The organism is Streptomyces sp. NPDC046716 (genome assembly GCF_040645755.1).
Lineage (GTDB): Bacteria > Actinomycetota > Actinomycetes > Streptomycetales > Streptomycetaceae > Streptomyces.
This window is the reverse complement of record NZ_JBEYYU010000057.1, coordinates 1-56,899: the sequence shown is the minus strand read 5'-3', so window position 1 is coordinate 56,899 and position 56,899 is coordinate 1. Positions and strand designations below refer to the sequence as shown.

The window sequence follows — 56,899 nt, the reverse complement described above, 5'->3', positions numbered from 1 at the left end:
TCGGCGGTCCAGCGGACCGTGGCGACCGTCGGAATGCCCAGGCGCTGGTAGACCTCGGCGCGGCGGGGGTCGTAGATCCGCGCCGCCACGTTCTCGATCCCGAACATCTCGCGGGCCACGCGGGCGGCGATGATGTTCGAGTTGTCACCGCTGGAGACGGCGGCGAAGGCGCCGGCCTCCTCGATGCCCGCCTCGCGCAGGGTGTCCTGGTCGAAACCGACGCCGGTGACGCGGCGGCCGCCGAACCCGGAGCCCAGGCGGCGGAAGGCCGTCGGGTCCTGGTCGACCACGGCGACCGTGTGGCCCTGCTGTTCCAGGGTCTGGGCAAGCTGGGACCCTACCCGGCCACAGCCCATGATCACGATATGCACGGCCCTACCCCGCACTCCTCATAGGCCTACTGACCTGCGTAAACGTCCTGCTCATGTCTCTCTCTCGCGGCTCGGTCCAGCCGGTGTGGCTCGATCTCGGGCACGGTGCGGGCTTGTGTTGCGGCTCGCGCTCGGGACCACCGTATCCGCAATGGGCGCGAACTCGACCTTCGCGTGGGGACACCAGATCTTGTGGGCCCCGGGGGAGGGCTGAGGACGAATGGGGGTGGCGGGTGGGCGGCCCCCCGTTCGAACGCTTACGATCCTCTGCGTGTCCAAACTGACCGACGTGCCCAAACGGATCTTGATCGGGCGCGCACTGCGCAGTGATCGGCTCGGAGAAACGCTCCTGCCGAAGCGCATCGCACTCCCCGTTTTCGCCTCCGACCCGCTCTCCTCCGTCGCGTACGCGCCCGGCGAGGTGCTGCTGGTCCTGTCCATCGCGGGCGTGTCGGCGTACCACTTCAGCCCCTGGATCGCGGTCGCGGTCGTCGTGCTGATGTTCACGGTCGTCGCCTCGTACCGGCAGAACGTGCACGCCTACCCGAGCGGCGGCGGCGACTACGAGGTGGCCAACACCAACCTCGGCCCGAAGGCCGGGCTCACCGTCGCCAGCGCCCTGCTCGTCGACTATGTCCTGACCGTCGCCGTCTCCATCGCCTCCGGCATCGAGAACCTCGGCTCGGCGGTCCCCTTCGTGGTCGAGCACAAGGTGCTCTGCGCCTGCGCCGTCATCGTCCTGCTGACGCTGATGAACCTGCGAGGGGTGAAGGAGTCCGGGAAGCTCTTCGCCATCCCGACGTACGTCTTCGTCGCCGGCGTCTTCATCATGATCGCCTGGGGCGCCTTCCGCGGGATCGTCCTCGGCGACACCATGCGGGCCCCCACCTCCGACTTCCACATCAAGGCGGAGCACCAGGGCCTCGCCGGATTCGCCCTGGTCTTCCTCCTCCTGCGCGCCTTCTCCTCCGGATGCGCGGCGCTCACGGGCGTCGAGGCGATCTCCAACGGCGTACCGGCGTTCCGCAAGCCGAAGTCGAAGAACGCGGCGTCCACGCTCGCACTCATGGGCGCGCTCGCCGTGACCATGTTCTGCGGCATCATCGCGCTCGCCATGACCACCAAGGTGCGGATGGCCGAGCACCCGGCGACCGACCTGATCCACAACGGTGTGGCCGTCGGCGGCGCCTACGTCCAGAACCCGGTGATCTCCCAGGTCGCCGAGGCCGTCTTCGGCAAGGGCAGCTTCCTCTTCGTCATCCTGGCGGCGGCGACGGCACTGGTCCTCTTCCTGGCCGCCAACACCGCGTACAACGGCTTCCCGCTGCTCGGCTCGATCCTCGCCCAGGACCGCTACCTGCCGCGCCAGCTGCACACCCGCGGCGACCGCCTCGCCTTCTCGAACGGCATCGTGCTGCTCGCGGGCGCGGCGATGCTCCTGGTCGTCATCTACGGCGCCGACTCCACCCGCCTGATCCAGCTGTACATCGTCGGCGTGTTCGTGTCCTTCACGCTCAGCCAGACGGGCATGGTCCGGCACTGGAACCGGCACCTGCGCACCGAGCGCGACGCCGACAAGCGGCGCCACATGATCCGCTCCCGCGCGATCAACGCCTTCGGCGCCTTCTTCACCGGCCTGGTCCTCGTGGTCGTCCTCGTCACGAAGTTCACCCACGGCGCCTGGGTCGCGCTGCTCGGCATGTGCATCTTCTACGCGACGATGACCGCGATCCGGAAGCACTACGACCGGGTCGCCGAGGAGATCGCCGCGCCGGAGACGCCGTCCGACGACAGCGTGCGTCCGTCCCGCGTCCACTCCATCGTCCTCGTCTCGAAGATCCACCGGCCGACGCTGCGGGCCCTGGCCTACGCCAGGCTGATGCGCACGGACACCCTCGAAGCGCTGAGCGTCAACGTCGACCCGGCCGAGACGAAGGCACTGCGCGAGGAGTGGGAGCGGCGCGGCATCGACGTCCCGCTGAAGGTCCTCGACTCGCCGTACCGCGAGATCACCCGGCCGATCATCGAGTACGTGAAGAGCCTGCGCCGTGAGTCGCCGCGCGACGCGGTCAGCGTGATCATCCCCGAGTACGTGGTCGGCCACTGGTACGAGCACCTGCTGCACAACCAGAGCGCGCTCAGGCTGAAGGGGCGGCTGCTGTTCACCCCGGGGATCATGGTGACGTCGGTCCCCTACCAGCTGGAGTCCTCCGAGGCCGCCAAGAAGCGGGCCCGCAGGCGCTCGGAGTGGAACGCGCCGGGTGCCGTCCGGCGTGGCCCGGTCGAGAAGCGTCCCAAGGAGCCGAGCAACAAGTAGGGCCTGCGGTATCGGCTCGTGGTGAGCGGCCGGGTGACAGCCACGTAGACTGGTGGGCTGTTGTCCGGCCGCTTTCACGTGGTCGTGTTCCCCCTTACGTACTGGAGCCCCCGCCATGCAGGCAGAACCGAAGAAGTCACTGGTGGGGGAGGAGTACGAGGTCGAGGTCGGCCCCGTCGCGCACGGCGGTCACTGCATCGCGCGCACGGCCGAGGGCCAGGTCCTGTTCGTCCGGCACACGCTGCCCGGCGAGCGGGTCGTGGCGCGGGTGACGGACGGCGAGGAGGGCGACCGCTTCCTGCGCGCGGACGCCGTACAGATCGTCGACGCCTCCAAGGACCGCGTCGAGGCGCCCTGCCCGTACGCCGGTCCCGGCTGCTGCGGCGGCTGCGACTGGCAGCACGCCAAGCCGGGCGCGCAGCGCCGTCTGAAGGGCGATGTCATCGCCGAGCAGTTGCAGCGGCTCGCGGGCCTCACGCCCGAGGAGGCCGGCTGGGACGGCACGGTCATGCCGGCCGAGGGCGACAAGCTCCCGGCGGGCCAGGTGCCGCAGTGGCGCACGCGCGTCCAGTACGCGATCGACGCGGACGGCAACGCGGGGCTGCGCCGCCACCGCTCCCACGAGGTCGAACCGGTCGAGCACTGCATGATCGCCGCCGAGGGCGTCTCCGAGCTGGGCATCGAGAAGCGGGACTGGGCCGGGATGGAGTCGGTCGAGGCGATCGCGGCCACCGGCTCGAACGACCGCCAGGTGATCCTCGCCCCCCGGCCCGGGGCCCGCCTTCCGCTGGTCGAGCTGGACAAGCCCGTCTCCGTGCTGCGGGTCGAGGAGCACGACGGCGGCATCCACCGGGTGCACGGCCGCGCCTTCGTGCGCGAGCGCGCCGACGACCGCACCTACCGGGTCGGCAACGGCGGCTTCTGGCAGGTCCACCCGCAGGCGGCCGACACGCTCATGCGCGCCGTCATGCAGGGCCTGCTGCCCCGCAAGGGCGACATGGCCCTCGACCTCTACTGCGGCGTCGGCCTCTTCGCGGGCGCCATCGCGGACCGCGTCGGCGACAAGGGCGCGGTGCTCGGCATCGAGTCCGGCAAGCGCGCGGTGGAGGACGCCCGGCACAACCTGGCCTCGTTCGACCGCGTCCGCATCGAGCAGGGCAAGGTCGAGGCGGTCCTGCCGCGCACCGGCATCACCGAGGTCGACCTCATCGTCCTGGACCCGCCGCGGGCCGGCGCCGGCAAGAAGACGGTCGCCCAGCTGACCGCCCTCGGCGCCCGACGTGTCGCCTACGTGGCCTGCGACCCGGCCGCGCTGGCCCGGGACCTGGGCTACTTCCGCGAGGGCGGGTACCGGGTGCGGACGCTCCGGGCGTTCGATCTGTTCCCGATGACACATCACGTGGAGTGCGTGGCGATTCTGGAGCCGGCCGCCAAGGCCTCCTGAGCCGCCGGGGGCCCCGCCGGCGGATCAGGCCGCTCGGCGCTCCGCCGCCGGGCTCATGGCGTAGTCGCGGACCTGGGTGCAGCTGCGGGTGATCAGGCGGGACACGTGCATCTGCGAGATGCCCAGCCGCTCCGCGATGTTCGCCTGGGTCATGTCCTCGAAGAAGCGCAGGTACAAGATGGTGCGTTCGCGTTCCGCGAGGCGGCCCAGGCCCTTCCTGGCCGCTTCGCGGTCGGTCACGAGGTCGTAGCCGGCCTCGTTCTCGCCGAGGGTGTCGGTGAGGCTGAACTCGTCGTCCGAGCCGCTGACTTCGGCGTCCAGGGACAGCGCGCTGTAGCTCTCCAGGGCCTCCAGTCCGGCACGGACCTCGTCGGGGGTCAGACCGGTCCCGGCGGCTATCTCCTCGACGCCGGGTTCGGTGGTCCGGCCGGGCCGGTCCAGCAGCTCGCGGCGGGCGGCGCGCACCTGGTTGCGCAACTCCTGCACGCGGCGGGGCACGCGGACGTCCCAGGTGTGGTCGCGGAAGTGGCGGCGCAGCTCGCCGGTGATGGTCGGCACTGCGTACGACTCGAAGGCGCCGCGCTCGGGGTCGTAGCGGTCGACCGCCTTGACCAGCCCGACCGCCGCGACCTGCCGGAGATCGTCCAGGTTCTCGCCCTTGTTGCGGAAGCGGCCGGCGATGCGGTGGGCCATGGGCAGCCACGCTTCGACCAGTTCCTCGTTCAGCAGGTCGTGCTCGGGTCCGGACTCCGTCCCGGCGAGGCGTTCGAAGGTCTGCCGGGTGTCAGGTGCGTCGTCGTGCGCGTGGCGAGTCGCCATCAGAGAGTGCTCCTCAAGACTTGCTGCCAACGAATCGGCCGTCGAGGAGCACGTGGACCGGCAACCGGGCGCACCGCTCCCGCGGCTGCGCCTGTGGTCCCAAGCACTCCGCTCCGCTTGCCCTGCGCTCCGGCGGGCAAACAGGACCGGTCCGGGGCCGCTCGACATGAGAGATCGCCCGTCTGGCCGCACCATGGGTTCAGAAAGGTGTCAAACCAGCCCAAAGAACCGCTGGGAGGCTGATGTGGTCATGGAGCGATCCGAGCAACGTGCTGTCGTCGCCGAGTTCCTCGGCACCCTTCTGCTGGTCTTCTTCGCCGTCGGCTCGGCCGTCATCGGCCTGAAGTTCATGGGCGCCCTGGGCGTCGCCCTCGCCTTCGGGTTCACCCTGCTCGCCCTCGCCTACGCCATCGGCCCGATCTCGGGCTGCCACGTCAATCCGGCGGTGACCCTCGCGATGCTCGCGGCGGGCCGGATCAACGTGCGGCGGGCGGTGCTGTACTGGGTCGCCCAGTTCGCGGGCGCGATCGCCGGGGCGGCGCTGCTGTACTGGCTGGTCCAGTCGATCCCGGGCCTGGAGACCAGCGGGGCCTTCGGCTCGAACGGCTACGGCAGCCGTTCCGACGTCGGCCTGAGCGGGGGCGGCGCGTTCCTCGCCGAGACCGTGCTCACCTTCCTCCTCGCCTACGTCGTCCTGGCCGTGACCAGCAGGGTCGCGGTGGTGGGCTTCGACGGGCTGCCGATCGGTCTCGCGCTCGGCGTCATCCACATCGTCGGCATCCCGCTGACCGGCACCTCGGTGAACCCGGCGCGTTCGCTCGGCCCGGCGATCTTCGCGGGCGGGCAGGCGCTGTCGCAGCTGTGGCTGTTCATCGTGGCGCCGCTGGTCGGCGGGCTGCTCGCGGCCCTGGTCATCCGCCTCACCCACCCGGCGAACGAGCCCCGCGTGACGGCGGACGTCGCCTGACCGGGCCCCGCCCTGGACTGCGGGCGGTCGGTCGGCGACCATGTCCCGCATGCCTGCCTGGACCATCGGCCCCGAGCCGGTCGCCACCGCCGCCGTCGACGACGTCATGCGGGAGTACTTCACCGAGATGGGACGGCGGGTGCTGGGCCGCTCCGGCACCGACGCCGAACTGCGGGCGGTGCTCGCCAGGGACCCGCATCGGGAACTCGGTCCGCCCGGCGGGGAGTTCCTCGTCGCGCGGGGTGTGGAAGCGGAGTTCCTGGGGTGCGCGGGGATCAGGCTGCTGGGCTCCGACCCGAGGACGGCCGAACTCAAGCGGATGTACGTGCGTCCCGCCGGGCGGGGCGCAGGGCTCGGCCGGGGACTGCTGCTCGCCGTGGAGGACGCGGCCCGGCGGCTCGGAGCCGTACGCGTCGTGTGCGAGACCAACAGCCAACTCACCGAGGCGCGGGCCCTGTACGCACGGTACGGGTATCAGGAGACCCCGCCGTACGAAGGCCACGGCAGGGCCGATCACTGGTTCGCCAAGACCCTCGGGTAGCCCCAGCCGTTCCGGACCGGCGCGCGGGCGTCAGTTGGCGTTGTGCGTGGGGTACAGCTGGACGTCGGTGTAGGCGCCCTTGATGCCGGGAGCACCCGCGGGCCAGTTCAGGGTCACGGAGTGGGTGTCGTTCGGGGGCGTCACGATGATGTTGGTCGGGTTCGAGAGGCTGTCGCCGCTGTTGTCGACCGTGTAGGCGAGGTCGAAGACGGCGGCGTCGCCGGGCTTCAGGGTGGTGACGCGGGGCTGGGCCGAGCCGCGCTCGATCGGGTTCGAGGTGTGGTCGGCGTCCTTGATGTCGACGCCCGCGAAGCCGGTGGCCGAGCAGGTGGTCGCGGCCCGGTTGACCATGGTGATGTTGATCCGGCCCTCGTTCGCGCCGGGCGAGGCGTCCGTGGCGTCGATGGCCAGGTCCTCCGCCTTGCAGAACGTGACCTTGCCGCCGGTCTGCGCCGAGTCGTTCGTGAGGGTTCCGGTGCCCTTCCCGGAGTCCGACTTCGTGCTGCTGCCCGCCTCCGAGCCCTTCGAGCCCGAGCCCTCCGACGCCTGCGACGAGGACGAACCGGTCGACTGCGAGGCGGCGGCGGAGTCCTTGGCCGACGCGCTGGTCCCCGAGTCGTCGCCGCCGCAGGCGGTGAGCGAGAAGGCGGCGGCGACGCTGACGGCGGCGATGGCGGTGATGCGGATGGACTTCACGATGTTCCCCCAGAGGAAAGTCTGTGCTGTGCCTGTGCTGCGCTGTCGGAAATATTTGTATCGCGCACCGAGTCACAGGCGGTCAGCTGCCAGGTCTTCGTTCTGTCACAGGGAACCGAGGCGATTGGTACAGAGAAAACGGCCTCATGGACTGAGCGGAAACTCCCTCAATTCCCTCCAGCCCGTGGCCGTCAGAGCGACCACGTGCAGCGCCGTCAGCTCCGCGACGATCGGCAGCAGGGCGCGGGCGCGGTCGGCGACGGACGCCGCCACGGACGCCTCGGCGCCCAGGGCCACCGTGAGGTGCACCGGCGGATTCGGTCCGAACCGGCCCCCGTAGGGGACCTGGTCCGCGAACGCCGACCGCACGGCCGTCGCCGCCGCCCCCAGCTCGGGCACCGCGACCGCCACGAACCCGGCACGCCGTTCCACCTCGGCCAGCCGGGCCGTGATCCGGCCGGCCGGCAACGCGGACCGCAACCGTTCCAGCGCCCGGTCGTCGACCTGGTCGGCGGGCAGCCACGGGTAGAGCAGCGCGGCGTGCGCGGGCACACCGGGCCGCACCACGCGGGGGTCCGCCGCGGCGGCCAGGTCCAGCAGTGGCTGTGCCTGTGGGACCAGCGCCAGCACGGCCGTCGTTCCCCACGGGGGCATCGTCGATCCCTTCGTACGTACGGGGTTCAGAGGCCCGGCACCGTCACCGGCAGCGCCAGGATCGTGGCCTCCCGGACGGGGCGCCGGGCCTCTTCGAAGAAGTCGGGTGCCGCGCAGGCGAACAAGGTCGTGCCCTGCGCGCCGCCGAGCGCGCACGCGTACACATTGGTGCCGGGCCTGATCTCGTCCGTGACCGTCCCGCCCTCCGTCACCCGCAGCAGCCGCGCCCCGGTGGCGTCCGCGATCCACAGGGCGCCCTCGGCGTCCAGGCAGGCCCCGTCGCCGCTGACGACGAGCTGCGGCACCACCCCGGCGAACTCGCGCTCGGTCGGCACCGCGCCGAACTCGGCCCAGACGCGCCGGTTCTCGAGCTGTCCGTCCGCGCCGATGTCGAAGGCGGTGACCCGGTTGCCGAACGTCTCGGTCACGAGCAGCACCCGCTCCGGGGTGATCGCCATGCCGTTGGGGAACCACAGGTCCGTCGCCGCCTCGGTGACACGGCCGTCCGGGTCCACGCGGTAGAGGGCGGCGGGGGCCAGCGGCGCGCCGCCCATCAGGTCGAACCCGAAACTGCCTATCCAGGCCCGGCCGTCGGCGTCGACCACCATGTCGTTGGCGTGACCGCTCATCCGGTCACCGAGGTCGGCGTGCACCGTGAGCTCGCCGTCCGGCTCGCGGCGCAGGATCCGCGCGTCGCGCATGGACACGATCAGCAACCGGCCGTCGGGCAACCAGCCGAGACCGGACGGCTGTCGGGGGACGGCCGCCTCCACGCGCAGGTCCGAGCCGTCCTCGGCGGCCGAGAACACCTGGTCCTGGTAGAAGTCCGAGAACCACAGCCGGCCGTCGCGCCAGCGCGGCGACTCGGTGAACGCGAATCCTGAGAGCACGGGCGTGGGCTGGGACATGCGGCTCCTTCTGGTCCGATGCGGCCGATGACACGGTGCGCACGGCGAACACGCCGGGCGCTGGGGGACATCCTGCCTCCGGACCGGCGCGGCCGACGGGCGGACTACGGAACGGGCCGCCGCTCGCCCGCGCTGACCAGGCCGGTCTCGTAGGCGGCGACGACGGCCTGGACGCGGTCGCGGAGCTGCAGCTTGGCGAGGACGCGGGTGACGTGGGTCTTGACGGTGGTCTCGGCGAGGTGGAGGCGGGCGGCGAGTTCGGCGTTGCTCAGGCCCTGCGCGAGCAGGCGCAGCACGTCGAGTTCGCGGGGGGTGAGGGTGGCCAGGTCGCGGTGGACGGTGGCGGTCTCGGCGTCGCGGCGCGCGTGGCGCTCGACCAGGCGCCGGGTGATGGCCGGGGCGAGGAGCGCGTCCCCGGTGCGGACCAGGCGGACGGCCGCGGTCAGGTGCTCGGGGGTGACGTCCTTGAGGAGGAAGCCGCTGGCTCCGGCGGACAGGGCCCCGTACACGAGGTGATCGAGGTCGAAGGTGGTCAGGATGATCACCCGGGGTTCGCCGGGGGCGCCGGTGAGGATGCGGCGGGTGGCCTCCAGGCCGTCGAGGTCCGGCATCCGGATGTCCATGAGGACGACGTCGGGGCGGGTGCGGCGGACGGCCTCCACGGCCTCGTGGCCGTCGGCGGCCTCGGCGACCACGTCGATGCCGTCGGCGGTGAGGATCATCCGGAAGCCGGTGCGGACCAGGGCCTGGTCGTCGGCGACGACGACGCGGAGCGGGGCGGTCATGAACTCTCCGTACGGGCCAGGGGGATGAGGGCTTCGACGCGATAGCCGCCGGCGGGGCGCGGGCCGGCGTTCAGGGTGCCACCGTAGACGGCGAGTCGTTCGCGCAGACCGATCAGCCCGTGGCCGTTGCCGGTCGCGGCGGAGGCGTCGGCGGCGCCGCCGGTGTCGGCGATCTCGATGCGCAGGGTGTCGGGGGTGTGGTCGACGCGCACGGTCGCGGTGGCGCCGCGGGCGTGCTTGACGGTGTTGGTCAGGGCCTCCTGCACGATCCGGTAGGCGGCGAGGCCCATCCCGGACGGGACGTGGGCGGCCTGCCCGGTGGAGGTGAGGGTGACGTCGAGACCCGTGTCCCGTACACCGGCGACCAGCTCGGGGATCCGCTCCAGGCCGGGCTGCGGCGCGAGGTCCGCGGTGCCGGCCGGGTCGGGCCCCTCGGCGTTCATGGTCAGCAGGCCCATGGTGTGCCGGAGTTCGGCCATCGCGGCCCGCCCGCCGGCCTCGACGGCGAGCAGTGCCTCGCGGGCGAGCTCGGGGGAGGTGTCCATGACCGTGCGGGCGGCGCCCGCCTGGATCGTCATCATGCTGACGTTGTGGGTGACCACGTCGTGCAACTCGGCCGCGATACGGGCGCGTTCGCGTTCGGCCGCGCGGCGCAGCTCCGCGGCCCGCTCGCGTTCGAGGGCGGCGAGCCGGTCGAGGCTGGTGTCGGCGCGCAGCCGCCAGGAGCGCAGCCCGTTGGCCGCGAAGACCAGCGGGACGAGCACCCACAGCGCCACGTACTTGTCCGGGATGATGGGGAGTTGGGTGTTCCCGGTGCTGCTGAACACCGTGATCGCCACCGGCAGACTGGCCAGCGTGGCGGTGCGGTACGGGCTGTACGCGGCGGCGCTGTAGGCGGCGATGACGCCCTGGTAGATGACCAGCCGGGACGGTGCCTCCTGCGCGAACAGCCCGGCCCCCGCGGTCACCGTCCACAGCACGGCCAGCGGGTAGCGGCGGCGCAGCACGAGCACGGCCGACGTGCAGAGGGCGACGGCCACCCACCCGATCCACCGGTTCGAGCCGATGGGGCTCACCAGCCGGCCCACCCCGTCCACGACCACGACGACCTCGGTGCCGCCGGGGGCGTTGGCCGCGTAGAAGGTCATGGTCACCGTGACGACGGCCGCGAGGACCGCGTCGAAGGCCAGGCTGAGCCGGCCGGGGCGCGGAAGCGGACCCGACGCCCGCCGGAGCACCCCGGCCACCTGCTCGGGCCGGATCGGCAGCAGGGCCCGTATCCGGGTGCGGTTCGACGGTGGTTCGTGCGTCACCGGCTCATTGTCACGGCCCGGACCGCTTCGGCACCTCCTCCTCACCGCCCCACCTCCCGAACCCCGTACACCTCACGACTACTTCTCACGGAGGACCCGGCGCGCGATGGTCCCGGAGCAGTACCGCAAGGGGGTCCGGCGGCCGAGGCGCCCGCCGTCGGACCCCGCCTAGCGTCGGCCGGGGCCGGACGCACCGGCCTCGGCCGACCCCCAGGGAGTACGTACATGACCACGCCGTTGATCGAAGTGCGCGGGGTGAGCCGCCGGTACGACGAGGGGCCGCCCGCCCTGCGCGACGCGTCGCTGACCGTCGCGGCGGGGGAGAGCGTCGCCCTCCTCGGACCGTCGGGCAGCGGCAAGTCCACGCTGCTCAACCTGCTCGCGGGCCTCGACCGGCCGGACGACGGCACGGTCACGGTCGACGGCACCCGGGTGGACCGGCTCGGCGAGGCGGCGGCCGCGCGTTACCGGCGCGCCAAGGTCGGCATGATCTTCCAGTTCTTCCACCTCCTCGACGATCTGACCGTCGTCGACAACGTGCTGCTCCCGGCCCAGCTGTCGGGAACCCTGCCGCGCGCCGAGGCCCGCCGGCGCGCCGCCGGACTGCTGGAGCGCCTCGGGATCGACCGGCACGCCCGCACGTACCCCGGCCGCCTCTCCGGCGGCGAACGGCAACGCGTCGCCGTGGCCCGCGCCCTGATGAACCGGCCGCCCCTGCTGCTCGCCGACGAACCCACGGGAGCGCTCGACAGCGCGTCCGGCGAGGACGTGGGCCGGCTGCTCACCGAACTCAACCGGGACGGCCAGACCGTGGTCCTGGTGACGCACGACCTGGCGCTCGCCCGGGCGTGCGCGACCCGGACCGTCCGCATCACGGACGGCACGACGACCGTGCCGAGCGAGCCGGAGCCGGTCCGATGACCGCTAGGGAACGACGCGCGGGCGGCGCGCTCGGCCGGGTGGTGCGCTCCGGGACGGGCCGCCGACGCGTACAGACGCTGGTGATCGTGCTGGCCACGATGGCGTCGGTGGCCTCCGCGATCCTCGGCGGCTCCCTCGTCGAGGCCTCGGGAGCCCCCTTCGACGACGCCTTCGCGCGGCAGCACGGCGCCCATCTGTCCGCACAGTTCGACGCGGACGCCGCCACGAAGGGGCAACTGGCCCGGACGGCGCGGGCCGACGGCGTCGAGACGGCCTCCGGACCGTTCCGTACGGTGACCGCGACCCCGACGACCGCGAAGGGCCAGGAGCTGTCAACGCTGTCGATCGTCGGCCGGGCCACTCCCCGCGGAGCGGTCGACGCACTCGCCCTGACCGCGGGGCGCTGGGCCGAGCGGCCCGGTGAGATCGTGCTCTCCGCGGACGGCGGACTCTTCCCGGACCTGGGCGGAAGGCTCACCTTCACGGCCCTGCCCGGCAGCCCGGCGCTCACGATCGTCGGCGTGGCCCGGTCGGCGACCCGGACCGCCGACGCCTGGGTGCTGCCCGCCGCCCTGACCGCGCCGACGGCCGGGGATCCGACGGCCGGCTACCAGATGCTGTACCGCCTCACCGCGGCGGACACCGCGGCGCGGCTGACCGCGGGCCGCGCCGCGATCGCCGCCGCCGTACCCCGCGGGGCACTGACCGGAGCGCGGTCCTGGCTGACCGTGCGCGCCGACGCCGAGCGGGACACCGCGCTGTTCGTGCCGTTCCTCGTCGCGTTCGGCGTGCTCGGCCTGGTGATGTCGGTGCTGATCGTCGGTCATGTGGTGACCGGAGCGGTCGGCGCGGGACGGCGGCGCGTCGGCATCCTCAAGGCGGTCGGATTCACCCCCGGCCAGGTCGTACGGGCCTACGTCGCCCAGGCGTCGGTCCCGGCGGCGATCGGCACGGCCCTGGGTGTCGTCGCCGGGCACCTGCTGGTGATCCCGGTCCTGTCGGAGGCCGCCGACGCGTACGGCACGACCCCGTCCGGCGTCGCGCCCGCGGTGGACGCCGCGGTGATCGCGGGGACCCTCGGCACGGTCGCCCTGACCGCGTGGGCGGGCGCCTGGCGGGCCGGACGGCTGCGCACCGTCGACGCCCTCGCCCTCGGCCGCGGACCCGGCTCGGCGCGCGGCCGGCGGGCCGCCCGCCTCGCCGCACGGCTCCCGCTGCCGAGGCCGGTCGGCCTGGGGCTCGCCCGGCCCTTCGCCCGGCCCGCCCGCGCCGCCGCGATGGCGGCGGCCGTGCTCTTCGGCACCGCCGCCGTGACCTTCGCGGTCGGCCTGGGCTCGTCGCTCGCCGAGGTGAGCGAGGCGCGTGCGCACGACGCCGCCGACGTGACCATCGACCCGCACGCCCCGCCCGCGGGCCTTCCCCCGGGCCCCGATCCCCGGCGGGAGGCGCGGGACCGGGCAGCGGCCGAAGCGCTCGCGAAGGCCGACCCCGCCGCCCTGCGCGCGGCGATCGCGCGACAGCCGGGCACCCGTGCCCAGTACGGGCAGGCGACCGGACAGGCGACCGTCGCCGGGATCAGCGGCGCCACCGATGTCATCGCCTTCGACGGCGACGCCTCCTGGGCCGGCTACGCACAGGTCACCGGCCGCTGGATCCGTGCGTCCGGCGAGGCGGTCGTCCCGACCGCGTTCCTGACCGCCACCGGCGCCGCCGTCGGGGACACGCTCACCCTCGACCACGGGGGGACACCGGTCCGCATCCGGATCGTCGGCACCATCCTGGAGACCCACAACGACGGCATGGAGGTCTTCACCGACCTCACCACGTTCACCACGGCCGGCGTCGACCTGACACCGACCAGCCACTTCGTCGCCCTGCGGCCCGGCACCGACCGCACCGCCTACCTCGACGCGCTCAACGCCGATCTCGCGCCGCTCCACCTCACCGCCGACGCACCTGCGCCGGCGAACGGCGGTGACCAGGCCGTCGCCCTCGGCTCCCTGACCGCCCTGCTCACCGCGCTCCTCGTCGCGGTCGCCGCCCTGGGCGTCCTGAACGGCGTCCTGCTCGACACCCGTGAGCGTGCCCGCGAGACCGGCATCCACAAGGCGCTCGGCATGACCCCGCGGCAGACCGTCGTCACGGTCGCCACCTCGGTCGTCGTCACCGGCCTGCTGGGCGGCGCCCTCGGCGTACCGCTCGGCGTCGCCCTGCACCACGTGATCGTCCCGGCCATGGGCGACAGCGCGGGCATCGGCCTGCCCGCCGCCGTCATGGACGTCTACGCTCCGGCCGGCCTCGCCCTGCTCGTCCTGGGCGGACTGCTCATCGCGGTCCTCGGCGCCCTCCTCCCGGGCGTCCGGACGGCCCGGGGGCGGACGGTGGTGGCCCTGCGCGCGGAGTAGCGGGGGTGCGGGCCGGTCAGGCGGTGGTGAGGGAGACCTCGGTGGCCTTGATCAGGGCGGTGACGGAGGAACCGACGGCCAGGCCGAGATCGGTGACGGCGTCCTTGGTGACGGCGGCCGTCAGCTCGCCGCCCTCGACGGCGACCTTGACGGTGGCCATCGCGGCTCCGGCGACGATGTCCCGGACCGTGCCGGGCAGCCGGTTGCGGATCGACAGGCCCTCCACCGCGCCCGTGGCGAGCGACACCTCCGTCGACTTGACCAGGGCGCTCACCGCGGAGCCCTCGGCGAGGCCGAGCTCCTTGACGGCGTCGACGGTGATGGCCGAGGTGAGCTGCTGACCGCCGTCGAGCCGGACCCTGACGGTGGCCATCGCCTCGCCGGCGGTGACCGCCGTGACGGTGCCGGGGATCTGGTTGCGGATGCTCAGGGACATGCGGAACGCCTCACAGGGATGTGCGGTGACGGGCCGGGGATCGGCCACGGTGAGGCCACCGTAACGAGCACGGAGAACGGCCGCGCCGGTCCCTTCGCAGGTGCCAGGGACGGGGCGCGCCCCGGGTCGCATCTCCGGCTCGGGGCGTCCCGCGGTTCACCCGTCAGGCGGGATAGGCGTGCGTCTGCGCCGCCTTCACCGTGGCCCAGACCTCCGCACCCGGGTGCAGCCCGAGTTCGGCGGCGGCCACCGTCGTCAGCCCGGCGGCGAGGGGGAGCTCGCCGGTGAGGTCGGCGCGGATCTGGTCGCCGTGGGTCTCCATGCCCGCGACCTCGCAGCGCCAGAGATTGCGCGCGCTGGTCCCTGCGGGGCGGTCGCGGTACAGGGTCACCGCCGTCGGCGGGAACGTGACGAAGACCGGCCCCGTCAGCTCCTCGGTCGTGGTGATCTCGGGCCCGGACGGCAGCCGCACGGTGTGTCCCTCGGCCTGCCCCTGGTACAGGTTCAGGCCGATGAGGTGGGCGATGTAGTCCGTCCGCGGATGACGGGCGATGTGCCCCGGAGTGCCCTCCTGCACCACCTGGCCGTCCTCGATGACGACCAGCCGGTCGGCGAGGACCATCGCGTCGAGCGGATCGTGCGTGACGAGGACCGCCACCGCCTCGAACTCGGCCAGATGGCGCCGGAGCTGGGCGCGGACCTCCAGCCGGGTACGGGCGTCGAGCGCGGCCAGCGGCTCGTCGAGCAGCAGCAGCCGGGGACGGGTGGCCAGGGCGCGGGCGAGGGCGACGCGCTGGGCCTGCCCGCCGGAGAGCCGGCGGGGCTTCGCGCCCGCGTGCCCGGCCAGGCCCATCCGGTCCAGCCAGCCCGCGGCCTGCTCCCGCGCCTTCGCCTTGGACACGCCGTGGCAGCGCGGCCCGAAGGCGACGTTGTCCAGCGCCGTGAGGTGCGGGAAGAGCAGGTAGTCCTGGAAGACGACGCCGACCGGGCGGCGCTCCGGCGGAGTGCGCTCCAGCTCCGCGCCGTCCAGCCGCAGGTGACCGTCGGTCAGCGGGACGAGACCGGCCAGCGCGCGCAGCGCCGTCGTCTTCCCGGCGCCGTTGGGACCGAGCAGCGCGACGACGTCGCCGGGAGCGGCCGCCAGGGTCACGTCGAGCCGGAACGGCGGCCGCTCGACGACCAGCCGGGCGTCGAGCCCGGCACCGGAGGGGCCCTGCTCCTCCCGCGCGGCCGGGTCCTGGACGGTCTTGTCGGTGTCGGTCATGAGGCGGTCATCCAACGGTCGCGCAGTCCCGCCAGTACGGCGATCGAGACGGCCAGCAGGACGAGGCTGAGGGCGATCGCCGCCTCCGGATCGCTCTGCAGGGCGAGGTAGACGGCGAGGGGCATGGTCTGGGTCCGGCCCGGGAAGTTGCCCGCGAAGGTGATCGTCGCGCCGAACTCGCCGAGCGCCCGCGCCCAGGCGAGCACCGCGCCCGCCGCGATGCCCGGCGCGATCAGCGGCAGGGTGACCCGGCGGAAGGCGGTGAACCGGGAGGCGCCCAGCGTGGTGGCCGCCTCCTCGAAGCGCGGGTCGGCCGCGCGCAGCGTGCCCTCGACACTGATCACCAGGAACGGCATGGCGACGAACGCCTCGGCGACCACGACTCCGGCGGTGGTGAAGGGCAGGGTGATCCCGAACCACGCGTCCAGCCACTGGCCCACCACGCCGTTGCGGCCCAGCGCGGAGAGCAGCGCAACACCGCCGACCACCGGGGGCAGCACCAACGGCAGGGTGACCAGGGCCCGGACGACACCGCGCCCGGGGAACTCGACGCGGGCCAGCAGCCAGGCCAGCGGCACGCCGATCACCAGGCTGACCACGGTCGCGGCGGTCGCGCACAGCAGCGACAGGCGCAGCGCCTGCCACACCGACGCGCTGGTCAGCTGGTCGGGCAGCTCGGACCACGGGGTCCGCACGAGCAGGGCGATCAGCGGCAGGACCAGGAACGCCAGGCCGATCAGCGCGGGCACGAGGAGCGGCAGCGGCGCGCCCCGGAAGTTCCGGCCCGCGCGCCGACGCCGCGGCCCACCCGTGCGGGGGCGGACCGCGGCGCCGGGGTCGTCCAGCGGGGTCACGGCTGGAGGAACCCGGCCGAGGTCAGCACCTTCTGGCCCTCCGCGGACTGGACCAGGGCGATGAACGCCTTGGCGGCCGCGGAGTTCTTCGACTCCTTGAGCTGCGCGATCGGGTAGTCGTTGATGGCGCCGGTCGACTCGGGGAACTCCACGCCCTCCACCTTGTCACCCGCGGCGTGCACGTCGGTCTTGTACACGACGGCCGCGTCGGCCTCCTTCAGCTCCACCTTCGTCAGCGCGGCCTTGACGTCCTGCTCGTAGGAGACCGGCGTGAGCTTGAGCTTGCTGCCTTCGAGGGCCTTCTCGGCGGCGGCGCCGCACGGCACCTCCTTCGCGCAGAGCACGACCTTCAGGTCCTTGTTCGTCAGGTCCTTCAGGGAGGAGACCTTGTCGGGGTTGCCCGGCAGGGTGGCGATCTCCAGCTGGTTGCGGACGAAGGTCGCCGGGGTGCCCGCGGCGTCGCCCTTGTCCGTCACGATCTTCATGGTCTTGGGGCTGGCGGCGGCGAACACGTCCGCCGGGGCGCCGCCCGTGATGCTCGCGGCCAGCGAGTCGCTGCCGCCGAAGCTGAAGGTCACCTTGGTGCCGGGGTGCTGCTTCTCGAACTGCTTGCCCAGCTTCGTGAAGCTCTCCTGGAGCGAGGCCGCGGCGAAGACGGTGACCGTGCCGGACAGCTTGTCCGAGGACGACGACGAGGAGGCCGAGTCGGAGGCGCCGGACGAGTCGTCGGACGAGGAGCACGCGCTCACCGCCAGCAGCGCGGCGGCGCTCGCCCCGGTCACCTGCAGTATCCGGGTGGTGCGGCGGTTCCGGCGCACGGAGGGGGTCGTCACGTTTCTACTCCTGTTCGTTCTGCTTCGTTCTGCGCATGCGCTGAGCATACTGCCGCAAATACGAGGTGTAAGTGCATAGTTGAATCGCATGAGCCAGACTGGATGATCCGACAGATGGTATATGCGTTTGTCCAGGTGGCCCGGCCGGGTACCGTCCCCCGGGAGGTGGTAGCCCGTGAGCCGAATCCGCGCAGCTGCCCGTACGACCGCCGCCCCGATGGCGGAAGTGGTTCTCGCCGGCGATCTCGCCCGGCCGTCCCGGCTGACCGTCGCCGATCTGCTGGACTGGCCCCAGCACGGGGCGACGGTCGCCTTCGAGTGCGCCACCAGCGGCACTCAGCGCCACCGCTTCACCGGTCCGCTCCTGCACGACGTGCTCAGCGCCGCCGGGCCCGGCTTCGACCCCGCCCGGCGCAAGGACCGGCTGCGCTTCCTCATCGCCGTGACCGGCACGGACGGCCACCACAGCCTCATGTCCTGGGCCGAGATCGACCCCGACTTCGGGCGGGCCCCGGTCCTGCTCGCCGCCACCGCCGACGGCGCCCCGCTGGACCGCGCGGGACCCCAGCTGGTGCTGCCGCAGGACCGCTGCGGGGCCCGCTACGTCAGCGGGATCACCGCCATCCGCGTGGACGGCGGCTACCGCTCCTGGCCGTGAGCACCGGTCCCGGGCGGCGCTACGAGGCACCGGGCACCCCGTGCTCCGCCAGCGCCCGCCACACCCGGTCCCGGGTCAGCGGCACCTCGGTGAAGCGGATGCCGGTCGCGTCGCGCAGCGCGTTGGCGAAGGCGGGCGCCACCGGGTTGAAGGGGCTCTCGCTCATCGACTTGGCGCCGAGCGGCCCGATGGTGTCCGTGGTGCCGATGAAGTGGACCTCGGTGCGCGGGACGTCGGCGTACTGGGGGAGCCGGTAGCGGCGGAAGGCGGCCGTGTCGACGGCGCCGCGTTCATCGAGGCGTACGTTCTCGAAGAGGGTGGCGCCGAGCGCCTGGGCGACCCCGCCCTCGATCTGGCCGCGGCACTGCATCGGGTTCATGACCTGCCCGGCGTCGGCCGCGTGCACGCTGCGCAGGATGCGGATCTCGCCGGTGCCCGGGTCGACGGCGACCCTGAACCACTGGGCGTTGAAGGCGACCGAGCGCGGGGTGCCGCCGAAGTGGCCGTCGGCGGTGCACTCGACGCCGACGGCGCGCGCGGCCGCGTACACCTCCTTGAGCGGGAGGCGGCCGCCCGGGTGCAGGACCGCCTCCTCCGTGAGCCGGCAGTCGGCGCGCGGGACCCGCAGCCGGGCGGCGGCGAAGTCGAGGAGCAGGTCCGCGAGGGCGCGCGCGGCGCGCAGGGTGGCCTTGCCCGCGACGACGGTGCCGGTGGAGGCGAAGGCTCCGGTGTCGTGGCGGACGACGTCGGTGTCGGACTGGCGGACGGTGATCCGGTCGACGGTGGTGCCCAGCTCACCGGCCGCGATCTGGCGGTGCACGGTCGTCGTGCCGTTGCCGAACTCGGCGGTGCCGACGGCCAGATCGAAGGAGCCGTCCGGGAGCAGCGTGGCCGCCGCGTCGGCGATGTGCCCGCCGGGCGGACCGGTCGCGATCATCGCGAGGGCCGCGCCCTCGCCGACCAGCCAGTCCGGGGGAGCGGGCACCCCGGCCGCCTCGGTACGGGCCCGGCGCACGATGTCGACGCATTGGTCGAGGCCGTAGCTGGCGATGTGCAGATCCTCCTCGTGGCCGCCGGGAGTGACCATGGGCTCGTCCGCGCCGATGACGTTGCGGGCCTTGAACTCCAGCGGATCCAGGCCCAGTTCCCGGGCCAGTTCGTCGAAGGCCGACTCGACGGCGAACATCACCTGGCCCAGGCCGTAGCCGCGGAAGGCGCCGGCCGGGACGGTGTGCGTATAGACGGAGTAGGCGTCGACCTTCTTGTTGGGGGCGCGGTAGACCGCCATGGACTCGCCGACGCTGTGGAACATCACCGCCGGGCCGTGATTCCCGTACGCCCCCGTGTTGGACACCACCCGCAGCTGGAGCGCGGTGAGCGTGCCGTCGCGGCGCGCGCCCGCCTTCACGCCGATGGTGAAGGGGTGCCGGGTCGTGGCACCGAAGAACTGCTCGGCGCGCGTGTACTCCAGCTTCACCGGGCGGCGCAGCCGGAGCACGGCGAGCGCCACGATGTCCTCGACGAGCATCTCCTGCTTGCCGCCGAAGCCGCCGCCGACCCGGCCCGCGACCACCCGCACCTTCTCGTGCGGCAGGTCGTACAGGTCGCACAGGGCGCGGCGGGTCAGGAACGGGGTCTGCGAACTGGTCCGCACGGTCAGCCGGTCGTCCTCGTCGAACCAGGCGACCGCGCCGTGCGTCTCCAGGCTGGCGTGCTGGACGCGCTGGGTGCGGTACGTGGCCTCGTGGACCACGTCGGCCGCGGCGAACCCGGCCTCGACGTCGCCGGTCTCGCCGTGCGCCTCACCGACCACATTGGCGCGGGGGCGGGCGATCCGGGCGGTGGCCGCGTCCTTGTCGTGGACCACCGGGGCGCCCGGCCGCATCGCCTCCTCCGGGTCCAGTACGGCGGGCAGCACCTCGTACGTCACCTCGATCCGCCGGCAGCCCTCCTCGGCGGCCGCCTCGCTGTCGGCGACGACCGCCGCGACCCGCTGGCCGATGTGGCGCACCGTGTCGTCGAGGACGCGTGTGTCGGCCGGGTCCTCCTCCGGGTGCTCGTGGCGGGCGGTGGAGAAGTGCCGCTCGGGGGCGTCGTGGTGGGTGAGGACCAGGTGGACGCCCGGGACGCGCAGCGCGGCCGCGGTGTCGATGGCGGTGATCCGCGCGTGGGCGTGCGGGGAGCGCAGCAGCTTCATGTGCAGCAGGCCGGGACCGGCGGAGAAGTCCAGGTCGAAGGTGTAGCGGGCGGTGCCGGTGACGACCTGGGGGCCGGCCGGAGCGGGCAGATTGCGGCCCACGGCCTCGCCCGCGCACGGCTCCTCCACGTGCTTGACCCCGCGCACGGCGTCCTCGATGGCCCGGTAGCCGGTGCACCGGCACAGATTCCCCTTGAACGCCCGGGGCAGGTCGGTGAGCTGCTCCTCGTCCAGGGCCGCCGTCGTCATCAGGAAACCGGCGGTGCAGAAGCCGCACTGGAAGCCCTGCGCGTCGAGGAACCTCTGCTGCACGGGGTGGAGTTCGCCGTCCGGCGACGCCAGGCCCTCGACCGTGGTGACCGCGCGGCCGTCGGCGCGGAAGGCCGGATAGAGGCAGCTGTGCACCGGCTCGCCGTCCACATGGACGGTGCAGGCGCCGCAGTCCCCGGCGTCGCAGCCCTTCTTCACGCCGAACCAGCCGCGCTCGCGCAAGTACGTGCGCAGGCACTGCCCGGGACGTGGATCCTCGCCGTGGGTACGGCCGTTGACCTCAACCTTCATCGTCGCCCTCCCGTTCCGACGGCTCTCCCAGTTCGCGGCGGATCTCCTCCGCGTACCGGAGCGTCATGTGGCGCCGCCACGCGGGCAGCCCGTGGATGTCGTCGAACCACTCCTCGTCCGCGACGGCCGCCACGATCGCCGCGCGCAGCGCCGGAGCGGACGGGGGCAGCGGGAACCACAGCCGTACCGGCCGGACGGTGGACGCCGTGACGGTGAGGGCGAGCGAGCCGTCGGACGGGTCGAGGGCGCCGATGACCAGCACACCGGAGCGGCCGAGTCCGTACAGCGACGCCTGCCGGAACGCCGTACGGCAGGCCAGGGCGCGCGCGGGCAGGGTCACCGAGCGCAGCAGCTCGCCCTCGGCGCGGGCCGTGCGCCCGGCGCCGGTGACGAAGTCGGCGACCCGTACCCGGCGGCGCACACCGTCCTGGGCCAGCAGCAGGCACTCGCCGTCGAGCGCCGCCGTCAGCGAGATCATCGGGCCCGCCGGGAGGCCGTTGCAGAGATTGCCGCCGACCGTGGCCATGTTCCAGATCTTGAACGAGGCGAGGAAGGCCCGGCAGCACCGCTCGAACAGCGGGGCCGCCGGTTCCGCCAGCTCCTTCGCGAAACGGGACAGTTGGGCGATGGTGCAGGTCGCGGCGATCTCCAGGGAGCCGTCCGCGTGCCGTTCGAGCGGCGTCCAGCCGGTGCGGCCGAGGTCCACCAGACGGCGCAGTCTCGGCTGCGGCTCGGAGAACAGATAGGTGCCGCCGCCCAGCCAGGCGTCGCCTGGCCGCCAGGGGGCGGGCACCCGCGCGTCCCGGATCTCGGCCACCGTGTTCAGGTCCATGGCGGTCAGTGAAGCAATCCGCGACGGGCCCGCACGACTGGTGCGCCACACGGAATCGCCCCGCTCCGCGGGCCGCCTTTTGGTGAATCAACCAACGAGCATTTCGCTCGGTTCACCTTGCACTTACTATGCGATCACTCGTATTCACCTGGTGATTGCGAGATGCCGGGTGGTTGATCCCCCGCCCGGTGGCCGCACGAGGAGCCGGAACACATGCACGTCGAAAACCTCCTGGGGGACCAGAATCTGGGCCTGCGCCCGCTGTGGGCCGAGGACGCGTCGCTGCGGCGGGAGATCAGCGGGGTGACGGTCACCGACCTCGAGGATCCGGCCCGTTTCGTCCGGGCCGGCGAGGCCGTGCTCAGCGGCCTCGTCTGGTGGACCCCGCAGGACGGCGAGGGCAAGGCGGACCGCTTCGTCCGCGCGCTGCGGGCCGCGGACGCCGCCGTCCTGCTGGCCGGCGAGGAGACCCACGGCGCGGTCCCCGACGCGCTGATCGAGGCGTGCGCACGGCACGGGATGCCGCTGGCCGGCGTACCGCCGCACGTGATGTTCCGGGCCGTCACCGAGAGCGTGTACGTGCGGCAGTGGGGGGAGTTGAGCCGTCGGCACGCCCTGCCCGGACACCTGCGCGAACGGCTCGGGCTGCTGCTCTCCCAGGAAGCGGGACCGGACGCGATCCTCGCCGCCGCCTTCGCGCACCTGCGGGAGGGAACCGTCGCGTACGTGGTGACCGGCGCCGGACGGACGGTCGCGGCCACGCCGGCCGACGCCGGAGACGGCGGACTGGAGGCCGGGGTCACCGTGGCGGTGGAGGCGGACGGCCTGTCCCCGTACGAGCGGTGGGAGTTGCGGCTGCCCGATCCCGACGCCGTGCCGCCGGGGCTGCTGCACGAGGTGGCGGCCGTCCTCGCGCGCTGCCAGGAGGCACTCGCCCGGCGAGCGGCAGCCGTCCGGCGGGCCGCCGACGACCTGGGCGCGCTGCTCGCCCGGCCCGGCGCCGACGAGGGGGCCGAGGAGGCGGACATCGAACGGGCGCTGCGGGCCTGCGCGCTGCCCGCCGAGGGGCCGTACCGGGTGCTCGCCGCCACCACGGGCGCCCGGCGGGGCGGGGCCGCCGAAGGGGCGCTGGCGGAGGTGGTGGCCCGGGCGGGAACCGGGCCCGCGGCCGTGGGGCGGCTCCCCGACGGCACCGCCTTCGCCGTCGTGTCCGGAACCCTTCCCGCCGACGCGTCCGCCGGGGCATGGTCGCGCGTCGCCGCCTGCGTCCCCGGCGCACCGCTGTACGGGGGGACCGGAACCCCGGCCGCCGGGCCGCGGGATCTGGCCGGGGCGCTGGCCGAGGCCCGCTACGCCCTGACCTGCGCGAGCGGCGGCGCCCCCGGCGTCTCGGCGCTCGTCGACACCGCCGGTCTCGGCGGACTCGGCGCGCTCCTGGCCGGGGTGCCCGCGCCGGTGCGGGCCGTCTACAGCAGGACCGTGCTGGGCCCGCTGTTCGATGCGAGGACCGCGTCCGCCGCCGCCCTCCTGGAGACCCTGCGGACCTTCCTCGCCTGCGACTGCTCCTGGGCCCGCGCCGCCGAGGCGCTCCATCTGCACGTCAACACCGTGCACTACCGGGTCCGGCGCATCGAACACTTCACCGGGCGCGACCTGTCCCGGCTTCCGGACCGCCTCGATCTGTGGACGGCCCTGCTGTGCCGGGGGACGGGTGAGCCGGGAGAGGGGTGAGGGCGGGCCCGGTGGCCGTCGTTCAGACCCGGTCGATGTGCACGTTCGTCGACTTCACCCGGGCCGTGGCCTCCACGCCGACCTCCAGCTCCAGCTCCTCGACCGCCTCACGGGTGAGCAGGGACACCAGCCGGTGCGGGCCCGCCTGGATCTCGACCTGCGCCGCCACGTCGCCGAGCTTGATCGCGGTCACGATGCCTGGGAAGGCGTTGCGGACCGAGGTGTAGGAGGCGTCCTCCTCGCCCGTCCCGCTCTTGGCGAGCTCGACGGAGAACGCCGCCAGGTCCTTCCCGTCGATGAGCCGCTTGCCGCTCTCGTCCCGATGGGTCGTCACTCGTCCCGCGTCCGCCCACCGGCGGGCGGTGTCAGGGCTCACGCCGAGCAGCCGCGCTGCCTGGCCGATCGTGTATGACTGCATGCGCGCCAAGATATCCGGGATATCCGGCCCACCCGCGCCCGGTCCGTCCTCCCGGCCTACGTCGCCGCGAACGGCGCAGATGCCAGCCAATAAGGCCAATATGGCATGCATGCACGGGGATGAATTACGCTCATGCCTTGTATCTGTGGTCCACGGGAACGATGGGGCTGGTCATGGAGAAGGGCATGCTGCCGCCGGGGCAACGGCTGGCCAGAGGGTGGCCCGTCTCGCACTACGGGCCGGTACCGCGCTTCCGGGCCGAGCGCTGGACGCTGCAGGTCTTCGGCGCGACCGCCGGCGGGGACACCCACTCCTGGACCTTCGACGAGGTCACCGCCATGCCCCGGACCACCGTCCACGCCGACCTGCACTGCGCCTCCGGCACCAGCACCACCGGCCACACCTTCTACGGCGTGCCGGGCCGCGCCCTCCTCGACCTCGCGCCGCCCGCCGCCGGTGCGACGCACGTGATGGCCTGGGCCGAGTACGGGTACAGCGCCAATCTCCGCCTCGCCGACCTCACGGCCGACACCACCGTCCTGGCCACCCACCACGACGGCGAGCCGCTCACCGCCGAACACGGCTTCCCGCTCCGCCTCGTGGTGCCGCACCTGTTCGGCTACAAGGGCCCCAAATGGCTGCGCGGCATCGAGTACATGACGCAGGACCGCCGAGGCTTCTGGGAGGAGCGCGGCTACCACAACGTCGCCGACCCCTGGGCCGCCCAGCGCTACTCGTACCAGGAGGAGGACGAGCGCTAGGGCCTGTCTGCCCGGCCCGCCCTCACTCTTCGCCGTCGCGATGACCGGCTCCTAGGTCCTGACCTTCCAGGTCTATCTGGCACTGCCCCTCGCGGCCGGCCAGGCGCTGGGAGCGCGCGGAACATGGGCGACGAGCGGCCTGTTCGTCGTCTCGGCCGCCGTCGCCGTGGCCGGTCAACTACGGCTGACCGGCTGGGCGAAGCGCCGCTGGGACCCCGAGCAGGCCCTGGTGCGCGGGCTCGCCGCGATGGGCCTGGCCTTCCTGCCGCTGGCCCTCACCCCGCCCGGCGCCCGGGCGGGCGTCGTCGTCGCTCTCGTCGCCGCGGTGACCCTGCTGGCCGTCGGCGGCGCGGTCGTCTACCCCTTCGAGATGGACACCGTCGTCTCCCTGTCCGGCAACCGCCTCGTGGCCACGCACTACGGCCTCTACAACACCGTGTCGGGCCTCGTCTGCGCGTCGTCGGTCGCCGCGCTCGCCCGCAGCGGACGCCTCGCACCTCGGGTGGAGCCCGAACTCGTGTCGGCCTAGGGCTGGTTGACGCCCGCATCCTGTGCCGTGCCCGCCCCGCGCGGGCACGGTTCGGGCACGGGGCCGGACTTCCTACGCCGTCCGCCGTCGCAGCGTCCTCCACGTGACCGCCAGTCCGGATACGACGGCCGCCAGCAGAGTGCCGGTGACGGCTGCCGCCAGAGTTCCGGTGTTCAGGTGCAGGCCGACCTGGGACGAGCCGGCCTGGGAGAGACCCGAGGCCATGCCCAGCAGCGGGGGCACCGTCACCGCCACTCCCAGGACGGTGCCGATGGCGACCACCAGCACTGTCTCGCCCGCCGAGGCGAGGAGCAGCTGGCGGGGTGTGCCGCCGGTGGACGTCAGCACCCCGACGTCGCGCCGTCGGGCGTGGGCGGCCATGGCCATGCTGTTGACGACCGCGATGACGCTGTAGCCGACGGCGATCGCGATGAGCAGAGCGGCGAGCGCGTCGGTCAGTCTCGCGTCGGTCTCGTAGTCGGCCAGGGCGTACGCCGCGGCGTCGTGCAGAGCGGTGCCGGGGACCGCGGCGGAGGCCGTGGTGGTGCCGGGGACGAAGATGTCGTCCGTGAGCGCGGCGGGATCATGGGCACGCACCAGGTCCCGGGCGACCACGAAATCCCCCCGCGCCGGATCGTCGGGAAGGACCGCCCCGACGCGCAGGGCGACGGTCTCGCCGTCGGCGAACCGGACCGGCACCTCCTGCCCCTCCCGCAAGTCCAGCTCCCCGGCCGTGCGTTCCCCGAGCACGGCTTCTCCGGGCCGGCCCCAGCGCGCGTCCCTGCTGCCCAGGACATCCAGGACTGTCGCGGGGCCCTGAGGCTTCCGGGGCACGAACGCTCGGGTCGGCAGCGCCGCCTTGCCCACCGGGTTGGCCGCCACCACCTCGTCGGTGTTCCCCGGTGTGCCGGCCGGAGTGACGATCGTCCGGCCCCGCACCTTCAGGGCCTCACTCGCCGGGTACGCCACCCGCATCGTCTCCACCATGCCGCTGAGCAGCACCGCGAAACCGACGGCGGCGATCACGGGAGCCACCAGGGAGGCGGCCCGGCGCGGGTTCGCCGTCAGCTCCGCGCGGACCAGGACCGCACCCGCTCCGACACCGCGCGCGAAGGGCGCCGTCAGCCCTCGCGCGACCGGCCCGACCAGCACCGGAGCCAGCAGGGCCGACGCGGTGATGAGCATCGTCGTGGCGAAGATCGCCCTGTTGACGCGGTCGTCCGCGCTGGAGAACGCGGTTCCCACGGCGAGCAGCCCGCCGACGGCCAGCGCGGCGACTCCCGAGAGCCAGCGGCCGCGCCCCATGCCCCGGTCGTCGGAGCGGCTGTCGAGCAGCGCCTCCACGGGAGCGACCCGGGCGGCCTTGCGGCTCGCCGCCCAGGCCCCGATGACACTGACGCCCACACCGATCGCGGTGGCGGTGAGCAGCGGCCAGGCGGCGACGCGGATCCGCAGATCCGGCGGCGCGACGTCCAGGCCGTCGAGCAGGGCGCGCAGCAGCGGGGTGGCGGCCACCCCGGCCGCGCAGCCGGCGATCGAGCCGAGCAGGCCGACCACGGCCGCCTCACCGAGAATCATGCGGCGGATCTGGGCGGGAGCGGCGCCGAGCGTGCGCAGCAGCCCGATCTCGCGGCGCCGCATCCCGGTCGCCAGGGCCAGCAGCGAGGCGACGACGAAGACCGTGGTGAACAGGCTGAGGAAGGCCATCGCGCCGATCAACTGCACGCCCAGGAAACGCTGATGCTCGAGGTGCGCCGGCTGTATCTCGGCGCGCCCGTCCCCGGAGACCACTCTGCCGTCGTCACCGACCGCCTTCGCGGCGGCCGCGACGATCGCCCCCGTGTCGGCCCTCTCGCTGGTGACCAGGGCGATGGCCCGGACACCGGGCTGCTGCCGCGCGGCGAACGCCTCGCTGAAGTAGTAACCCGGGCCGTCCACCGTGCCCACCACGGTGAACTGCCTGCGTCCCTGAGTGATGTTGACCGTCAGCGTGCTTCCCGGGGCGACCCCCAGGGCGCGGTCCACCACGACCTCTTTCATGCCGCGCGGGGCCCGGCCGGACACCGTCGCGTACGGTGCCGTGCGCGCGCCGTCCCAGTTGTGCCCGGACTCCAGGGCGCCCTCGTCGGCCACCGGGCGGTCGTCCACCATCGCCTGGGCGTAGAAGGAGCGGTCGAGCACGGCGCGGGTCACGCCCGGCACCTCGGCGAGCGCGGCCCGCAGCCGGCCGGCCTCGGCCGGACCCCAGGGCACCACGTCCTCGGGACTGCCGTCGGTGTCGACGGCCCGCTCGGGCAGCGCCAGGACGGCAGCGCCCGCGTACCGGGCCTGCACCCCGGGCCGCGACGAGTCGTAGATGACCAGCGTGGTCGTGATCAGGGCGACGCCCACCAGGACGGCGGCGAAGGCACCGAGGAAGGCGGACCAGCGGTCCCGCACGTTCGCGACGATCAGCATCATGACTCCAGCCGGGTCATATGGGCGGCGATGGCGGCGGCGTGATCCGAGCCGGACCCGCGGTCGAGGGGTATCCGGTCGGCGATCCGCCCGTCCCGGAGGTAGACCACGACGTCCGCCGAGGCCGCGGCCACGGGATCGTGCGTGACCATCAGCGTGGTCTGGCCCTCCTGGTCGACCAGCATCCGCATCATCCGCAGCACCTCCCGCGAGGTGACGGTGTCGAGCGCGCCGGTCGGCTCGTCCGCGAAGAGCACAGCGGGACGCGTGACCAGGGCCCGGGCGAGGGCGACGCGCTGCTGCTGCCCGCCGGACAGCTGGCTGGGCCGGTGTCTCGCCCGCTCCGCCAGACCGACCGCCGCGAGCGCGCCCGTGACCTGCTCGCGGCCGACTCTGCGGCCCGCGAACCGGGACGGCAGCTCCACGTTCTGCGCGGCCGTCAGCGACTCCACCAGATTGAACGCCTGGAAGACGAACCCGACGTGCTCGCGCCGCAGTTCGGTGCGCTCCTTCTCGCTGCGCCCGCCCATGTCCACGCCCGCGAGGACGATCCGGCCCTCCGTCGGCCGCTCGAGTCCGGCCGCGCACCGCAGCAGCGTCGACTTCCCCGAGCCGGACGGGCCCATGATGGCGGTGAACGTCCCGCGGGCGAAGCCGAGGGAGACACCGTCGAGGGCGGTCACCCGGTGTCCGCCGGCGTCGTGGATCTTGTGCACGTCCTGCAGCTCGACCGCGTCCTGCACGGGAGTTCGCTTCGTTGTCGTCATGCGTCGATTCCACCGGCCGGAGGGCGGCCGCCACACTGATCCTGGCTCTACTCCAGAGGTAGAGCCAGCTCTACCGCGCCGCCCGAACTGCCCGGCTACGGTGATCACATGCGTCCCACTACCGCCTGGCAGGCCCTGGCTCAGCGTCCGTTGAGCTTCCTGGCATCGAGCTGGCCGTGGCGCTCTCTCGCGTATTTGAGCGGAGGCGTCGTGGTCGGCGCCGCGGCCGTGCTCTTCTTCGCCCTCGGTCTGGCCGCGGGGATCGCGCTGCTCGTCGTGCTGATCGGCGCCGCCCCGCTGGCCGGCCTCGTGCTGGCGTCCACCGTGGTGGGCCGGGTGGAGCGGCGCCGGCTGAGACTGGTGGACCTGGATCCGCTGCCCGATCCGCACCGGGCCCCCGACAGTCCGGGCCCGCGCGCCTGGGTGACCACCCGGCTCAAGGAACAAGTGACGTGGCGGGAGCTGACGTTCACGCTGCTGTCGGCGGCGTCCCTGTGGTGGCTGGACCTGCTGGTCCTCGCCTTCTCCTTCGGGCTGCCCGCCCTCACCTTCGCCTCGACCGACGGATCGACCTGGCCCTGGACGGTGTTCGGCGCGATCGTGCTGCTCGCCTCCCCCTATACGGTCACCTCGTGGGCGGGGGCCCGAGGTGCCCTGGCCCGCACCTTCCTGGTCCCGCGCGGCAAGGAGGTGGGGGAGGAGCTGCGAGAGGTCCGGGCCTCCCAGTCGCGGCTGCTCGACGCCTTCGACACCGAGCGGGCGCGGATAGAGCGTGATCTGCACGACGGGGCGCAGCAGCGGCTCGTCTCGCTCGGCATGACCCTGGGGATGCTCCGCCTGGAGGTGTCCCCCAACTCCTCGGTGGACCGCCTGCTGTCGGAGGCGGAGAACCAGCTCTCCACCGCGCACCAGGAGTTGAGAGCCCTGATCCGCGGTCTGAACCCGCCGGTCCTCGCCGACCACGGCCTGGTCGCGGCGATCGAGGACTACGCGGGCCGCTTCCCCATCCCGGTGCAGGTGGATCTGCGGCTGCCCGAGCGGCTGTCCAGACAGCTGGAGACGACCATGTACTACCTGATCAACGAGGCGCTGACGAACATCGCCCGGCACAGCGGAGCCACCTGTGCCCAGGTGTACGGCCGTTACCATTCCGATCAGTTGCTCCTCAACATCACGGACAACGGCCGCGGCGGCGCCGACCCCGCGAAAGGCACCGGAATGACGGGGCTCGCGGATCGGATCGCGGCGCTCGACGGCCGGATAGAGGTACTGAGTCCGGTCGGCGGTCCGACCCTGCTGCAAGTGGAGGTTCCATGTCACTTCGCCTGATCGTGGCCGAGGACGCCGTTCTGCTGCGCGAGGGGCTGATCGGCTTGCTGGAGCGGGTCGGGCACAAGGTGGTGGCGGCCGTCGGGGACGCCGACGCGCTGGAGGAGGCCGTCCGCGCCGACCGGCCCGACCTCATCGTCACCGACGTCCGCATGCCGCCGGAGCTGGGCGACGACGGACTGCGGTCGGCGGTGCGGTTGCGGGAGGAGTTCCCCGGCCTGCCGGTGCTCGTGCTCAGCCAGTACGTCGAACGGTCTTATGCGCTCCGGCTGTTGGACTCCGGCGGCGGTGCGGGCGTCGGCTATCTGCTCAAGGAGCGGGTGGGCGCGGTCACCGACTTCATGGCCGCCATCGAGCGGGTCGCCACCGGTGGGACCGTGGTGGACCCGGAGGTGATCACGCAGCTGGTCCGGCTGCACCCGGATCCCCTGGAGCGGCTGAGCCCCCGGGAGCGCGAGGTGCTCGCCCTGATAGCGGAGGGACGGACCAACGCCGGGCTGGCGAAGACCCTGTTCCTCAGCGAGGCGGCCGTCAACAAGCACATCGGGAACATCTTCACCAAGCTGGATCTGCCGGTCGACACCGACGGCCACCGGAGGGTCCTCGCGGTCCTCGCCTTTCTCCGCTCCTGAGCTGCCGCCCGCCCGAGAGCCCCGCCGCCCGCTCAACCGCCCGGCAGTGGAGTGCGTCTTCCAAGCCGGGGCACACGTCCTCGGCAATCACGCCGAGAGGGCGGGGCGACGCAGGAGCAACGGGAGGCGTACGGCATGGAGATCTCCGGCATCTTCACCGCGATCGTGATCGGCATTGTGATCGGCATCCTGGGCCGTCTGGTCATTCCCGGGCGGCAGCGCATCGGTGTGCTCTGGACGATCCTCGTCGGGATCGCGGCCGCGCTCGTCGGCACGGCCGTCGCCGGGGCCTTCGACGTCGCGGACACTCCGGGCATCGACTGGATCGAACTGGCCATCCAGATCGGTCTCGCGGCGCTGGGCGTCGGCGGGGTGGAGCGGTTGAAGAGTCGCCGCTGAGCGCCGCGGCACCGGGCGTGGTGCGTCAGAGCTGTTCGGACATTCGTCGAGGGCACGCGCGAGACCGTGACTGCCGCGCAGTGGCCGCCGAAGGACACCGGGCACCGCTCCCTGTACCCGCGTCCGCGCGGCGGCCTCTCCGCCGAACCCGAGCCCATGGGCAGCGAGCACGCCGCGCCCGACGGCTTCTACCAGGCCCCGCTGACCGTCACCGACCGGGTACAGGTGGTCAGTTGGAGCACCGAGCCGTTCCAGCGGCCCGCCGAGTTGATCGGCACCGGCGCGGCGCACCTGTTCGCCGCGACCGTCCTGCCCGGCCACCGCCTGGTGGTGGAGCTGTCCGACGACGAGCCGCTCGCCGACGCGCACAACGCGCTGCCGCCGCCGGACGCCTTCCATTACGGAGACGGGCGGCTGAGCCGCTCCCACGCCTCCCGGTCCCGTACGTACAGGGGAGCGGCGGCGGTGATGGCCCGGGTCTGTGCGGAGCCCCGGGCCAGCCGCCAGCGCACCGTGCCGGTGACCCGGGCCGCGCACGAGGTGATGAACTCCTCGCAAGCGAAGCGCAGTTCACCGAACCAGCGGCCCTCCAGGGCCTCGCGCACCCAGACCTGTTCGAGGTGCATCTTCTCCCGGACGGTCTCGGCGGCGAGCGTCGCCGTCTCCAGGTGGCGGTACGTCCTCAGCAGGAGCGCGGCGGCGGGCATCTCCCGCAGTTCGAGGACCTTGTGGCCGCCGGGCAGGTGCTCCAGTCCGCTGTAGCGGCCGATGCCGTGGGCGCCCGCCCGGTGGTTGAGCGCCTCGATCAGTTCGGGCAGCGGCAGCGGACGCCCGTCCAGGGCCGTGGGGACGCCGCGCGCGAAGGCGATCTCCACGGTCTCGTCGGCGGGCGGCTCGGCCGGGCGGGCCGTCCACGTGTACAGATGCTCGGGGACGGTGTGGTCCTCCGGGTCGTCGAGGACGCCCGACTCGAACTCGCGGCACCACAGGTTCGCGTCGACGCTCGCCACCCGCTTGCCCAGGTGCGGCAGCCCGATCTCCTCCAGCTCGCGCGCCTTCCGCTCCCGGTCGACCGGGTCGAGGTCGTACGGGCTGCCGTACGGCACGGCGCAGCCGAGCAGATCGAGGGCGCCGTTGAGGCGGCGCAGCGTGTTCTGGGACGGGTTCGCCGTGTGCACGACCGCCGCCGCGTCCAGCTCCGTGGCCAGGTCCAGGGCGAGCCGGGCGAGCAGCGGGCGGCTCAGGGACGAGCTGACGGGATGGGTGTCCAGGTAGACGGCCTGCGCGGCGATCGCCGGGCGGACGAAGCAGTCGGCGAAGGTGCGCCGGGCGTCCACGAGGTGCAGCCGCACCCCGAGGTGGGCGGTGGTCTGCCGCAGCTCGTCGGGGTCCTCGCCCGCGCCCAGGTCGGCGCTGAGGGCGTGCACGTCCGTGAAGCCGGCGCGGGCCAGCCGGTGCAGCAGATAGGTGCTGTCCAGACCGCCGCTGAACAGGGTCACCACCGGCCGGTGCCGGTCGGCCGGGGCACCGGTGAGATCGGCGAACGAGCGGATCCGCGGCCCGTGCGGGATGTTCACGCGCCGGCCTCCCGCAGCGAACGCAGCTCCCGAGCGAAGGCCCGCGTGGTCGGTTCGTGGAGCAGGGCCGCGAGCGGGATGTCGAGGGCCAGCAGCTCGCGCAGCGTCTCGACCACCCGGACGACCGTGAACGAGTCGCCGCCCAGGTCGAAGAAGTCGTCGTCGGGCCCGACGGCGTCGACGGCGAGCACGTCCCGCCACACCGTGACGACCAGCGCGTCGAGATCACCGCTCATGCCCACCACCGGGCGCGGCGCGGGGACGGCCGCCGCCCGCTTCTCCAGGAGCGCCCGGTCCAGCTTGCCGTTGGCGGTCAGCGGCAGCGCGGCAAGCACCTCGACGGTGCGCGGCACCAGGGCGCGGGGCAGCCGGGTCCGCAGGTCCGCGCGGACCGACGGGCCCAGCTCGTCCGGCGGCGCCGCGCCGTCCCCGGCCACCACGAACAGCGCGAGGGCCTTGTCCGCTCCCGTGCCGTGCGCCACGACGGCAGCCTGCCGAACTCCCTTACACGTCAGAGCCGTTGCCTCGATCTCGGCGGGCTCGATCCGGATGCCGCGGATCTTCACCTGGCGGTCGGCGCGGCCCAGGAACTCCAGCGCGCCGCCGGGACCGGCGACCCGCACCAGATCGCCGGAGCGGTACAGCCGCCCGTACGGGGTGGCCGCGAACCGGTCGGCGGTCAGCTCGGGCCGGTGCAGATAGCCGAGGCCCAGGCCCGCGCCGCCGATGTGCAGCTCGCCGGTCTCACCCTCCGGCACCGGCGCGCCCGACGCGTCGAGGACGTGCAGTTCGGTGCCCTGGACGGGGCCGCCGATCAGCACCCGCGCCGGATCCGGGTCGCGCGGGCAGATCCAGTACGTGCAGTAGATCGTGCACTCGCTGGGCCCGTACAGGTTCGTCAGGGTGGCGGTGGACCGGGCGTGGAAGCGGGCCACCAGATCGGGGCTCAGCGGTTCGCCGCCGGTGAGGACCTGGCGCAGCCCGTCGTACCGCTCCTTCGGTTCCCGGGCCAGCAGGAACAGCTCCAGGAGCGAGACCACGCAGTAGAACGTCGTGATCCCGTGGTCCCGGATCAGGGCCGCCAGATGATCCGCGTCGCGCTGCCGTCCCGGCTCGGCGACGACGATCGCGGCGCCCGCGAGCAGCGGCCAGTACGTCTCGCTGAGGTACATGTCGAAGCTGCACGCCGTGTGGTGGATCATCCGGTCGCGCTCGTCCATCCGGTGCGTGGACTGCAGGGCTTGCAGCCGGGAGGCGAGGGCGGCGTGGCTGATCAGCGCGGCCTTGGGGCGGCCGGTGGAACCCGAGGTGTAGATGATCACCACCGGGTCGTCGGGCGACGCGTCGAGCGCGGGCGCCGGAGCGGCCGGATACGCGGCGCACTCCTCGTCCGTCAGCACCTCGGCCAGGCCCGAGAACCGCTCCCGCAGCCGGGCGTCGGTGAGCACGATCCGCGGCGCGCAGTCCCGCGTCGTCGCCCGTACGCGCTCCAGCGGATCGGCGGGGTCGAGCGCGGCGTGCGCGGCGCCCGCGAACGCCGCGCCGAGCAGCGCCACGAAGAACTCCACGGACCGCTCGTGGTGCACGACGACCCGGTCGCCGGGACCGACGCCGTGCGCGCGCAGCGCCGCCGCGGTGCGCAGCACACGGTCCTTCAGCTCGCCCATGGACACGACCGTCCGACCCGATATCAGGGCGGGCAGCTCCGGGTCGCGGTCCCAGCGCTCCAGGAGCAGCGCGTCGATCCGGCTCACGCGTTCGCTCCCTTCGCGAAGTGGCCGAGACTGTCGGCGACGGCGTCCGCGAGCAGCGCCGGGCTCTCCGTGAGCAGCAGATGCCCGCCGGGCAGCCACACCGTGCGCGCCCGGTCGCTGAACAGCTCCCAGTCCTCGGTGCGTTCCTCCGGGCACAGCGGGTCCTCGTCGCCGAACACCGCGAGCAGCGGGCACTCCAGGCGCGGTTCGGGCCCCGACACGTACTCCTCGACGGCCCGCATGTCGGCGACGACCGACGGCAGCAGCAGCGCCAGCATCTCCTCGTTCGCCGCCAGCGACTCCGGTACGCCGCCGAACTCCCGCAGGATGTCGAGGATCTCCTCCGGGTCGTCGGTGTCCCGCAGCAGCCGCCGCCCGGGAGCGGGCCGCTCGGTGACCGCCCACTGCGACACCGCCACGAACCCGGCCACCGGCACGTCGCCCGTCCGCTGCAACGCCCGTACGGCCTCCAGCGCGAGCACCGCGCCGGAGCAGACGCCGACCACGAGCAGCGGCGCCGAGCCCGGCAGGGCGCGGGCCGTCGCGACGACGTCCGCGGTCAGCCCGGCGAGCCCGCCGACGGGTTCGCGCACCCGGGACTCGCGCCCCGGCAGCCGCGCCGTGGCCACCGCCCAGTCGGCGGGGGCGTGCGCGGCGAACGCGGCACCGCTCGCGGCGCCCGCTCCCGCGTGCGGCACGAGCAGCACCCGCCAGGCCGCGCCCTCGGGGCGCGCGCCGTCGAGCCTGTAGGTCTTCACCGGCATCCGCGCGTCACCCGGCCGTCACGAACTCGGCGAGCCCACGGGCCAGATGGCCCGGGTCGTCGGCGCCGACCAGCTCGCGCGCCGAGTGCATGGACAGGCCGGGGACGCCCACGTCGACGGTCGTCACCCCGAGCCGGGCCGCCGTGATCGGCCCGATGGACGTACCGCACGGCAGCGCGTTGTTGGACACGAACCGCTGCCACGGCACGTCGGCCCGCTCGCAGGCGGTGGCCCACGCGGCGAAACCGGTGCCCTCGGTGGCGTACCGCTGGTTCGCGTTGACCTTGACGACCGGGCCCGCGTTCGGTAGCGGGTGGTTGTCGGGGTCGTGCAGCTCCGTGTAGTTGGGGTGGACGGCGTGGGACATGTCGGCGGAGACGCAGAGGCCGCCCGCGAGCGCGCGCTCCCAGTCCTCGGCGCTGCCGCCGCGCGCGGCCACCGAGCGGTGCAGCACCCGCTCCAGGAGCGGGCCCTGGGCGCCGGTCTCGGAGTTGCTGCCGGTCTCCTCGTGGTCGAACGCCGCGAGCACCGGCACCCGGTCGGGGGCCGCCGACGCGGCGGCGGCGAGCAGGGCGGTGACGCCCGCGTGCACGGAGACGAGGTTGTCCAGGCGCGACGACACGATGAACTCCCGCCGGGCGCCCAGGAGTCCGGGCGGCTGCACGTCGTGCAGCATCAGGTCCCAGCCCAGGACGTCGGACGCGTCGGTCCCGGCCTCGTGCGCGACCCGGCGCAGCAGCGCGCCGTGCTCGGTGGGGCCGAGCGACCAGATCGGCTGGGTCTGCCGCTGCCGGTGCAGGGACAGCCCGTCGTTCACGCTGTGGTCCAGGTGGATCGCCAACTGCGGTACGCGCAGCAGGGGTTCGTCGATCTTCACGAGGGTGGAGGTGCCGTCGCGCAGGGTCAGCCGGCCGGAGATGCCGAGGTCCCGGTCGAGCCAGGTGTTGAGCGGAACTCCGCCGTAGATCTCCACGGCGACCTGCCGCCAGCCCGCCCGGCCCGTGTCGGGCGTCGGCTTGACGCGCAGGTTCGGCGAGTCGGTGTGGACGCCCATGATGCGGAACGGCGCGTGGGCGGGGGCGCCCTCGGGCACGTACCAGGCGAGGAGCGCGCCGCCCTTGGCCAGGTACCGGCCGCCGCTGTGGCCGGTCCACTCCTCGGTGCCGGTCAGCTCGGTGAACCCGGCCTTCTCCAGGCGCCGTGCCGCCGAGGCCACCGCGTGGTACGGGGACGGGCTCTCCCGCAGGAACGTCAGCAGGTCCTCGACGTGCTCGGCTTGTGTGGGCAGGTTCATGCGGTGTCCGCCTCCAGGGGCAAGGGATGAGGGTGGTCGGGCAGCGCCGCGAGGGGGCGCCCGGGGTGCGCGCACAGCTCCCCGAGCAGCGCGGCGTAGGAGGTGAGGAGTCCGTCGGCCGTGGTCTCGTCCCACAGGTCGGCCGAGTACTCCAGGAAGGTGCGCAGGCCCAGCGCCGGGTCGCGGCGCGGTGAGAGGCCGAAGACCAGCTCGGCGCGGGCGACCGGCGGCGCCAGGTCCTCGACCTCGACGTCGAGTCCGGGGATCTCGATGTCGGTGTCGGGATAGTTCTGGAAGGCGAGCACGTTCGGCACCCGGTCGGGGACCTCGGTGGCGCCCGCGTCGCGCATCGCCCGCATGATGCGGGCGGTCGGCAGGACGTGCGCCATCACGGCGAGGGCGTCGGTGCCGGTGCGGGCGACCAGGTCGGCGAAGGACTCGCCGGGATCGATCCGCACCCGCACCATCACGGAGGTCGACACCATCGCCACCAGCGAGTCGCCCGCCGTGCCCGCCCGGTTGGCGTACGGCACGGCCAGCAGGACGTCCCGCTCACCGGACAGCCGGGCCAGGTGCACGCCGAGCGCGGCGGCCGCGACCGCGAACGGCGTCTGCCGCACGGAGGCGGCCACCTCTTCCAGGGCGGTACGGACCTCGGCGGGCACGGTGCCGCGCACGGTGCCGCCCGCCCCGCTGAGCGTGTCGGGACGCGGCCGGTCCGTGGGCGTGTCGAGGCGGCACGGCACGCCCTCCAAGTGACGCGCGCAGAACGCGGCGCGCCGCTCCTCCTCGGCCGGGTCGTGCGCGGCGGCCTGTTCGCGGGCGTACTCCGGGGCCTGCGCCGACGGCGCGGGCAGGGTGTGCGCGCGGCCGGCCGCCGCGGCCGTGTACAGCTCGGCCAGCTCCGCCATCAGCACGGAGTGGGACCAGCCGTCGGCACTGGCGTGGTGCAGCACGAACATCAGCACCCAGCCGTCGTCGGCCACCTTCAGCAGCCGGCAGCGCGGGAACGCGGGCTCGGCGAGGTCGAACGGCTTCGCCGCCATGCGCCGGCACACCGCGTCCGCCCGCTCCCGCGCCGTGTCGGGTGCGAGCCGGGACAGGTCGTCGACCCGCAGCCGTGCGGGCGGCGCGGCCACCACCTCCTGCCACCAGGCGCCGTCCGCGCCCCGCACGAAGCGGGTCCGCAGGGCGTGGTGCCGTTCGACGAGCCGGCCCAGGGCCGTGCGCAGCGCGTCCGGGTCCAGGGCGCCCCGGAAGCGGATCCGGGTCGGCACGTTCCACACCTCGGCCCGGGGGACGGCGTGATGGCCGGCGATCATCCGGTCCTGCTGGTCGCTGACGGGAGCCCGGTCGACGACACCGTCCCCGACGCCCTCCGCGCCCGACTCGGGCCCACTCGCACCGAGGTGACGGGTCATCGCGGCGGGCGTCGGGTCCGCGAAGAAGTCCGCGAGCGAGATGTCGGCGCCCAGCACCTCCCGCACCCGGTTCACGAGACGGATCGCCGTGATCGAGTTCCCGCCCAGGTCGAAGAAGTCCGCGTCGTCCCCGATGTCGTCCACGCCGAGCACCGCACGCCACACGGCGCGCACCTCGTCGCCCGCGCCGGACGGAGCGGGGCGGGTGTCCCGTACGGTCGGCGCCGCGTCCTCCACCATGGCGCGCAGCACCCGGTCCAGGTCGGCCAGATGTCCGCGGACCGTTCCCTCGTCGAAGAGGTCGGCGTCGTAGCGGATCCGCAGCCGCAGCCCCGACGGCGTGCGCACCGCCATGAGGGCGAGTTCGAGCGGCGCCGACGACGCGCCGCCCGGGACGTCGGACGCGGTGAGGCCCGGCAGGTCGACGCGGGTGAGCGGCGCCGTGTCCAGGTCCGCGGAGACCGTGACGAGGGGGCGCGGCCGTCCCGCGCCCCCGCCGAGCCGCGCCGCCAGTTCGTCGGGGTCGACGCGCTGGTGCCGCTCGGCCTCGAACAGGGCGTCGCGGGTGGCCCGCACCGCGTCGGCGACCGTCGTGCCGTCGGTGAGGTGCGCGCGCAGCGGCAGCACCGCCGCGTGGAAGCCGACGGTCCGCGCGGTCGCGGGCGTGCGCCGGGCGAACGTCGAGCCGACGACGAACTCGTCGAGCCCCGTCCGCTCGCGCAGCACCAGCTGCCAGGCGGTGAGCAGCGTCGTGAACAGCGTGACGCCGTGCCGCCCGCTCCACTCCTGCGCCGCCGTCGTGCGCGCCGAGTCGAGCAGGATCTCCGCCGCGCCGCCGTGCCCCGGCGTCCGGGGCCCGCGCGGCCGGTCCGTCGGCGGCGCGGGCGCGGGCGGCAGCGGGTCGAGGGTCTTCAGCCACCACTCCGCCTCCCCGTCGTCCGCGGGCGGTTCGGGGGCGCCGACGGTCGTCCCGGCGGGCTCCGGGAAGCGCGGGGCGCGCCCTTCGACACGGGCCGTGTACAGCTCCTGGAGGTCGTCCGCGAGCAGCCGCGCCGAGTGGCCGTCCGTGATCAGGTGGTGCAGAGCGAGCAGCAGGACGTGGTCGTCGTCGGCGAGCGTGAGCAGGCGCGGTGCGCACAGCGGCCCGTCGGCGAGGTCGAAGGGGCGGGTGCTCGCCGCCCGCAGCGCGGCCGCGATCGCCGTGTCCGGGTCCTCCTCCCGGGCATCCGTCACCACCAGCGGGACGCGCGTCGACGCCCGCACGGTCTGCTGGAGCAGCCCGTCCGCGCCGCCCGCGCGGAACACCGTGCGCAGCCCCGCGTGCCGGGCCACGAGCCCGTCGACGGCTGCGGTCAGCGCGGCCACGTCGAGCGGCCCGCGCAGCCGCACCGCCTGCACCTCGTTGTACGCGGCCGGGTCGGCGGCCAGTTGCGCGGCGAGCCAGAGCCGGCGCTGGGCGGCGGTCGCGGGCGCCGTGACGTCCCGGGGCGGAGTGATCTCCTGCGCCGCGGTCGCCTCCCGCAGCGCGGCGAGCCGGTCCAGGCCCGCCCGCGCGAGCTCGGCGGGCATCCCGAAGTCGACCAGGGCGGCGATCTCGTCGACGCCCGCGTCCCGCAGCGCCGCCACCACCGGCGCACACGTCTCGGGCGTGCCGATCAGCGCCCGCTCGTCGCAGTACCGGTCGTAGGCCCGCAGGAACAGATACTCCAGGTCGGCCTCGCTCGCCTCCGCCACGTCCCGCTCGCCCGAGGCGACGGCCCCGGCCGCCGACCGCATCTGGAGCGACGAGCGCAGATACCGGGTCATCGGCTCGCGGGCCTCGGCCCGTGCGGTCGCGTGGTCGTCGGTGAGATAGGTGTGCAGGAGGACGGTGACGCGGCCCGCGTCCGGGTCCAGGCCGTGCCGGGCGCGGGCGGCCCGGTAGTGGGCGATGTTCGCGGCCAGCTCGGCGACGGTCTGGTTCATCAGGTTCGTGACGATGCCGAGATCGCGGCGGGCCGCCTCCTCGTACGACTCCCGGCGCCCGGACGTCGCCAGGAACATCGGCGGCGCCTCCTGCACCGGGCGCGGCAGCGTCGACACGTCGGCCGGGCGGCCGTCGCCGTCCTCCCGGCGCACGGTGCCGCCGCGCCACAACTCCCGTACGGCGGCGAGGTGTTCGAAGGCGATCTCCGTGCGCCGGGCGAACCGGTCCGGGTGCAGCGCGAAGTCCCGCGCGTGCCAGCCGGTGGCGCAGCCGAGGCCCACCCGGCCGCCGGACAGCCGGTCCACGACCGCCCACTCCTCGGCGACCCGCACCGGATCGTGCAGCGGCAGCACCACGGAGCCCGCGTTCAGCCGGATCCGCTCGGTCTCCCGGGCGAGCGCGGCGGCGAGCACGGCCGGGTTCGGGAAGAGCCCGCCGAAGGAGTGGAAGTGCCGCTCGGGGATCCACAGCGAGCTGAAGCCGTGCGTGTCGGCGAAGCGGGCCGTCTCCACGATCCGGTCGTACGCCTGCGAGGTGTCCTCGGCGTCCGGGTAGTCCCCGAAGAAGTAGACGCCGAAGTCGGGCGCGGGACGCGGGCGTTCGGGCTTCGCAGCCGTCCTCGGCCGGGCGCCCGGGAAGTACCCGCCCGCGCGCAGCTCCCGCAGCGAGTCCTTCACCGCGTCGGCGACCCGCTCGACGTCCGCGTCCGTGTGTGCGGTCGACAGATAGAAGCTGCGCCACTCCCACACGTAGATCCCGCGCAGCAGCAGGTGCTGGTACAGCAGCTCCATGTCGGCGCGGTGCGTGAAGCGGAACATGGACCCGAAGTGGGCCAGCTCCAGCGGGAACTCCTCGGCGCGGAAGAAGGTGTTGAGGTCGTCGGCGAGCGCGTCGGTCCGGGCGTTGAGCCGTTCCTGGAGGGCCGGGCCCTCGGCGGTGAGATGGGTGAGGACCGCCTTGGCCGCCACCATCGACAGCGGGTGCTGGAGGTACGTACCGCCGAAGAACGTGGTCTCCGCGCCGGGCGAGCTGTCGTCGCCGTAGCGCCAGAACCCGCCGTCGACCCCGTCGAGGAGATCGGCGCGGCCCGCGATCGCCCCCACCGGGAAGCCGCTGCCGAGCGCCTTGCCGTACGTGGCCAGGTCCGGGACCACGCCGAAATGGTGCTGGGCGCCGCGCGGATGCGGGCGCAGGCCCGTCAGCATCTCGTCGAAGAGCAGCACGATCCCGCGCCGCCGGGTCAACTCCCGCAGCGAGCGGAGGAATTCGACCGGACGCAGGCCGGGGTTGCGGCACTGGACGGGCTCCACGACGACGGCGGCGAGGGAGTCGCCGAGCGCGTCGATGGTGTCCAGGGCCTCCTGGCTGCCGTACTCCAGGACCAGCAGATCGGCGACCGCGCTCGCAGGGATGCCGCGCGACACCGGCACCGCCCGGCCGCCGTCCGGCCCGGGGCGGCCGAGCACCGGGTCGATGTGGCCGTGGTAGGAACCGCGGAACATGACGACACGGTCCCGGCCGGTCGCGGCGCGCGCCAGCCGGATCGCGCCCGAGTTCGCCTCCGTGCCGGAGTTCGCGAACGCCACCCGCTCCATGCCGGTCAGCCCGGCCAGCAGCTCGGCGACCTCACCGGCCTCGACCGGGCGCGGCCCGAACCGCAGCCCGCCGTCGAGATGGGCCCGCACCGCCTCGCTCACGCACTCCGGCTCGTGCCCGAGGAGCAGCGCGCCGAAGCCCATCGTGATGTCGGTGTACGCGTTCCCGTCGATGTCCGTCAGGTGAGCACCCCGCGCCGAGCGGGCCGACAGCGGGTACAGCGTCTCCTTCGTGGCGCGCCGGAACCCGACGACGGCCCGGCTGTCGGCCAGCACCGGGCGCCGCCGCTGCGCCAACTCCTTGGAGGATGCGGTGCGTTCGGCCAGTCGCCGGGCGAGGTCGGCGGCGTGCGCGCGCTGCCGGGAGTCGGCGCCCGCGCCCGCCATCCCGGAGTCCGCGGGCAGCACGACCCGTGGCCCGTGCTGCTCGGTGGTTGCCGGGACGGGCGCGGCCGCGCTGTCTCGCGCGCGGGCGAGCTGTGCGGTCAGGTCCCGGGACAGTTGTGCGGCGCGGTCCGCCGCCGATGCCGTCATCGGGTGGAGCGGTCGGCGCCGAGCAGGGCCACCGCCTCGGAGAGCTGGGTCAGCATCGCCGCCTGCGTCTCGGCCAACAGGTTCACCTGGCGCGTGAGTTCGGCGACCTCGGCGCGCGTCGCGTACTGCTCCTTGGCGGGAGTGATCACCTGGGCCTCGGCGGGCGCGGCGGGACGCTCGCGCCGCTCGGCGATGAGCCGGGCCGTCAGCTCCGGTGTCCCCGCGTCCTCCAGGATCTCCCGGATCGCGATCCGCACATCGAACTCGGCCTCCAACTGGCGCAGCATCCCGATCAGTTGCAGCGAGTCGGCGCCCAGCCCCACATAGCTCTGCGCGGGCGCCACCTCGTCCAGGGTGAAGCCCAGATGGTGCGCGGTCAGCTCGCGCACCCGGGTGAGCACCGGCCGGTCCTGGTCCTGCTCGGTCACTGCGTCCTCCACGGGGGGTTCGGGGGCGGGGGCTGGGCCCGTCCAGTAGGAGCGGTGCTGGAAGGGGTAGGTGGGCAGCGGGATCCGGCGGCCCCCTGCTCCGGCGAGCAGCGCCGTCCAGTCGACGGCCGTGCCCGCGCAGTGCAGCCCGGCCACCGCCCGCCACAGCCCGTCGACGCCCGCGTCCCGGCCCTGCGTCGGCAGACACGGCACGCCCGGCAGGGCCCGGCGCGCCATGCCGGTGAGCGGGGCGCCCGGCCCCAGCTCCAGCAGGACCTCCCGGTCGGCGAGGGCGCGCAGCACGGCGTGGAAGTCGGCGGTGCGCCGCGCCTGCCGGACGAGATGGGCGGGGTCGGGGCGCCAGCCCGGCGCCTTCACCGCCCCGTCGAGCCCGGACACGAACGCGGTCTCCACCGGCCGGAGTTCGACCTCCTCCGCCGCGGCCCGCAGCCCGTCGAGCACCGGGTCGAGCAGCGCGGTGTGGAACGCCCGGTCGACCGGCAGCGGCTCGCAGGGCACGTCGGCCAGCAGCCGCCGCGCGGCCGCCACCGCCTCGGGGCGGCCCGCGACGACGTGGTGCGCTGGCCCGTTCACCACGGCGAGTTCAAGCCCGGCCCCGGCCTCGTCGATCAGCGCCCGCACCCGCGCGTACGGGGCGAACACGGCGAGCATCGCCCCGGGCGCGGTCTCCTGCATCAGGCGGCCCCTGCGGCACAGCAGCCGCATCCCGTCCTCCAGGGACAGCGCGCCGGCCGCGTACAGCGCCGCGTACTCCCCGACGCTGTGCCCGCCGACGGCCGCCGGACGCACCCCCAGCGACTCCCACAGCCGCACCTGCGCGGCCTGGAACGCGAAGAGCGCGGGCTGCGCGAACGCCGTGTCCCACTGCCCGGGACCCGCACCCGCCACCAGCCGCCCGGTGAAGTCGGCCTCTCCCGACTCCTGTCGATGGATCCGTGCGCAGGCGGCCAGCGTCGCGGCGACGACCGGGAAGCGCTCCGCGAGCGCCGCCGCCATGCCGGGCACGGCCCCGCCCTGCCCGCTGAACAGGAACACCGGCTCCGCCGGACCGGCCACCGTCCCCGTGCGGTAGGCGGCCGGGTCGGGCCGCCCCGCCAGGAAGGCGTCGAGCCCTTCGCCGGGGTCACCCGTCACGACGAGGCGGTGCTCGTGGTGACGGCGGCCCAGCGCGGTCGTGGTGAGCAGATCGGCGGGGTCGAGCCCCGGATCGCGTACGAGAGTGTCCCGGAACGCGCGGGCCAGCCCGGTGAGGGCTTCGGGGGAGCGGGCAGAGAGCGGCAGCAGTGGGGGAGCGGTGGACGGCGCGCGGGGCGGGACGGGCGGCGCCTGCTCCAGGATCACGTGGGCGTTCGTACCGCCCATGCCGATGGAGTGGACGCCCGCACGGCGCGGTCCGCTGTCGTCGGCGGGCCAGGCGACGGCCCGGCGCGGCAGCGTGAACGGGCTTTCCTCGACGTGGAGTTCGGGGTTCGCGCGGGTGAAGTTCACCAGGGGCGGGACCACGCCGTGCCGCAGCACCAGGATCGCCTTGATCAGCCCGGCGAGGCCGGCCGCGCTGTCGAGGTGCCCGATCGCGGGCTTCGTCGAGCCGAGCGCGCAGAACCCGGTCCGCTCCGTGTGCCGCCGCAGCGCCTGCGTGAGCGCGGCGAACTCGATCGGATCGCCCTTGTACGTGCCCGTGCCGTGCGCCTCCAGATAGCGGACCGACTCGGCGGGCACCCCGGCCGCCGCGAGGGCGCCGAGCACCGCGTCCCGCTGCCCGGCCACGCCCGGAGCCGCGAAACCCGCCTTGTCCGCGCCGTCGTTGGTGACCGCCGAGCCGAGGACCACCGCGTGCACGGTGTCCCCGTCGGCGAGCGCCCGCTCCAGTGGCTTGAGGACCACGGCGGCCACCCCGTTGCCGCCGACCGTGCCGTCCGCCGCCGCGTCGAAGGCCCGCACCGCGCCGGTCGGCGAGAGCGTCGAGCCCTTCACCCGCCGGTGCCCGGTGATCTGCGGCAGGTGCAGCGCCGCCGAGCCGGCCAGCATCAGGTCCGCGTCGCCCGCGGACAGCGCCTGACAGGCCAGGTGCACGGAGACGAGCGCGCTGGAGCAGGCCGTGGCCACATTGACGGCGGGCCCGGTCAGACCGAGGCGGAACGCGGCCCGGTTCGCCGTGAAGTCCGGGTAGTTGCCGACCTGGATCTGCTTCACGGCCGTCCAGTCGTCGGACGCCGCCTGCTCCCCGATGTTGTGGGCGAGATAGCTGTGCAGCGAGTACAGGCGGTAGCCCACGCTCGCGTACACCCCGACGCGGGCGCCCGTGCCCGCGTACCCGGCGTCCTCCAGCGCGTGCCAGGCACACTCCAGGAACAGCCGCTGCTGCGGATCGGTGACCGTGGCCTCGCGCCCGCTCATCCCGAAGAACGCCGCGTCGAACCCGTCGATCCCGGACAGCAGCGCACTCGCCCCGCCGAAATCGGGCTCCTTGTACGTCGCTTCGGGCACCCCGGCGGCCGCGAAGTCGGCGTCGCCGAACCGGCGTACGTGCGTCACGCCCGCCGCGATGTCCCGCCAGTACGCGTCCGGGCCGTCAGCTCCCGGAAACCTCAGCGCCATCCCGACGACCGCCACGCGCCGGTCCCGCATCGCCGCCCCCCTCCTCCGGGAACGCCGGACCCGAGCGCCGCTGCCGCAGCACCTGCGCGACGAACACCAGGGCCACCACGATCGCGACCCCGTGCGCCACCCCGACCACCGACAGCGGCGAGAACACGTCGAGCGCCGCCGCGACCGCGATCATGCCGACGCCGAAACCGAGGTTCTCCACCGTCGCCGACAGCCCGAAGGCATGGGTGCGCAAGCCCGTCGGCAGCGTCTGGAGGTGGGAGCTGTACGACACCTCCGTGATGCCGTCGGCCGCGCCCGCGAGCAGCGCGATCACGATCGTCGCGGCCCACGGGAACCCGGCGAAGGCGAGGATGAACGTCCCCGACATCGCGATCGTGCCGAGACCGAACCCGAGCGCGCCGACGGACCGCCCGTCCCGCTTCACCCACCGCTGCAACACCTGCTGCACGAGGACGTTGCCGAGCGCCCACACGCACCAGAAGACACTGACGAACACGGCGGGCCGGTCGGCGTCCAGCCGCGTGGAGTACACCGGCAGCGCCGCGTTGTGCGAGGACGAGCCGAGCGCGTCGATGCCGCGCAGCGCCACCATCAGGGCGATGACCGGGGCGGTGGCGAGCGCGGCCAGGGCGCCCGGGTTCCGCTTCCCGCCCGTCCTGGCCGGGGCGCCCTTCTCCTCCTTCTCGGCGCTCGGCCGTGCGGCGAGCGGCAGCAGGGCCACCGTCCCCGCGCAGACCAGGAACGTCGCCATGTCCAGGAGGAACGCGGCCCGGTAGCCGAGCAGCGACACCACGACGCCCGACGACGCGAACCCGACCACCATCGCCATCGAACGGCCGCTCACCATCAGCGAGTTCGCCCAGGTGTGGCGCCCCTCGTCCACCATGTCAGGGATCGAACTGCGGAAGGCGACCATGAAGAACGTGCCCGCCCCGCCGACCACCGCCGAAACCAGGAACAGCGCCGCCGTGCGCAGCCCGTCCGGCGCGCAGACCAGGAGTACGAGCGCGGCGGCCTGCACGACGTTCGCCCAGAACATCACCGGCTTCGCCGCCCACCGGGCGAGCAGCGCGGCGGCCCCGAGCCCCGCGAGGAACCCGGCGGCCAGCCGGACGGCCATGAACACACCGACCGCGAGCGCCCGGTCCGTCACCGCGTAGACGTACAGATTGAGCGCGACCAGGTTCAGGTAGGTGCCGTAGGAGGAGATCGCGTAACCGGTCACCAGGATGCGGTACCGGCGTTCCTTCATGGAGCGTTCCTTTGCGAGCGGCCCGTACGGATGCGAACGAGTGATCGGTGATTCGAACGTTCCGCACCCTAGGCGGGGGACTCCTCCTTCCGCAGGAAGATCATGGAAGTTGTCCGAAGCGGCGGGGCTCGCGAAGGGGCTCTACAGGCCCACGTCGCGGCTGCGGATGTCCTCCATCGACTCGCGGCGCACGAGCAGCCGGGCCCGGCCGTCGCGCACGGCGGCCACCGGCGGACGGCCGACCAGGTTGTAGCCGGACGCCATCGACAGGTGGTACGCCCCGGCGACGGGCACGGCGAGCAGATCGCCCACCCGTACGTCGGCGGGCAGCGGGACGTCGGCGGCGACCACGTCACCGGCCTCGCAGTGCCGGCCCACGACCGTCATCGGCGTGCGCGTGGCGCTGCCCGCCCGGCCGACGAGCCGGGGCGCGTACCGCACGCCGTACAGCGCGGGCCTGGGGTTGTCGCTCATGCCGCCGTCGACGGCGACGAAGGTGCGGCCGCCCGTCCGCTTCACGGAGACGACGTGGTAGAGCGCGATGCCGGACGGCCCGGCGATGGCCCGGCCCGGCTCGATGATCAGGCGCGGCACGGGGAGCCGCGCCGCCGCGCAGGCGTCGGCCAGTTCGGCGCGGACCCGGCGGGCCAGCCGGGTCAGGTCGAGGACCGGTTCGCCGGGCCGGTAGGCGACGCCGTGGCCGCCGCCGAGATCCAGCTCGGGCAGGACCAGGCCGTGCTGCTCGTGCAGCCGCGCCATCAGCCCGACCATCCTGCGCACCGCCGACAGGAATGGCTTGATCTCGGTGATCTGCGAGCCCAGATGGCAGTGCAGTCCGGTCAGTTCGAGCTGCGGCTGGTCGAGGATGCGGGCGATGGCGTGCTGCGCGTAGCCGTCGGAGAGGGACAGGCCGAACTTCTGGTCCTCGGTGCCGGTCCGGATCTTCTCGTGGCCGCCCGCGCTGATGCCGGGCACGACGCGCACCATCACCTTCTGGTGCCCGTCCGGGCCGACGGCCGCGGCGAGCCGGGCGATCTCGGAGGGGCTGTCGATGACGATGCGGCCGACGCCGTACCAGAGGGCCTTCTTCAGGTCGTGCGGCGTCTTGGCGTTGCCGTGCAGCACGATGCGGTCGGCGGGGAATCCGGCGGCGACGGCCAGTTCGAGTTCACCGGCGGAGCAGACGTCGAGGCCGAGCCCTTCCTCGTCCATCCAGCGGGCCATGGCACGGCACAGGAACGCCTTGGCCGCGTAGTGCACCTCGGCCTCGGGGAAGACGTCGCGGTAGGTGCGGCAGCGGCGGCGGACCTCGGCCTCGTCGAGGACGTACACCGGGGTGCCGAAGCGGCCGGCGACCTCGGAGAGCGCGACGCCGCCGACGGTCAGGTCGCCGGGGCGGGGTTCGGCGGTGGAGGCGGGCCACACCGAGAGCTCCTCGGGACCGGCACCGGAGCCGGTGGCCGCGGGGGTGGTGGATACGGGGGTGGTGGATACGCGGGCGGTGGTCATCGGGGTGCCTTCCTCAGCCGATCCAGTACGACAGCGCGGTCACCAGGGCGGCGGCCCCGGTCACCCGGAGCACCCCGACCGTCTGCGCGTCCCCACCGCGCTGGCGTGCGGGGACGGTGGCGGGTGCGGGGGCGGTGAGCTGGGGATCGACGGTCACCGTGGCGGCGCCGAGCGGCGCGGTCATGGCGCGCAGCGCGGGCTCCGCGAGCCGGATCCACGGCTGGTCGGCGCCGAGCGTGGCGGCCAGCGCGCGCTCGGAGGTGAAGCCGACGGCCGTGCGGCCGCCGAGCGGGGTGCGGAACAGGCGGGCGGCGTACCCGAAGGGGCCCGGCCGGACGGGCACGAAGAGCGGTCCGGCCGGGAACCGTTCAGCGGGTTCCGGGTCGTCGCCGCAGACGAGTTCGGTCATGGGATGCCTCCTGGAGGATCCGGGGAGCGGGAATCGGTCCTGGCCCCGGCCGGGGGACGGCCGGCCGGGACCTGCCGAGGACGCTATGCCCGCCGCACCCGCCTCCCGGACCTGCCCTGATGGGATGTTGACGCGGATCGGGGCGACGCTGACGCGATGGTGACGGGCCCGCGCCACACAGGCCCCGGCGGCCGTCAGAACCGCGCCAAGAAGTGCCGTCACGGCTGGTCCCGGCGGGGCGCCGGGGATGGGATGGGGCGGGAACCCCGGCTCCGGGTGTTGTCCCGCGCCGTCGACGGGGCACCCGGAACGGACAGGTGACGTCACGGGAGGTGAAGCGATGTCCGGATCCGACGCGGCCCCCAGCCCGCGCCCGCTCCGCGTCGTGGTCGGGGTCAACGGAGAGCCGGGCAGCCGCACCGCCCTGCGCCGGGCGGCGGCCGAGGCCCGGCACCGGCGGGCCGAGCTCTGGCCCGTCCTCGCCTGGCAGCCGCCCTGCGGCGGACTCGGCGTCCGGCACGCCGCGGTCGAGCCGCTCGCCGCGGAGGATTGGCAGGACCTCGCCCGCGGCACCCTCCTCGGCACGCTCGACGAGGTGTTCCCCGACGGTCCCGGCGCCCGCGTGCACGCGCTCCTGGCGCAGGGCTCCCCGGGCCGCGTCCTGGTGGAGACCGCCGACCGGGAGGACGACCTCCTCGTCGTCGGCGCCGGACACCGCGGCACGCTCCGTCGCCTGGTCCAGCCCTCGGTGAGCCGCTACTGCCTGGCCCGCGCCGACTGCCCGGTCCTCGCCGTACCGCCGTCGCCGCTGGAGGCCGAACTCGCGGCGGCGCACCGGCGCAACCTGTGGCGGCTGCGCCTGGACACCCGGCACTTCGCCGAGGAGACGGCGGCCCCGGACGACGGAGCGCCCGTCGCCTGAGGGCGTGGTCGCTCAACCGCCTTATGGGGCAGGAGGGTTCAGCCGAGCCCGGACACCTGGAACACGGCCCCGGCCAGCTCCCCGTCGATCCGCCGGGCGAGCCGGCGCAGCGCGGTCCCGCCGCACCGCAGCAGCCCGCGCCGCGCCGACACCCGCGCCGCGTCGTCGAGCAGCCGCCACAGCGCGGGATTGGCCACGAGGACGCGCGGGTCGATCTCGACCCGGCCGCCCAGCTCGTCGCGGAGCACCAGCCGGTGCGCGACACCGTCCACGCAGCGCACGGACACCAGCCGGTCGGTGCGGACCGTGTGCTCGCGCCACAGACCGCGTGCGGTCAGCCGGTCGGCGCTCGCGCTGATCCGCGCGGGCAGCAGGACGAGGGCGAGCAGGGCCCCGAGGGCCAGCCACAACAGGGCCCGTCGCGGGGTGAGTTGACCGGAGAGGCCGTCGATCCCCAGGAGCAGCGAGAACAGTGCGAGCCCGTGGAGGACGGCGCCGCGCGCTTCCCCGGCCCAGTACGCGTCCCGGGCGACGGCGGTGGTGTCTGCCATGCGGCCGACGGTAGGGAGCGCGGGCGGCGGCCTCCGCGCTCTTGACGGTTTCGAACGCCGTCACGTACGGCGTCTTGACGGCCTGACGGCGCGAGCGCCGATCAGGCCGCGATGGTGAGCGACTGCGCCGGGTAGGACCGGTGCGGGGCGACGGCCCGTCCGTCGGGCAGCAGCTCGCCGGTGTCGTCGAAGACGATCCTGCCGTCGCACCGCAGGCTCCAGCCCTGCTCGGGGTGGGCGGCGACGACGTGCTCGGGGCTCGTGCACGCGGGTCGGTGATCACACATGGCGCACCTCCAGGTGGGCTGTCCTCTGCTTCGACGATGCGCGCGCCGCGCCCCGGCGGCCAGAGCCCGGCGCGGAGTGTGACAGCTCCAGGACATGGCGCGGACAGAGCCGCGACGCAACGTTCGGGCGGCCCGGCGTAAGAGACGCGTCAAGGGCGTACGGGCCCGCGTAAGGGAGCCGTCAAGGGGGCTCTGATCCCGCCACGACCAGGGGTTTCCTCTGAATGTCAGACCCCATTCACCACCTTCGAACAGGGAGCTCACGATGGCCGACGTGGCCTTCGTCGTCACCACGATCGCGGTCTTCGCGCTGGTGGCACTCGTCGCCAAGGGGGTGACGAAGCTGTGACCGCCGAGAACATCGTCGGCCTCGTCGTGGCCGTCGCCCTGCTGGGTTATCTCGTCCTCGCCCTCATCTACCCGGAGAGGTTCTGAGCACAGATATGAGCCCCGTACTTGCCGGAGTGCTTCAGGTGCTCGCGCTCATCGTGGCGCTGGCACTGGCCTACCGTCCCCTCGGCGACTACATGGCCCGGGTCTACTCCTCCGAGAAGCACCTCCGGGTGGAGAAGTGGATCTACAAGGGCATCGGCGCCAACCCGAACGCCGAGATGCGCTGGACCGCGTACCTGCGCGGCGTCCTCGCCTTCTCGGCCGTGAGCGTCCTCTTCCTGTACCTGCTCCAGCGCGTCCAGGGCAGCCTGCCGGGCTCGCTCGGCTTCACGTCGATCGACCCGGACCAGGCCTTCAACACGGCCGCGTCGTTCGTCGCCAACACCAACTGGCAGTCGTACTACGGCGAGCAGGCCATGGGCCACGTCGTGCAGACCGGCGGTCTCGCGGTGCAGAACTTCGTCTCGGCGGCCGTCGGCATCGCCGTGGCGGTGGCCCTGGTCCGCGGCTTCGCCCGCTCCCGCACCGGTGAGCTGGGCAACTTCTGGTCCGACCTGGTGCGCGGCACCGTCCGGATCCTGATCCCGATCGCCGTGGTCGGCGCGCTCGTCCTGGTCGCCTGCGGCGCCCTCCAGAACTTCGCCGGCATCCACGAGGTCGGCCAGTTCATGGGCGGCTCGCAGGAGTGGAACGGCGGCGCCGTCGCCTCGCAGGAGGCCATCAAGGAGCTGGGCACCAACGGCGGCGGTTACTTCAACGCCAACTCGGCCCACCCCTTCGAGAACCCCAATGGTTTCACCAACCTCTTCGAGATCTTCCTGATCCTCGTCATCCCGTTCGCGCTGACCCGCACGTTCGGCACGATGGTCGGCTCGGTGAAGCAGGGCTACGCGATCCTCGCCACGATGGCGACGATCTGGATCGGCTTCATCGCGCTGATGATGTGGACCGAGTTCCACCACGGCGGTCCGGCCTTCGACGCCGCGGGCGGCGCCATGGAGGGCAAGGAGAACCGCTTCGGGATCGGCGGCTCGTCGATCTTCGCGGTCTCCACGACGCTCACCTCGACCGGCGCGGTGGACTCCTTCCACTCGTCCTTCACCGGCTTCGGCGGCGGCATCACGATGCTCGGCATGCAGCTCGGCGAGATCGCGCCCGGCGGCACCGGATCCGGCCTCTACGGCATGCTGATCATGGCGATCATCGCGGTGTTCATCGCCGGTCTGATGGTCGGCCGCACCCCCGAGTACCTCGGCAAGAAGATCGGCAGCCGCGAGATCAAGTTCGCCGCCTGCTACATCCTCGTCACGCCGGCCCTCGTGCTGATCTTCACGGCCGCCTCGATGGCCCTGCCGACCCCGCCGAACTCGATGCTGAACAGCGGCGCGCACGGCTTCTCCGAGATCCTGTACGCGTACACGTCCGGCGCCAACAACAACGGTTCCGCGTTCGCCGGGCTCAGCGCCGACACCCAGTGGTTCAACACCACGATCGGGCTCGCGATGCTGCTCGGCCGGTTCCTGCCGATGGTGTTCGTGCTCGCGCTCGCCGGTTCGCTCGCCGAGCAGAAGCCCGTCCCGGCCACGGCCGGCACCCTGCGCACCGAGAAGCCGCTCTTCACCGGCCTGCTGGTCGGCACGCTGCTGATCATCACCGGTCTCACCTACTTCCCGACGCTCGCGCTCGGCCCCATAGCCGAGGGGCTCGCGTCATGACCGTACGAACCGAGAAGACTGAGGACGCCATGTCCGCAACCACTCCCACCCGGGCGCCGCACCCGGACCTGCCGACCGGCCACCAGCCGCGGCAGGAGGGCGAGAGCAAGGTCGGCGCGGGTCTCTTCGACCCCAAGCAGCTGATCAAGTCGCTCCCCGACGCCTGCCGCAAGCTGGACCCGCGCGTGATGATCAAGTCGCCCGTGATGTTCGTGGTGCTGGTCGGCTCGGTCCTGACCACCGCGTTCGCCGTCGCGGACCCGACGGACTGGTTCGGCTGGGCGATCAGCGCCTGGCTGTGGCTGACGGTGATCTTCGCGAATCTGGCGGAGGCCGTCGCCGAGGGCCGCGGCAAGGCCCAGGCCGACACGCTGCGCAAGGCCAAGACCGACACCGTCGCCCGCAGGCTGGTGGGGGACCGCGAGGAACAGGTCCCCGGCACCGCCCTGACCATCGGCGACCTCGTGGTCTGCGAGGCCGGCGACATCATCCCCGGCGACGGTGACGTCGTCGAGGGCGTGGCCTCCGTCGACGAGTCCGCGATCACCGGCGAGTCCGCTCCCGTCATCCGCGAGTCCGGCGGCGACCGCTCGGCCGTCACCGGCGGCACGAAGGTGCTCTCCGACCGCATCGTCATCAAGATCACGACGAAGCCCGGCGAGACGTTCATCGACCGCATGATCAACCTGGTCGAGGGCGCGGCCCGGCAGAAGACGCCGAACGAGATCGCGCTCAACATCCTGCTCGCGTCGCTGACCATCGTCTTCGTCCTCGCCGTCGCCACGCTCCAGCCCATCGCCAACTGGTCGTTCGCGAACGCGGGCAGCAGCGAACACCTCTCCATGATCGTCCTGGTGGCGCTGCTCGTCTGTCTGATCCCGACGACGATCGGCGCCCTGCTCTCCGCGATCGGCATCGCGGGCATGGACCGCCTGGTGCAGCGCAACGTCCTCGCCATGTCGGGCCGCGCCGTCGAGGCCGCCGGCGACGTGTCGACGCTGCTCCTCGACAAGACCGGCACCATCACCCTCGGCAACCGCCAGGCCGCCGAGTTCGTACCGGTGCGCGGCACCACCGAGGCCCGGCTCGCCGACGCGGCCCAGCTCTCCTCGCTGTCCGACGAGACCCCCGAGGGCCGCTCCGTCGTCGTCCTCGCCAAGGAGAAGTACGGGCTGCGCGAGCGGCACCAGGGCGAGCTGACCGGCGCCGGCTGGATCGAGTTCACCGCCCAGACCCGCATGTCGGGCGTGGACGTCGACGGCCGCAAGATCCGCAAGGGCGCGACCGGCTCGGTCATCGCCTGGGTCGAGGAGCAGGGCGGCGAGGTCGCCCCCGACGCCCGCGAGCTGACCGACCGGATCGCACAGGCCGGCGGCACCCCGCTGCTCGTCGCGGTCGAGGACGCCGACGGCGCCCGCGTCCTCGGCGTCATCCACCTCAAGGACGTCGTCAAGGACGGCATGCGCGAGCGGTTCGACGAACTGCGCCGCATGGGCATCAAGACCGTCATGATCACGGGCGACAACCCGCTGACGGCCAAGGCGATCGCCGACGAGGCGGGCGTCGACGACTTCCTCGCGGAGGCCACCCCCGAGGACAAGATGGCCCTCATCAAGCGGGAGCAGGCGGGCGGCAAGCTGGTCGCGATGACCGGTGACGGCACCAACGACGCCCCGGCCCTGGCCCAGGCGGACGTCGGTGTCGCGATGAACACGGGCACGTCGGCCGCGAAGGAGGCCGGCAACATGGTCGACCTCGACTCGAACCCGACCAAGCTCATCGAGATCGTCGAGATCGGCAAGCAACTCCTCATCACCCGAGGGGCGTTGACGACCTTCTCGATCGCCAACGACGTCGCGAAGTACTTCGCGATCATTCCGGCGCTGTTCGCGGCGATCTACCCGGGCCTGAAGACGCTCAACATCATGCACCTGGCGTCGCCGAACTCCGCGATCCTGTCCGCGGTGATCTTCAACGCGCTGATCATCATCGCGCTGGTCCCGCTCGCCCTCAAGGGCGTCCGGTACCGGCCGGTGAGCGCCGACAAGCTGCTCCGCCGCAACCTCGGCATCTACGGCCTCGGCGGTCTGATCGCCCCCTTCATCGGCATCAAACTCATCGACCTGCTCATCTCCCTCATCCCCGGAATCGGTTAATGGCCATGAACAACTCCGTAGGAAACACAGGCCGGTTGCTCTGGGCGGGCCTGCGGGCCCTGATCGTCCTCACCGTCGTCTGCGGCGTGCTCTACCCGCTGGCGGTGACCGGTGTCGCCCAGGTCGCGTTCCACGACAAGGCCAACGGCTCGGAGATCAAGGACGCCGACGGCAAGGTCGTCGGCTCGTCCCTCATCGGGCAGGCGTACACCGGCAAGGACGGCAAGCCGGACCTGACGTGGTTCCAGGGACGCCCGCAGAACGGCCTCGGCGAGAACAGCGTCAACACGCAGTACAAGCTGATCCTCTCCGGCGCCACCAACCTCTCCGGCGACAGCAAGGAACTGATCAAGCAGGTCAAGGCCGCCAAGGCCGCCGTCATCAAGGACAACTCCACGGCGACGTACGAGGTGAAGCCCGCCGACGTCCCCGCCGACGCCGTCACCTCGTCCGGCTCGGGCCTCGACCCGGCGATCTCGCCCGAGTACGCCGACCTCCAGGTGCACCGGGTCGCGGAGCGCAACCACCTCTCCGTGGCACAGGTCCAGAAGCTCGTCGACACGCACAAGGACGGCAGGATCCTCGGCTTCATGGGCGAGCCGACCGTCAACGTCCTCGAACTCAACATCGCGCTGAAGCAGTTGACGCGGAAGAGCTGATGGCCTCGACCGGCACGGCGGGAACGGCCGGCCCGGGGACCACCCCGGACCGCCGGCTCCCGCCGCTCCGCACACGAACAGGACCGGAACAGGAACGGCATGACGCGCGTACTGGTGGTGGAGGACGATCCGCAGCTCGTCAGGGCCCTGGTCATCAACATGCAGGCGCGCCACTTCGGCGTCGACGCGGCCCGCGACGGAGCCACCGCGCTGCGCCTCGCCGCCGCCCGGCAGCCCGATGCCGTGGTGCTCGACCTCGGCCTGCCCGACATGGACGGCGTCGACGTGATCAAGGCGCTGCGCGGCTGGACCCGGGTGCCGATCATGGTGCTGTCGGCGCGCAGCGCCTCCGAGGAGAAGATCGCGGCGCTCGACGCGGGAGCCGACGACTACGTGACCAAGCCGTTCAGCATGGACGAACTGCTCGCCCGGCTGCGGGCGGCGGTCCGGCGCACCGAATCGGCGCCCGCCGCCCCGGACGCCGTCGTCGTCGCCACCGAACACTTCACGGTCGACCTCGTCGCCAAGAAGGCCGTACGCGACGGGCGCGACATCCGCCTGACACCCACGGAGTGGCACCTGCTGGAGATCCTGGTCTGCAACCCGGGCCGCCTGGTCAGCCAGAAGCAGCTCCTCAGCGAGGTCTGGGGGGTCTCGCAGAGCACCAAGACCAACTATCTCCGCGTCTACATGGCCCAGTTGAGGCGGAAACTCGAAGCGGATCCCGCCCGTCCGCGTCATCTGATCACCGAGCCCGGCATGGGCTACCGATTCGAGAACCCGGGAAACTGACGAGGCGATGGCGCGCGGCAAGCTCAGGATCTATCTCGGTTCCGCCCCCGGCGTCGGCAAGACGTACGCGATGCTCTCCGAGGCGCACCGCCGCAGAGAACGCGGCACCGACTGCGTGGTCGCCTTCGTCGAGCACCACGACCGGCCCCGCACCGAAGTCATGCTGCACGGCCTGGAACAGGTCGAGCGACGGCAACTCGACTACCGGCAAACGCGGTTCACCGAGATGGACGTAGACGCGGTCATCGCCCGCCGCCCCCAGGTGGCGATGGTCGACGAACTCCCGCACACCAACGTCCCCGGCGCCCGCAACGCCAAGCGCTGGCAGGACGTCGAGGAGCTGCTCGCCGCGGGCATCGACGTGGTCTCGACGGTGAACATCCAGCATCTGGAGTCCCTGGGCGACGTCGTCGAGTCGATCACCGGGGTCCGGCAGAAGGAGACCGTCCCCGACGAGTTCGTGCGCCGCGCCGACCAGATCGAGCTGGTCGACATGTCGCCACAGGCGCTGCGCCGGCGGATGGCGCACGGCAACATCTACAAGCCGGACAAGGTCGACGCGGCGCTCTCGAACTACTTCCGTCCCGGCAACCTCACGGCCCTGCGCGAGCTGGCCCTGCTCTGGGTCGCCGACCGGGCCGACGCCTACCTCCAGCAGTACCGCAGCGAACACCGCGTCTCGAAGGTCTGGGGCTCACGCGAGCGCATCGTCGTCGGTCTCACGGGCGGCCCTGAAGGCCGTACGTTGATCAGGCGGGCGGCGCGGCTCGCGGAGAAGGGCGCCGGAGGCGAGGTCCTGGCGGTGTACATCGCGCGGAGCGACGGACTCACGGCCGCGTCCCCGAAGGAGCTGGCGCTCCAGCGGACCCTCGTCGAGGACCTCGGCGGCACCTTCCACCACGTCGTCGGCGACGATGTGCCGAACTCGCTGCTCTCCTTCGCGCGCGGGGTCAACGCCACGCAGATCGTCCTCGGCGTCTCCCGCCGCAAGACCTGGCAGTACGTACTCGGGCCCGGCGTCGGCGCCACCGTCGCCATCCGCTCGGGGCCCGACATCGACGTCCACCTCGTCACCCACGACAACGTCGGCAGCGGACGGGGCCTCGCCCCGGCCGGACGCCCGGGGCTCGGCCGCGACCGCACGGCGTGGGGCTGGCTGCTCGGCAGCGCGGGGCCGGTCCTGCTGACCCTGCTGATCAGCGGGTTCGACTCCGATCTCGGCCTCGCCAACGACATGCTGCTGTTCCTCGCCGTGACGGTCGCGGCGGCGCTGCTCGGCGGCCTGCTGCCCGCGCTCGCGTCGGCGGCGATCGGCTCCCTGCTCCTCAACTGGTTCTACACACCCCCGGTCCACCGGCTCACGATCTCCGACCCGAAGAACATCCTCGCCCTCACCATCTTCGTCGGGGTGGCGGTGTCGGTGGCGTCGGTGGTGGATCTGGCGGCCCGGCGTACGCATCAGGCGGCGCGGTTGCGTGCGGAGTCGGAGAT

46 protein-coding genes and 2 pseudogenes (1 of these 48 cut by a window edge) are annotated in these 56,899 nt (G+C 73.3%); 21 read left to right on the top strand and 27 right to left on the bottom strand.

Annotation, left to right across the window (positions count from 1 at the left end; all coding sequences use genetic code 11):
• On the bottom strand, positions 1 to 371 hold the 5' portion of the coding sequence (locus ABZ930_RS32540; RefSeq protein ID WP_111662526.1) for a TrkA family potassium uptake protein. Its footprint begins 301 nt before the window's first position; the window shows 371 of its 672 coding nt (coding positions 1-371); its start codon is at positions 369 to 371; its stop codon lies off the left edge, out of view.
• Positions 372 to 642: 271 nt separating this feature from the next.
• Here ABZ930_RS32540 and ABZ930_RS32535 point away from each other — a divergent pair, with 271 nt between their 5' ends.
• A complete protein-coding gene (locus ABZ930_RS32535) occupies positions 643 to 2,688 on the top strand; it encodes an APC family permease (protein ID WP_361555893.1) in 2,046 nt (681 codons plus the stop codon).
• A 115-nt stretch (positions 2,689 to 2,803) separates the two neighbouring features.
• Entirely contained in the window at positions 2,804 to 4,132 is a 1,329-nt protein-coding gene (locus ABZ930_RS32530; protein ID WP_361555890.1) for a TRAM domain-containing protein, read from the top strand.
• A gap of 24 nt (positions 4,133 to 4,156) precedes the next feature.
• On the opposite strand, the gene ABZ930_RS32525 is transcribed toward ABZ930_RS32530, so the two are convergent.
• Positions 4,157 to 4,951 carry a SigB/SigF/SigG family RNA polymerase sigma factor gene (locus ABZ930_RS32525; protein ID WP_361555887.1) on the bottom strand — a complete coding sequence of 265 codons (795 nt, stop codon included), beginning with the start codon at positions 4,949 to 4,951 and terminating at the stop codon, positions 4,157 to 4,159.
• Positions 4,952 to 5,201: 250 nt separating this feature from the next.
• Between ABZ930_RS32525 and ABZ930_RS32520 the strand changes: the two genes are divergently transcribed.
• Both ABZ930_RS32520 and ABZ930_RS32515 read left to right on the top strand, forming a co-directional pair.
• Complete coding sequence (locus ABZ930_RS32520; protein WP_351453326.1) at positions 5,202 to 5,918, top strand: MIP family channel protein; 717 nt, start codon at positions 5,202 to 5,204, stop codon at positions 5,916 to 5,918.
• 49 nt (positions 5,919 to 5,967) lie between these two features.
• A complete protein-coding gene (locus tag ABZ930_RS32515) occupies positions 5,968 to 6,459 on the top strand; it encodes a GNAT family N-acetyltransferase (RefSeq protein ID WP_361555884.1) in 492 nt (163 codons plus the stop codon).
• A gap of 30 nt (positions 6,460 to 6,489) precedes the next feature.
• Here the strand turns inward: ABZ930_RS32515 and ABZ930_RS32510 are convergent, their stop codons facing one another.
• The 5 genes from ABZ930_RS32510 to ABZ930_RS32490 form a co-directional block, all read right to left on the bottom strand.
• Positions 6,490 to 7,155: a DUF4232 domain-containing protein gene (locus ABZ930_RS32510; RefSeq protein ID WP_361555881.1), complete on the bottom strand. Its 666-nt coding sequence runs from the start codon at positions 7,153 to 7,155 to the stop codon at positions 6,490 to 6,492.
• A gap of 144 nt (positions 7,156 to 7,299) precedes the next feature.
• Positions 7,300 to 7,809 carry a 2'-5' RNA ligase family protein gene (locus tag ABZ930_RS32505; RefSeq protein WP_361555878.1) on the bottom strand — a complete coding sequence of 170 codons (510 nt, stop codon included), beginning with the start codon at positions 7,807 to 7,809 and terminating at the stop codon, positions 7,300 to 7,302.
• 26 nt (positions 7,810 to 7,835) lie between these two features.
• On the bottom strand, positions 7,836 to 8,717 hold the full coding sequence (locus ABZ930_RS32500) for an SMP-30/gluconolactonase/LRE family protein (RefSeq protein WP_361555875.1): 882 nt from the start codon (positions 8,715 to 8,717) through the stop codon (positions 7,836 to 7,838).
• Between the two features lie 104 nt (positions 8,718 to 8,821).
• Positions 8,822 to 9,502: a response regulator transcription factor gene (locus ABZ930_RS32495; RefSeq protein ID WP_361555872.1), complete on the bottom strand. Its 681-nt coding sequence runs from the start codon at positions 9,500 to 9,502 to the stop codon at positions 8,822 to 8,824.
• Complete coding sequence (locus ABZ930_RS32490) at positions 9,499 to 10,815, bottom strand: histidine kinase (protein ID WP_361555869.1); 1,317 nt, start codon at positions 10,813 to 10,815, stop codon at positions 9,499 to 9,501. Before ABZ930_RS32490 ends, ABZ930_RS32495 begins: the two co-directional genes overlap by 4 nt.
• Before the next feature lie 225 nt (positions 10,816 to 11,040).
• Between ABZ930_RS32490 and ABZ930_RS32485 the strand changes: the two genes are divergently transcribed.
• Both ABZ930_RS32485 and ABZ930_RS32480 read left to right on the top strand, forming a co-directional pair.
• On the top strand, positions 11,041 to 11,736 hold the full coding sequence (locus tag ABZ930_RS32485) for an ABC transporter ATP-binding protein (RefSeq protein ID WP_361555866.1): 696 nt from the start codon (positions 11,041 to 11,043) through the stop codon (positions 11,734 to 11,736).
• Positions 11,733 to 14,141 carry an FtsX-like permease family protein gene (locus ABZ930_RS32480; protein ID WP_361555864.1) on the top strand — a complete coding sequence of 803 codons (2,409 nt, stop codon included), beginning with the start codon at positions 11,733 to 11,735 and terminating at the stop codon, positions 14,139 to 14,141. The genes ABZ930_RS32485 and ABZ930_RS32480 overlap by 4 nt, the downstream gene beginning before the upstream one ends.
• 16 nt (positions 14,142 to 14,157) lie before the next feature.
• On the opposite strand, the gene ABZ930_RS32475 is transcribed toward ABZ930_RS32480, so the two are convergent.
• From ABZ930_RS32475 to modA, 4 genes are all read right to left on the bottom strand, one after another.
• A complete protein-coding gene (locus ABZ930_RS32475) occupies positions 14,158 to 14,577 on the bottom strand; it encodes a TOBE domain-containing protein (protein WP_361555861.1) in 420 nt (139 codons plus the stop codon).
• 163 nt (positions 14,578 to 14,740) lie between these two features.
• Entirely contained in the window at positions 14,741 to 15,841 is a 1,101-nt protein-coding gene (locus ABZ930_RS32470; RefSeq protein ID WP_361555858.1) for an ABC transporter ATP-binding protein, read from the bottom strand.
• Positions 15,838 to 16,695, bottom strand: a complete 858-nt coding sequence (locus ABZ930_RS32465; protein ID WP_361555855.1) for an ABC transporter permease — start codon at positions 16,693 to 16,695, stop codon at positions 15,838 to 15,840. Before ABZ930_RS32465 ends, ABZ930_RS32470 begins: the two co-directional genes overlap by 4 nt.
• Entirely contained in the window at positions 16,692 to 17,528 is an 837-nt protein-coding gene (modA, locus tag ABZ930_RS32460) for a molybdate ABC transporter substrate-binding protein (RefSeq protein WP_361555852.1), read from the bottom strand. The genes ABZ930_RS32465 and modA overlap by 4 nt, the downstream gene beginning before the upstream one ends.
• 175 nt (positions 17,529 to 17,703) lie before the next feature.
• On the opposite strand from modA, the gene ABZ930_RS32455 reads away from it, so the two are divergent.
• Positions 17,704 to 18,186, top strand: a complete 483-nt coding sequence (locus ABZ930_RS32455) for a molybdopterin-dependent oxidoreductase (protein WP_361555849.1) — start codon at positions 17,704 to 17,706, stop codon at positions 18,184 to 18,186.
• Positions 18,187 to 18,205: 19 nt separating this feature from the next.
• Here ABZ930_RS32455 and ABZ930_RS32450 read toward each other — a convergent pair whose 3' ends face one another.
• Both ABZ930_RS32450 and ABZ930_RS32445 read right to left on the bottom strand, forming a co-directional pair.
• Positions 18,206 to 20,944, bottom strand: a complete 2,739-nt coding sequence (locus ABZ930_RS32450) for a molybdopterin cofactor-binding domain-containing protein (RefSeq protein WP_361555846.1) — start codon at positions 20,942 to 20,944, stop codon at positions 18,206 to 18,208.
• Positions 20,934 to 21,776 (bottom strand): FAD binding domain-containing protein, encoded by an 843-nt coding sequence (locus ABZ930_RS32445; RefSeq protein WP_361555843.1) that lies wholly within the window; start codon positions 21,774 to 21,776, stop codon positions 20,934 to 20,936. The genes ABZ930_RS32450 and ABZ930_RS32445 overlap by 11 nt, the downstream gene beginning before the upstream one ends.
• 213 nt (positions 21,777 to 21,989) lie before the next feature.
• Between ABZ930_RS32445 and ABZ930_RS32440 the strand changes: the two genes are divergently transcribed.
• The gene (locus tag ABZ930_RS32440; RefSeq protein ID WP_361555840.1) at positions 21,990 to 23,507 is read left to right on the top strand and encodes a helix-turn-helix domain-containing protein; all 1,518 of its coding nucleotides are present in this window, start codon (positions 21,990 to 21,992) and stop codon (positions 23,505 to 23,507) included.
• Between the two features lie 22 nt (positions 23,508 to 23,529).
• On the opposite strand, the gene ABZ930_RS32435 is transcribed toward ABZ930_RS32440, so the two are convergent.
• On the bottom strand, positions 23,530 to 23,925 hold the full coding sequence (locus tag ABZ930_RS32435) for a helix-turn-helix transcriptional regulator (RefSeq protein WP_361555837.1): 396 nt from the start codon (positions 23,923 to 23,925) through the stop codon (positions 23,530 to 23,532).
• A 173-nt stretch (positions 23,926 to 24,098) separates the two neighbouring features.
• Between ABZ930_RS32435 and ABZ930_RS32430 the strand changes: the two genes are divergently transcribed.
• Positions 24,099 to 24,686 (top strand): molybdopterin-dependent oxidoreductase, encoded by a 588-nt coding sequence (locus ABZ930_RS32430; protein WP_361555900.1) that lies wholly within the window; start codon positions 24,099 to 24,101, stop codon positions 24,684 to 24,686.
• Positions 24,687 to 24,711: 25 nt separating this feature from the next.
• Positions 24,712 to 25,215, top strand: a pseudogene (locus ABZ930_RS32425) (MFS transporter); the annotation flags it as partial.
• Positions 25,216 to 25,287: 72 nt separating this feature from the next.
• Here ABZ930_RS32425 and ABZ930_RS32420 read toward each other — a convergent pair.
• Entirely contained in the window at positions 25,288 to 27,675 is a 2,388-nt protein-coding gene (locus ABZ930_RS32420) for an ABC transporter permease (RefSeq protein WP_361555834.1), read from the bottom strand.
• Positions 27,672 to 28,439 carry an ABC transporter ATP-binding protein gene (locus ABZ930_RS32415; RefSeq protein ID WP_361555831.1) on the bottom strand — a complete coding sequence of 256 codons (768 nt, stop codon included), beginning with the start codon at positions 28,437 to 28,439 and terminating at the stop codon, positions 27,672 to 27,674. Before ABZ930_RS32415 ends, ABZ930_RS32420 begins: the two co-directional genes overlap by 4 nt.
• Before the next feature lie 108 nt (positions 28,440 to 28,547).
• Here ABZ930_RS32415 and ABZ930_RS32410 point away from each other — a divergent pair, with 108 nt between their 5' ends.
• The 4 genes and pseudogenes from ABZ930_RS32410 to ABZ930_RS32395 all read left to right on the top strand — a co-directional run.
• Positions 28,548 to 29,768, top strand: a complete 1,221-nt coding sequence (locus tag ABZ930_RS32410; RefSeq protein WP_361555828.1) for a sensor histidine kinase — start codon at positions 28,548 to 28,550, stop codon at positions 29,766 to 29,768.
• Positions 29,753 to 30,400: a response regulator transcription factor gene (locus tag ABZ930_RS32405; protein WP_361555825.1), complete on the top strand. Its 648-nt coding sequence runs from the start codon at positions 29,753 to 29,755 to the stop codon at positions 30,398 to 30,400. The genes ABZ930_RS32410 and ABZ930_RS32405 overlap by 16 nt, the downstream gene beginning before the upstream one ends.
• 135 nt (positions 30,401 to 30,535) lie before the next feature.
• The gene (locus ABZ930_RS32400; RefSeq protein WP_361555822.1) at positions 30,536 to 30,799 is read left to right on the top strand and encodes a GlsB/YeaQ/YmgE family stress response membrane protein; all 264 of its coding nucleotides are present in this window, start codon (positions 30,536 to 30,538) and stop codon (positions 30,797 to 30,799) included.
• A 66-nt stretch (positions 30,800 to 30,865) separates the two neighbouring features.
• Positions 30,866 to 31,096, top strand: a pseudogene (locus ABZ930_RS32395) (X-Pro dipeptidyl-peptidase); the annotation flags it as partial.
• Between the two features lie 101 nt (positions 31,097 to 31,197).
• Here the strand turns inward: ABZ930_RS32395 and ABZ930_RS32390 are convergent.
• From ABZ930_RS32390 to ABZ930_RS32350, 9 genes are all read right to left on the bottom strand, one after another.
• Entirely contained in the window at positions 31,198 to 32,376 is a 1,179-nt protein-coding gene (locus ABZ930_RS32390) for an argininosuccinate synthase-related protein (protein ID WP_361555819.1), read from the bottom strand.
• A complete protein-coding gene (locus tag ABZ930_RS32385; protein WP_361555816.1) occupies positions 32,373 to 34,130 on the bottom strand; it encodes an amino acid adenylation domain-containing protein in 1,758 nt (585 codons plus the stop codon). The genes ABZ930_RS32390 and ABZ930_RS32385 overlap by 4 nt, the downstream gene beginning before the upstream one ends.
• Positions 34,127 to 34,888 (bottom strand): thioesterase domain-containing protein, encoded by a 762-nt coding sequence (locus ABZ930_RS32380; RefSeq protein WP_361555813.1) that lies wholly within the window; start codon positions 34,886 to 34,888, stop codon positions 34,127 to 34,129. The genes ABZ930_RS32385 and ABZ930_RS32380 overlap by 4 nt, the downstream gene beginning before the upstream one ends.
• A gap of 13 nt (positions 34,889 to 34,901) precedes the next feature.
• A complete protein-coding gene (locus tag ABZ930_RS32375) occupies positions 34,902 to 36,188 on the bottom strand; it encodes a M18 family aminopeptidase (protein WP_361555810.1) in 1,287 nt (428 codons plus the stop codon).
• Complete coding sequence (locus ABZ930_RS32370; RefSeq protein ID WP_361555807.1) at positions 36,185 to 41,704, bottom strand: MupA/Atu3671 family FMN-dependent luciferase-like monooxygenase; 5,520 nt, start codon at positions 41,702 to 41,704, stop codon at positions 36,185 to 36,187. The genes ABZ930_RS32375 and ABZ930_RS32370 overlap by 4 nt, the downstream gene beginning before the upstream one ends.
• Complete coding sequence (locus tag ABZ930_RS32365) at positions 41,701 to 44,781, bottom strand: type I polyketide synthase (protein WP_361555804.1); 3,081 nt, start codon at positions 44,779 to 44,781, stop codon at positions 41,701 to 41,703. The genes ABZ930_RS32370 and ABZ930_RS32365 overlap by 4 nt, the downstream gene beginning before the upstream one ends.
• On the bottom strand, positions 44,726 to 46,015 hold the full coding sequence (locus ABZ930_RS32360; RefSeq protein WP_361555801.1) for an MFS transporter: 1,290 nt from the start codon (positions 46,013 to 46,015) through the stop codon (positions 44,726 to 44,728). Before ABZ930_RS32360 ends, ABZ930_RS32365 begins: the two co-directional genes overlap by 56 nt.
• Positions 46,016 to 46,156: 141 nt before the next feature.
• Positions 46,157 to 47,524 (bottom strand): diaminopimelate decarboxylase, encoded by a 1,368-nt coding sequence (gene lysA / locus ABZ930_RS32355; protein ID WP_361555798.1) that lies wholly within the window; start codon positions 47,522 to 47,524, stop codon positions 46,157 to 46,159.
• Positions 47,525 to 47,537: 13 nt separating this feature from the next.
• Positions 47,538 to 47,933: an SAV_915 family protein gene (locus ABZ930_RS32350; protein ID WP_361555795.1), complete on the bottom strand. Its 396-nt coding sequence runs from the start codon at positions 47,931 to 47,933 to the stop codon at positions 47,538 to 47,540.
• A 340-nt stretch (positions 47,934 to 48,273) separates the two neighbouring features.
• Between ABZ930_RS32350 and ABZ930_RS32345 the strand changes: the two genes are divergently transcribed.
• Positions 48,274 to 48,855, top strand: a complete 582-nt coding sequence (locus tag ABZ930_RS32345; RefSeq protein ID WP_361555792.1) for a universal stress protein — start codon at positions 48,274 to 48,276, stop codon at positions 48,853 to 48,855.
• A gap of 38 nt (positions 48,856 to 48,893) precedes the next feature.
• On the opposite strand, the gene ABZ930_RS32340 is transcribed toward ABZ930_RS32345, so the two are convergent.
• Positions 48,894 to 49,406, bottom strand: coding sequence for a hypothetical protein (locus tag ABZ930_RS32340; RefSeq protein WP_361555790.1), 513 nt, complete (start codon positions 49,404 to 49,406; stop codon positions 48,894 to 48,896).
• A 101-nt stretch (positions 49,407 to 49,507) separates the two neighbouring features.
• Positions 49,508 to 49,693 carry a DUF5999 family protein gene (locus ABZ930_RS32335; protein ID WP_361555787.1) on the bottom strand — a complete coding sequence of 62 codons (186 nt, stop codon included), beginning with the start codon at positions 49,691 to 49,693 and terminating at the stop codon, positions 49,508 to 49,510.
• Between the two features lie 345 nt (positions 49,694 to 50,038).
• Here ABZ930_RS32335 and kdpF point away from each other — a divergent pair, with 345 nt between their 5' ends.
• The 6 genes from kdpF to ABZ930_RS32305 form a co-directional block, all read left to right on the top strand.
• The gene (kdpF, locus tag ABZ930_RS32330; RefSeq protein WP_018533641.1) at positions 50,039 to 50,128 is read left to right on the top strand and encodes a K(+)-transporting ATPase subunit F; all 90 of its coding nucleotides are present in this window, start codon (positions 50,039 to 50,041) and stop codon (positions 50,126 to 50,128) included.
• Positions 50,129 to 50,136: 8 nt separating this feature from the next.
• On the top strand, positions 50,137 to 51,801 hold the full coding sequence (gene kdpA / locus ABZ930_RS32325) for a potassium-transporting ATPase subunit KdpA (RefSeq protein ID WP_361555784.1): 1,665 nt from the start codon (positions 50,137 to 50,139) through the stop codon (positions 51,799 to 51,801).
• Positions 51,798 to 53,957, top strand: a complete 2,160-nt coding sequence (gene kdpB, locus ABZ930_RS32320) for a potassium-transporting ATPase subunit KdpB (protein WP_361555781.1) — start codon at positions 51,798 to 51,800, stop codon at positions 53,955 to 53,957. Before kdpA ends, kdpB begins: the two co-directional genes overlap by 4 nt.
• A gap of 5 nt (positions 53,958 to 53,962) precedes the next feature.
• Positions 53,963 to 54,616, top strand: a complete 654-nt coding sequence (locus tag ABZ930_RS32315; RefSeq protein ID WP_361555778.1) for a potassium-transporting ATPase subunit C — start codon at positions 53,963 to 53,965, stop codon at positions 54,614 to 54,616.
• Between the two features lie 99 nt (positions 54,617 to 54,715).
• The gene (locus ABZ930_RS32310; RefSeq protein ID WP_361555775.1) at positions 54,716 to 55,408 is read left to right on the top strand and encodes a response regulator; all 693 of its coding nucleotides are present in this window, start codon (positions 54,716 to 54,718) and stop codon (positions 55,406 to 55,408) included.
• A gap of 7 nt (positions 55,409 to 55,415) precedes the next feature.
• On the top strand, positions 55,416 to 56,899 hold a 1,484-nt coding region (locus ABZ930_RS32305), incomplete at its 3' end, for a DUF4118 domain-containing protein (RefSeq protein WP_361555772.1).

Coding starts and splice junctions, on each gene's coding strand:
- ABZ930_RS32530 (WP_361555890.1), top strand. CDS start 2,804: ATGCAGGCAGAACCGAAGAAGTCACTGGTGGGGGAGGAGTACGAGGTC.
- ABZ930_RS32525 (WP_361555887.1), bottom strand. CDS start 4,951: ATGGCGACTCGCCACGCGCACGACGACGCACCTGACACCCGGCAGACC.
- ABZ930_RS32520 (WP_351453326.1), top strand. CDS start 5,202: ATGGAGCGATCCGAGCAACGTGCTGTCGTCGCCGAGTTCCTCGGCACC.
- ABZ930_RS32515 (WP_361555884.1), top strand. CDS start 5,968: ATGCCTGCCTGGACCATCGGCCCCGAGCCGGTCGCCACCGCCGCCGTC.
- ABZ930_RS32505 (WP_361555878.1), bottom strand. CDS start 7,809: ATGCCCCCGTGGGGAACGACGGCCGTGCTGGCGCTGGTCCCACAGGCA.
- ABZ930_RS32500 (WP_361555875.1), bottom strand. CDS start 8,717: ATGTCCCAGCCCACGCCCGTGCTCTCAGGATTCGCGTTCACCGAGTCG.
- ABZ930_RS32495 (WP_361555872.1), bottom strand. CDS start 9,502: ATGACCGCCCCGCTCCGCGTCGTCGTCGCCGACGACCAGGCCCTGGTC.
- ABZ930_RS32485 (WP_361555866.1), top strand. CDS start 11,041: ATGACCACGCCGTTGATCGAAGTGCGCGGGGTGAGCCGCCGGTACGAC.
- ABZ930_RS32480 (WP_361555864.1), top strand. CDS start 11,733: ATGACCGCTAGGGAACGACGCGCGGGCGGCGCGCTCGGCCGGGTGGTG.
- ABZ930_RS32475 (WP_361555861.1), bottom strand. CDS start 14,577: ATGTCCCTGAGCATCCGCAACCAGATCCCCGGCACCGTCACGGCGGTC.
- ABZ930_RS32470 (WP_361555858.1), bottom strand. CDS start 15,841: ATGACCGACACCGACAAGACCGTCCAGGACCCGGCCGCGCGGGAGGAG.
- ABZ930_RS32450 (WP_361555846.1), bottom strand. CDS start 20,944: ATGAAGGTTGAGGTCAACGGCCGTACCCACGGCGAGGATCCACGTCCC.
- ABZ930_RS32445 (WP_361555843.1), bottom strand. CDS start 21,776: ATGGACCTGAACACGGTGGCCGAGATCCGGGACGCGCGGGTGCCCGCC.
- ABZ930_RS32440 (WP_361555840.1), top strand. CDS start 21,990: ATGCACGTCGAAAACCTCCTGGGGGACCAGAATCTGGGCCTGCGCCCG.
- ABZ930_RS32435 (WP_361555837.1), bottom strand. CDS start 23,925: ATGCAGTCATACACGATCGGCCAGGCAGCGCGGCTGCTCGGCGTGAGC.
- ABZ930_RS32430 (WP_361555900.1), top strand. CDS start 24,099: ATGGAGAAGGGCATGCTGCCGCCGGGGCAACGGCTGGCCAGAGGGTGG.
- ABZ930_RS32420 (WP_361555834.1), bottom strand. CDS start 27,675: ATGATGCTGATCGTCGCGAACGTGCGGGACCGCTGGTCCGCCTTCCTC.
- ABZ930_RS32415 (WP_361555831.1), bottom strand. CDS start 28,439: ATGACGACAACGAAGCGAACTCCCGTGCAGGACGCGGTCGAGCTGCAG.
- ABZ930_RS32410 (WP_361555828.1), top strand. CDS start 28,548: ATGCGTCCCACTACCGCCTGGCAGGCCCTGGCTCAGCGTCCGTTGAGC.
- ABZ930_RS32405 (WP_361555825.1), top strand. CDS start 29,753: ATGTCACTTCGCCTGATCGTGGCCGAGGACGCCGTTCTGCTGCGCGAG.
- ABZ930_RS32400 (WP_361555822.1), top strand. CDS start 30,536: ATGGAGATCTCCGGCATCTTCACCGCGATCGTGATCGGCATTGTGATC.
- ABZ930_RS32375 (WP_361555810.1), bottom strand. CDS start 36,188: ATGAACCTGCCCACACAAGCCGAGCACGTCGAGGACCTGCTGACGTTC.
- ABZ930_RS32370 (WP_361555807.1), bottom strand. CDS start 41,704: ATGACGGCATCGGCGGCGGACCGCGCCGCACAACTGTCCCGGGACCTG.
- ABZ930_RS32365 (WP_361555804.1), bottom strand. CDS start 44,781: ATGCGGGACCGGCGCGTGGCGGTCGTCGGGATGGCGCTGAGGTTTCCG.
- ABZ930_RS32360 (WP_361555801.1), bottom strand. CDS start 46,015: ATGAAGGAACGCCGGTACCGCATCCTGGTGACCGGTTACGCGATCTCC.
- lysA (WP_361555798.1), bottom strand. CDS start 47,524: ATGACCACCGCCCGCGTATCCACCACCCCCGTATCCACCACCCCCGCG.
- ABZ930_RS32350 (WP_361555795.1), bottom strand. CDS start 47,933: ATGACCGAACTCGTCTGCGGCGACGACCCGGAACCCGCTGAACGGTTC.
- ABZ930_RS32345 (WP_361555792.1), top strand. CDS start 48,274: ATGTCCGGATCCGACGCGGCCCCCAGCCCGCGCCCGCTCCGCGTCGTG.
- ABZ930_RS32340 (WP_361555790.1), bottom strand. CDS start 49,406: ATGGCAGACACCACCGCCGTCGCCCGGGACGCGTACTGGGCCGGGGAA.
- ABZ930_RS32335 (WP_361555787.1), bottom strand. CDS start 49,693: ATGTGTGATCACCGACCCGCGTGCACGAGCCCCGAGCACGTCGTCGCC.
- kdpA (WP_361555784.1), top strand. CDS start 50,137: ATGAGCCCCGTACTTGCCGGAGTGCTTCAGGTGCTCGCGCTCATCGTG.
- kdpB (WP_361555781.1), top strand. CDS start 51,798: ATGACCGTACGAACCGAGAAGACTGAGGACGCCATGTCCGCAACCACT.
- ABZ930_RS32315 (WP_361555778.1), top strand. CDS start 53,963: ATGAACAACTCCGTAGGAAACACAGGCCGGTTGCTCTGGGCGGGCCTG.
- ABZ930_RS32310 (WP_361555775.1), top strand. CDS start 54,716: ATGACGCGCGTACTGGTGGTGGAGGACGATCCGCAGCTCGTCAGGGCC.